Source organism: Sphingobium sp. TomTYG75, assembly GCF_054771635.1.
On record NZ_BSRE01000001.1, the window covers coordinates 115,343 to 172,887 of the forward strand.

The 57,545-nt window shown below is 60.1% G+C and carries 51 protein-coding genes, 2 tRNA genes and 1 pseudogene (2 of these 54 running past the window's edge); 32 read left to right on the forward strand and 22 right to left on the reverse strand.

The genetic code is table 11. The features are described 5' to 3' along the window. From ACYU81_RS00485 to ccmC, 7 genes are all read right to left on the reverse strand, one after another. A protein-coding gene (locus tag ACYU81_RS00485) for a potassium transporter Kup (RefSeq protein WP_460985887.1) crosses the window boundary here: on the reverse strand, nt 1-887 show its beginning. Its footprint begins 1,042 nt before the window's first position; only the first 887 of its 1,929 coding nucleotides appear in the window; the start codon lies at nt 885-887; its stop codon lies off the left edge, out of view. 133 nt (nt 888-1,020) lie between these two features. Beyond that, on the reverse strand, nt 1,021-1,665 hold the full coding sequence (locus tag ACYU81_RS00490; protein WP_460985888.1) for a tetratricopeptide repeat protein: 645 nt from the start codon (nt 1,663-1,665) through the stop codon (nt 1,021-1,023). Continuing rightward, nucleotides 1,662-2,072: a cytochrome c-type biogenesis protein gene (locus ACYU81_RS00495; RefSeq protein ID WP_460985889.1), complete on the reverse strand. Its 411-nt coding sequence runs from the start codon at nt 2,070-2,072 to the stop codon at nt 1,662-1,664. The genes ACYU81_RS00490 and ACYU81_RS00495 overlap by 4 nt, the downstream gene beginning before the upstream one ends. After that, nucleotides 2,069-2,596, reverse strand: a complete 528-nt coding sequence (locus ACYU81_RS00500; RefSeq protein ID WP_460985890.1) for a DsbE family thiol:disulfide interchange protein — start codon at nt 2,594-2,596, stop codon at nt 2,069-2,071. The genes ACYU81_RS00495 and ACYU81_RS00500 overlap by 4 nt, the downstream gene beginning before the upstream one ends. Then, on the reverse strand, nt 2,593-4,524 hold the full coding sequence (locus tag ACYU81_RS00505; RefSeq protein ID WP_449472482.1) for a heme lyase CcmF/NrfE family subunit: 1,932 nt from the start codon (nt 4,522-4,524) through the stop codon (nt 2,593-2,595). The genes ACYU81_RS00500 and ACYU81_RS00505 overlap by 4 nt, the downstream gene beginning before the upstream one ends. Nucleotides 4,525-4,570: 46 nt before the next feature. Next, nucleotides 4,571-5,017, reverse strand: a complete 447-nt coding sequence (ccmE, locus tag ACYU81_RS00510) for a cytochrome c maturation protein CcmE (protein WP_449472484.1) — start codon at nt 5,015-5,017, stop codon at nt 4,571-4,573. A gap of 132 nt (nt 5,018-5,149) precedes the next feature. Next, on the reverse strand, nt 5,150-5,872 hold the full coding sequence (gene ccmC / locus ACYU81_RS00515; RefSeq protein WP_460985891.1) for a heme ABC transporter permease CcmC: 723 nt from the start codon (nt 5,870-5,872) through the stop codon (nt 5,150-5,152). Nucleotides 5,873-6,053: 181 nt separating this feature from the next. Here ccmC and purF point away from each other — a divergent pair, with 181 nt between their 5' ends. Both purF and ACYU81_RS00525 read left to right on the forward strand, forming a co-directional pair. Next, nucleotides 6,054-7,532 carry an amidophosphoribosyltransferase gene (gene purF, locus ACYU81_RS00520; protein ID WP_449472500.1) on the forward strand — a complete coding sequence of 493 codons (1,479 nt, stop codon included), beginning with the start codon at nt 6,054-6,056 and terminating at the stop codon, nt 7,530-7,532. Nucleotides 7,533-7,630: 98 nt separating this feature from the next. After that, the gene (locus ACYU81_RS00525) at nt 7,631-8,341 is read left to right on the forward strand and encodes an SDR family NAD(P)-dependent oxidoreductase (protein WP_460985892.1); all 711 of its coding nucleotides are present in this window, start codon (nt 7,631-7,633) and stop codon (nt 8,339-8,341) included. Nucleotides 8,342-8,343: 2 nt separating this feature from the next. On the opposite strand, the gene ACYU81_RS00530 is transcribed toward ACYU81_RS00525, so the two are convergent. Both ACYU81_RS00530 and ACYU81_RS00535 read right to left on the reverse strand, forming a co-directional pair. Next, nucleotides 8,344-9,609: a class I SAM-dependent methyltransferase gene (locus ACYU81_RS00530; RefSeq protein WP_460985893.1), complete on the reverse strand. Its 1,266-nt coding sequence runs from the start codon at nt 9,607-9,609 to the stop codon at nt 8,344-8,346. 36 nt (nt 9,610-9,645) lie between these two features. Further along, complete coding sequence (locus ACYU81_RS00535) at nt 9,646-11,022, reverse strand: cryptochrome/photolyase family protein (protein WP_460985895.1); 1,377 nt, start codon at nt 11,020-11,022, stop codon at nt 9,646-9,648. A gap of 180 nt (nt 11,023-11,202) precedes the next feature. Between ACYU81_RS00535 and ACYU81_RS00540 the strand changes: the two genes are divergently transcribed. The 6 genes from ACYU81_RS00540 (at nt 11,203) to ACYU81_RS00565 (ending at nt 17,041) form a co-directional block, all read left to right on the forward strand. Further along, nucleotides 11,203-11,688, forward strand: a complete 486-nt coding sequence (locus ACYU81_RS00540; protein ID WP_460985896.1) for an RNA pyrophosphohydrolase — start codon at nt 11,203-11,205, stop codon at nt 11,686-11,688. Nucleotides 11,689-11,786: 98 nt separating this feature from the next. Beyond that, nucleotides 11,787-13,010 carry a hydrolase gene (locus tag ACYU81_RS00545; protein WP_460985897.1) on the forward strand — a complete coding sequence of 408 codons (1,224 nt, stop codon included), beginning with the start codon at nt 11,787-11,789 and terminating at the stop codon, nt 13,008-13,010. Beyond that, nucleotides 13,007-14,023, forward strand: a complete 1,017-nt coding sequence (locus tag ACYU81_RS00550; protein ID WP_460985898.1) for an arginine N-succinyltransferase — start codon at nt 13,007-13,009, stop codon at nt 14,021-14,023. The genes ACYU81_RS00545 and ACYU81_RS00550 overlap by 4 nt, the downstream gene beginning before the upstream one ends. Continuing rightward, nucleotides 14,020-15,279, forward strand: coding sequence for an N-succinylarginine dihydrolase (locus ACYU81_RS00555; RefSeq protein WP_460985899.1), 1,260 nt, complete (start codon nt 14,020-14,022; stop codon nt 15,277-15,279). Before ACYU81_RS00550 ends, ACYU81_RS00555 begins: the two co-directional genes overlap by 4 nt. A gap of 25 nt (nt 15,280-15,304) precedes the next feature. Further along, the gene (locus tag ACYU81_RS00560) at nt 15,305-15,526 is read left to right on the forward strand and encodes a hypothetical protein (RefSeq protein ID WP_449472509.1); all 222 of its coding nucleotides are present in this window, start codon (nt 15,305-15,307) and stop codon (nt 15,524-15,526) included. A 60-nt stretch (nt 15,527-15,586) separates the two neighbouring features. Beyond that, nucleotides 15,587-17,041 (forward strand): cobyric acid synthase, encoded by a 1,455-nt coding sequence (locus tag ACYU81_RS00565; RefSeq protein ID WP_460985900.1) that lies wholly within the window; start codon nt 15,587-15,589, stop codon nt 17,039-17,041. Nucleotides 17,042-17,183: 142 nt separating this feature from the next. Here ACYU81_RS00565 and ACYU81_RS00570 read toward each other — a convergent pair. Continuing rightward, a tRNA-Arg gene (locus tag ACYU81_RS00570) sits at nt 17,184-17,260 on the reverse strand. A gap of 141 nt (nt 17,261-17,401) precedes the next feature. On the opposite strand from ACYU81_RS00570, the gene ACYU81_RS00575 reads away from it, so the two are divergent. Further along, nucleotides 17,402-17,845, forward strand: coding sequence for a hypothetical protein (locus ACYU81_RS00575; protein ID WP_460985901.1), 444 nt, complete (start codon nt 17,402-17,404; stop codon nt 17,843-17,845). A gap of 45 nt (nt 17,846-17,890) precedes the next feature. Here ACYU81_RS00575 and ppdK read toward each other — a convergent pair whose 3' ends face one another. From ppdK to ACYU81_RS00590, 3 genes are all read right to left on the reverse strand, one after another. Continuing rightward, complete coding sequence (ppdK, locus tag ACYU81_RS00580; protein WP_460985902.1) at nt 17,891-20,590, reverse strand: pyruvate, phosphate dikinase; 2,700 nt, start codon at nt 20,588-20,590, stop codon at nt 17,891-17,893. Nucleotides 20,591-20,739: 149 nt separating this feature from the next. Beyond that, nucleotides 20,740-23,034 (reverse strand): glycine--tRNA ligase subunit beta, encoded by a 2,295-nt coding sequence (glyS, locus tag ACYU81_RS00585; protein ID WP_460985903.1) that lies wholly within the window; start codon nt 23,032-23,034, stop codon nt 20,740-20,742. A gap of 109 nt (nt 23,035-23,143) precedes the next feature. After that, nucleotides 23,144-24,016: a glycine--tRNA ligase subunit alpha gene (locus tag ACYU81_RS00590; RefSeq protein ID WP_460985904.1), complete on the reverse strand. Its 873-nt coding sequence runs from the start codon at nt 24,014-24,016 to the stop codon at nt 23,144-23,146. Nucleotides 24,017-24,179: 163 nt separating this feature from the next. Between ACYU81_RS00590 and ACYU81_RS00595 the strand changes: the two genes are divergently transcribed. The 9 genes and pseudogenes from ACYU81_RS00595 to ACYU81_RS00635 all read left to right on the forward strand — a co-directional run bounded on the left by ACYU81_RS00595 (nt 24,180) and on the right by ACYU81_RS00635 (nt 32,160). Then, nucleotides 24,180-25,094, forward strand: coding sequence for a TraB/GumN family protein (locus ACYU81_RS00595; RefSeq protein ID WP_460988076.1), 915 nt, complete (start codon nt 24,180-24,182; stop codon nt 25,092-25,094). 35 nt (nt 25,095-25,129) lie between these two features. After that, entirely contained in the window at nt 25,130-25,969 is an 840-nt protein-coding gene (locus ACYU81_RS00600) for a TraB/GumN family protein (protein WP_460988078.1), read from the forward strand. 111 nt (nt 25,970-26,080) lie between these two features. Beyond that, on the forward strand, nt 26,081-26,695 hold the full coding sequence (locus ACYU81_RS00605; RefSeq protein ID WP_460985906.1) for a 50S ribosomal protein L25/general stress protein Ctc: 615 nt from the start codon (nt 26,081-26,083) through the stop codon (nt 26,693-26,695). A 146-nt stretch (nt 26,696-26,841) separates the two neighbouring features. Next, nucleotides 26,842-27,411: an aminoacyl-tRNA hydrolase gene (gene pth, locus ACYU81_RS00610; RefSeq protein ID WP_460985907.1), complete on the forward strand. Its 570-nt coding sequence runs from the start codon at nt 26,842-26,844 to the stop codon at nt 27,409-27,411. A gap of 134 nt (nt 27,412-27,545) precedes the next feature. Continuing rightward, a complete protein-coding gene (locus ACYU81_RS00615; protein ID WP_460985908.1) occupies nt 27,546-29,174 on the forward strand; it encodes an alpha-D-glucose phosphate-specific phosphoglucomutase in 1,629 nt (542 codons plus the stop codon). A gap of 121 nt (nt 29,175-29,295) precedes the next feature. Further along, nucleotides 29,296-29,939, forward strand: a pseudogene (locus ACYU81_RS00620) (DUF2490 domain-containing protein). A gap of 69 nt (nt 29,940-30,008) precedes the next feature. Further along, nucleotides 30,009-31,109 carry a redox-regulated ATPase YchF gene (gene ychF / locus ACYU81_RS00625; protein ID WP_460985910.1) on the forward strand — a complete coding sequence of 367 codons (1,101 nt, stop codon included), beginning with the start codon at nt 30,009-30,011 and terminating at the stop codon, nt 31,107-31,109. Nucleotides 31,110-31,113: 4 nt separating this feature from the next. Continuing rightward, entirely contained in the window at nt 31,114-31,641 is a 528-nt protein-coding gene (locus ACYU81_RS00630; protein WP_460985911.1) for a DNA-deoxyinosine glycosylase, read from the forward strand. A gap of 57 nt (nt 31,642-31,698) precedes the next feature. Then, nucleotides 31,699-32,160, forward strand: coding sequence for a MaoC family dehydratase (locus ACYU81_RS00635; protein ID WP_460985912.1), 462 nt, complete (start codon nt 31,699-31,701; stop codon nt 32,158-32,160). Nucleotides 32,161-32,173: 13 nt separating this feature from the next. Here the strand turns inward: ACYU81_RS00635 and ACYU81_RS00640 are convergent, their stop codons facing one another. Together ACYU81_RS00640 and mutL are read right to left on the reverse strand one after the other, a co-directional pair. After that, the gene (locus tag ACYU81_RS00640) at nt 32,174-32,716 is read right to left on the reverse strand and encodes a hypothetical protein (RefSeq protein WP_460985913.1); all 543 of its coding nucleotides are present in this window, start codon (nt 32,714-32,716) and stop codon (nt 32,174-32,176) included. After that, nucleotides 32,713-34,491, reverse strand: a complete 1,779-nt coding sequence (gene mutL, locus ACYU81_RS00645) for a DNA mismatch repair endonuclease MutL (RefSeq protein WP_460985914.1) — start codon at nt 34,489-34,491, stop codon at nt 32,713-32,715. Before mutL ends, ACYU81_RS00640 begins: the two co-directional genes overlap by 4 nt. A 159-nt stretch (nt 34,492-34,650) precedes the next feature. On the opposite strand from mutL, the gene ACYU81_RS00650 reads away from it, so the two are divergent. The 6 genes from ACYU81_RS00650 to ACYU81_RS00675 all read left to right on the forward strand — a co-directional run bounded on the left by ACYU81_RS00650 (nt 34,651) and on the right by ACYU81_RS00675 (nt 40,532). Beyond that, a complete protein-coding gene (locus ACYU81_RS00650; RefSeq protein WP_007685698.1) occupies nt 34,651-35,697 on the forward strand; it encodes a rod shape-determining protein in 1,047 nt (348 codons plus the stop codon). 18 nt (nt 35,698-35,715) lie between these two features. After that, a complete protein-coding gene (gene mreC / locus ACYU81_RS00655) occupies nt 35,716-36,630 on the forward strand; it encodes a rod shape-determining protein MreC (protein WP_460985915.1) in 915 nt (304 codons plus the stop codon). After that, a complete protein-coding gene (gene mreD, locus ACYU81_RS00660; protein WP_196225982.1) occupies nt 36,627-37,154 on the forward strand; it encodes a rod shape-determining protein MreD in 528 nt (175 codons plus the stop codon). The genes mreC and mreD overlap by 4 nt, the downstream gene beginning before the upstream one ends. Continuing rightward, nucleotides 37,151-39,217, forward strand: coding sequence for a penicillin-binding protein 2 (gene mrdA / locus ACYU81_RS00665; RefSeq protein ID WP_449472537.1), 2,067 nt, complete (start codon nt 37,151-37,153; stop codon nt 39,215-39,217). The genes mreD and mrdA overlap by 4 nt, the downstream gene beginning before the upstream one ends. Beyond that, nucleotides 39,217-40,332, forward strand: a complete 1,116-nt coding sequence (rodA, locus tag ACYU81_RS00670) for a rod shape-determining protein RodA (RefSeq protein ID WP_460985916.1) — start codon at nt 39,217-39,219, stop codon at nt 40,330-40,332. The genes mrdA and rodA overlap by 1 nt, the downstream gene beginning before the upstream one ends. Before the next feature lie 124 nt (nt 40,333-40,456). Next, nucleotides 40,457-40,532 (forward strand) — tRNA-Lys (locus ACYU81_RS00675). A gap of 79 nt (nt 40,533-40,611) precedes the next feature. On the opposite strand, the gene ACYU81_RS00680 is transcribed toward ACYU81_RS00675, so the two are convergent. After that, nucleotides 40,612-41,985, reverse strand: a complete 1,374-nt coding sequence (locus ACYU81_RS00680; RefSeq protein WP_460985917.1) for a phospholipase D family protein — start codon at nt 41,983-41,985, stop codon at nt 40,612-40,614. Nucleotides 41,986-42,074: 89 nt separating this feature from the next. Between ACYU81_RS00680 and ACYU81_RS00685 the strand changes: the two genes are divergently transcribed. The 4 genes from ACYU81_RS00685 (at nt 42,075) to ACYU81_RS00700 (ending at nt 51,976) form a co-directional block, all read left to right on the forward strand. Beyond that, nucleotides 42,075-44,948 carry an SNF2-related protein gene (locus tag ACYU81_RS00685; RefSeq protein ID WP_460985918.1) on the forward strand — a complete coding sequence of 958 codons (2,874 nt, stop codon included), beginning with the start codon at nt 42,075-42,077 and terminating at the stop codon, nt 44,946-44,948. A 131-nt stretch (nt 44,949-45,079) separates the two neighbouring features. Then, complete coding sequence (locus ACYU81_RS00690; RefSeq protein ID WP_460985919.1) at nt 45,080-45,457, forward strand: hypothetical protein; 378 nt, start codon at nt 45,080-45,082, stop codon at nt 45,455-45,457. Nucleotides 45,458-45,722: 265 nt separating this feature from the next. Then, nucleotides 45,723-48,653, forward strand: a complete 2,931-nt coding sequence (locus ACYU81_RS00695; protein WP_460985920.1) for a site-specific DNA-methyltransferase — start codon at nt 45,723-45,725, stop codon at nt 48,651-48,653. Further along, nucleotides 48,653-51,976: a DEAD/DEAH box helicase family protein gene (locus ACYU81_RS00700; protein WP_460985921.1), complete on the forward strand. Its 3,324-nt coding sequence runs from the start codon at nt 48,653-48,655 to the stop codon at nt 51,974-51,976. Before ACYU81_RS00695 ends, ACYU81_RS00700 begins: the two co-directional genes overlap by 1 nt. Before the next feature lie 4 nt (nt 51,977-51,980). Here the strand turns inward: ACYU81_RS00700 and ACYU81_RS00705 are convergent, their stop codons facing one another. After that, nucleotides 51,981-52,250: a DUF5818 domain-containing protein gene (locus tag ACYU81_RS00705; RefSeq protein ID WP_460985922.1), complete on the reverse strand. Its 270-nt coding sequence runs from the start codon at nt 52,248-52,250 to the stop codon at nt 51,981-51,983. Nucleotides 52,251-52,336: 86 nt separating this feature from the next. Between ACYU81_RS00705 and ACYU81_RS00710 the strand changes: the two genes are divergently transcribed. Both ACYU81_RS00710 and ACYU81_RS00715 read left to right on the forward strand, forming a co-directional pair. Next, complete coding sequence (locus ACYU81_RS00710) at nt 52,337-52,594, forward strand: helix-turn-helix domain-containing protein (protein ID WP_460985923.1); 258 nt, start codon at nt 52,337-52,339, stop codon at nt 52,592-52,594. 143 nt (nt 52,595-52,737) lie between these two features. Beyond that, nucleotides 52,738-53,358: a hypothetical protein gene (locus tag ACYU81_RS00715; protein WP_460985924.1), complete on the forward strand. Its 621-nt coding sequence runs from the start codon at nt 52,738-52,740 to the stop codon at nt 53,356-53,358. A 56-nt stretch (nt 53,359-53,414) separates the two neighbouring features. Here ACYU81_RS00715 and ACYU81_RS00720 read toward each other — a convergent pair whose 3' ends face one another. After that, on the reverse strand, nt 53,415-53,795 hold the full coding sequence (locus ACYU81_RS00720) for a hypothetical protein (RefSeq protein ID WP_460985925.1): 381 nt from the start codon (nt 53,793-53,795) through the stop codon (nt 53,415-53,417). 114 nt (nt 53,796-53,909) lie between these two features. Between ACYU81_RS00720 and ACYU81_RS00725 the strand changes: the two genes are divergently transcribed. Both ACYU81_RS00725 and ACYU81_RS00730 read left to right on the forward strand, forming a co-directional pair. Further along, nucleotides 53,910-54,137, forward strand: coding sequence for a hypothetical protein (locus tag ACYU81_RS00725; protein ID WP_460985926.1), 228 nt, complete (start codon nt 53,910-53,912; stop codon nt 54,135-54,137). A gap of 71 nt (nt 54,138-54,208) precedes the next feature. Further along, complete coding sequence (locus ACYU81_RS00730; RefSeq protein WP_460985927.1) at nt 54,209-54,484, forward strand: hypothetical protein; 276 nt, start codon at nt 54,209-54,211, stop codon at nt 54,482-54,484. Between the two features lie 49 nt (nt 54,485-54,533). On the opposite strand, the gene ACYU81_RS00735 is transcribed toward ACYU81_RS00730, so the two are convergent. The 4 genes from ACYU81_RS00735 to ACYU81_RS00750 all read right to left on the reverse strand — a co-directional run. Then, nucleotides 54,534-55,712, reverse strand: coding sequence for an AAA family ATPase (locus ACYU81_RS00735; RefSeq protein ID WP_460985928.1), 1,179 nt, complete (start codon nt 55,710-55,712; stop codon nt 54,534-54,536). Continuing rightward, nucleotides 55,709-56,473 carry a DNA-primase RepB domain-containing protein gene (locus ACYU81_RS00740; RefSeq protein WP_460985929.1) on the reverse strand — a complete coding sequence of 255 codons (765 nt, stop codon included), beginning with the start codon at nt 56,471-56,473 and terminating at the stop codon, nt 55,709-55,711. The genes ACYU81_RS00735 and ACYU81_RS00740 overlap by 4 nt, the downstream gene beginning before the upstream one ends. A 164-nt stretch (nt 56,474-56,637) precedes the next feature. Beyond that, nucleotides 56,638-56,847, reverse strand: coding sequence for a helix-turn-helix transcriptional regulator (locus ACYU81_RS00745; protein WP_460985930.1), 210 nt, complete (start codon nt 56,845-56,847; stop codon nt 56,638-56,640). 119 nt (nt 56,848-56,966) lie between these two features. Continuing rightward, nucleotides 56,967-57,545, reverse strand: partial view of a hypothetical protein gene (locus ACYU81_RS00750; protein WP_460985931.1) — the 3' portion only. 63 nt of this gene lie beyond the right edge of the window; 579 of the gene's 642 nt are visible here — the last part of the coding sequence; its start codon lies off the right edge, out of view; its stop codon occupies nt 56,967-56,969.

Consider the following 57,545-nt stretch of genomic DNA (forward strand, 5'->3'; position numbering starts at 1 on the left):
CTGTGGAGCGCAGCCGCGCCCTCGCGAAACAACAGAGCCCCCTGCCCCATATAGTTCATCATCAACGCCGGGAGGACGAAGCAAAGCCAGGACACGCGGATCGGGCTGCGCCCGAAATGACCCATATCGGCATACAGCGCTTCCGCCCCGGTCACCGCAAGGACGACCGCGCCCAAGGCGAGGAAGGCCGGCAACGGATCGGTCATGAAGAACATGAACGCCCAATAGGGATTGAACGCCAGGAGAATGCCAGGCGTCTTGATTATGCTGATGATGCCCAGGGCCGCGATCGTGACGAAATACAGCAGCATGATGGGGCCGAATAGGGCAGCGACGCGATTGGTCCCAAAGCCCTGAATCCAAAACAGGCACACCAATATGATCACTGCGGCAGGTAGAATCGCGGGCGCCAGTTCAGAGTTATAAACGGCGAGGCCTTCCACAGCCGACAACACTGACACCGCGGGGGTGATCATGGAATCGCCGTAGAAAAGCGAGGTCGCGAACACGCCCAAAAGGACGATGCCGCGCGACCATCGCTGAGTCTTTGTCTGTCCGTTGATCAGCGCGAGCAGCGCAAGGCTGCCACCTTCGCCCTTGTTGTCGGCGCGCATGATGATCGAGACATATTTCAGCGTCACGACCAGCATCATCGACCAGAACATCAGGCTGATGACGCCAAGGATGTGATCGGGATCGAGTGCCAGATGATGATGGCCCGCGAAAGTTTCACGAAAAGCGTAGAGCGGGCTGGTGCCGATGTCGCCGAACACGATGCCGATCGCCCCGACGACAAGCTTGGCCGTCGCTTTCTGGCCCGCGTGGCTATGTCCTTCGGACTCGTCGTCCTGCGCGCTCGCGACGGCGCTCGCCAGTTGATCAGCCATGAAGGAAACGCCAGATGGTCATGATCATACGACACTCAAGCCAAGGCATGCGCACGGGGACAATCCCGCTTAACTCACAAGGATGGCGCGCGCCCTATCACGCCTCCCTGAGCAGCGCAATTGACGAGCCATGTCATTGAACCGCAGGCGGGCTGTCAGCCAGCATCGCGTCGATACGCTCAATGTTAAGCTCCAGTTCCGCCTTGATTTTCGAGCCTTCAGGCGCCCTTGCAGCCAAAGGCGCCCAAAGATCGCGGGCGGCCTGTAACTGGCCCGCTCGAACGAGAGCCAGGCCGTAGAAATAGGGCGGAGCAGGCGCTTGTGGGTCAAGCGACATGGCGCGCCGGTAAGCAAAGTCAGCGCTCGGCGACACCACACCGTCGGCATGTGCCACAAGCGCATTGCCCAGACCCAACCACAGGTTGGGATCACCGGGCGATTGTTTGATGCCCGCAAGCAGCACGTTCGCCGATTCTTTCGTCTTGCCCTGCCTGCCAAGGCCGTCTGAGAGCATCAGCCACTGCCCTGCCGGACCATAGCGCTCCGCCATGCCGCGGCGTAGTTGGGCGACTTGCTCATCAAACTGCTTGCCGTTCGAAGCAGCAGCATTTCTGGGCGCTCCCGCCAAGCCAGGATTTCCCTGCCATGCATAACCGGCAAGGCCGAGTAGCAGAGCGGCAGCCGTCAACTCCCATGAAACGCGCGGAATACGGCCGACGGCTACCAGAAGCGCCATCAGGCAAATAGCAAACGCAGCCGCTATGACCCATCCTGTCATCGCGGTCCTCCCCGCTTAATCCGGCCGCGCACAAGCAACAGCCCAAGGCCGATCAGCAGTAATGGCGCGCCCCAAAGCGGCCAAAGAACCGGGTCCGCCGTAGGCTCATAACTTACCCAATCGCCGTAACGTTCAATGAGCCAGCTCCGGATATGCTCGGGTTGTTCCCCCGCCATGATCCGCTCCCTGATCTGGGAACGCATATCACCTGCCAGACTGGCGTTGCTGTCAGCGATAGATTGGCTCTGGCAAGTGAGGCAGCGAATCGTCTCCATCAGCGCCTTCGCCTTTCGCTCGAGCGCCGGATCATCGATTTGCCGGTCTGCATAGGGAGCCGGAGGAAGCGCCGACTGCGCCAGCACCGGCGAACTCATCAGCAATGCAAGCAATGTCAGCAGCCGTGTCATCTCGCAGCCTCCAAACGCTGGAGAATCATCGGGATGTCATCCGCCCTTATGTCACCGACATGCTGGTAGGCGATGCGCCCCTTTCCATCGATGATGAAGCTTTCTGGCACGCCGGAGGAGCCAATCGCGATCTGCACGCTGCTGCGCGCATCAAGGCCGATACGGCTATATGGATTCCCATAGCGCTGAAGGAAGCGATCGACATCAGAACGGGCGTCACGGATCGCAACCCCGTCAATTTCCACACCTGCTTGCTTCAGCGCCATGAGCTGCGGAGCTTCGGCCGCGCAGGGGACGCACCAGCTGGCGAAGATGTTCAGCAGCCGGGGTTTGCCCGTTGCCAGTTCCGCGCTGGCCAAGGCGGGGCGATCGCTAGCCGCTGCTGGCAAAGTGAATTCGGGCAATGCCTTGCCGACGAGCTTGGAGGTGATGACCCGGTCGTCCGGTTTCAGCAAGCCGCTCGCAAACAGGATGAAAAATCCCGCAAAGAAGACAAGGGGTAGCCAGATCAAGAGCTTCTTCATGTCGCGAGCGTCCTGCTGCGCCATTTAAGAAGCCATCCGCGGCGCTCGCGCCCTACCAGTGCCAAAGCGCCACCAAGGGCAATTAGCCCGCCGCCAAACCAGATCAGCGTGACAAAGGGCTTCCACCAGACCCGCAGTTGCCAACGTCCCTCGGTCGCCTCCTGGCCCAGCACCACATAAAGCTGTCCGTTCCACCGCGTCAGCAGGGCCGCTTCAGTGGTGGTCGTGGGGGGAGAAGGGAAGAAACGAGATTGCGGATGCAGGGCAACCGGTGCGCCATTCCCCCGGCTCGCCTCCATGTCAGCCTGTAAGGCTGTCCAATTGTCTCCGGCGATCGGCGAAATCTGCACCAGGCGGAGTTTCCAATCGGCAGCTTCGACGACGTCGCCGGGGCGGACGGCCGCCAGCTTTTCAACGGTAAACGCAGAATCGCAAGCCATGCCCGCGAGGCTGACAGCGCATCCGAGGTGAGCGATGACCATGCCCCAGGTAAACAGCGGCGTACGGCGCAAGTTGCGCTTCCACAACGGGGCGACGCTGCCCGCTGCAACGGCCAAGGCGATGACCAGCCCAAGGAACGGCAGCACGCCAATCCGTCCCCAGGCGAGCATTGCCATGACGGCAAGAGCGATCAAGGCGATGACTGCCGGAATCATCATGCGCCCGGCAACCTCTGCCAGCTTGTCCCGGCGCCAGCGGGTCAATGGTCCCGCCACCATGACGATCATCAGGATGAGCGCAATCGGGCCAGCTATCCTGTCGAAATAAGGAGCACCAACCGATACCTTATGCCCGAACGCCTCGGTCAGCAGCGGATAGAGGGTGCCGATCAGCACCAGGCCCAGTATCACCGTCAGCAGCAGATTGTTGATCACCAGCATGGTTTCGCGGCTGACAAGCTCGAACGGCGCGCCTTCACGAACCGCCCCGACCCGCCATCCGAACAACGCCAGCGCGCCTCCGATATAAAGGCCCAGGAGGATCAGGATGAAGCTGCCTCGTTCCGGATCAACGGCGAAGGCGTGGACGCTCGTCAATATGCCCGAGCGGACCAGGAAGGTCCCAACCATCGACATAGAAAACGCGATGACGGCCAGCATCACTGTCCAGGCCCGCAAGGCATCGCGCGTGGCGAGTACCGTCACGCTGTGCAGCAAGGCCGTGGCTGCGAGCCAAGGCATCAACGAAGCGTTTTCCACAGGATCCCAGAACCACCAGCCTCCCCAGCCCAGCTCATAATAGGCCCAGTAGCTGCCAGCCGTGATTCCGAGCGTCAGAAGTATCCATGCTGCCAGCACCCAAGGACGCATCGCCTTAGCGAAATCTGCATCAACCCGCCGCGTCAGCAGCGCGCCAATGGCAAAGGAGAAGGCGACGGAGAGGCCGACATATCCAAGATAAAGGGTCGGCGGATGGAACGCGAGGCCGGGATCCTGCAACAGAGGATTGAGTCCTTGACCATCCGCTGCGGGAGGAGTGATCCGCGCGAAGGGGTTGGATGCGAAGAGCAGGAAGGCATAAAACCCCAGGCTGATAGCCGCTTGACCGCCCAGCGTCGCCATATGCGTGTCCCGCCGTAGCGCCCGTTCAAACAGGGCAACGGCAGACCCCGCGACGCCCATGACCGTTACCCAGAGCAGCATAGAGCCTTCATGGTTGCCCCAAGTTCCCGCGAACTTGTAAAGCCACGGCTTCATGGAATGGCTGTTGGTGGCGACCAACAGCACCGACATATCCGACCGCATGAAAAGCGTTATCAGCGCCACAAAGGCAATGGCGGTGAGAGCGCCTTGGGCAACGGCTACTGGTCGGACCGCCTGGAGCAATTCGCTCTTTTTTCCCGCCAGCCCGAAAGCCACCAGGCTCAGTTGTAGAAACGCCAGCGCCGCCGCAAGCCATAGCGCGGCCAAGCCCGCTTCGGCGATCATGCCGCCTTCTCCGCTCGTTCCCGCCCTATGGCCACCCTAACAACGTTCACTGGCCTGCCTTCATCTCGTGGGTCGTCTCATTATACTGAATGCCTTCGAGTTCCCGAGGCATGTACCGTTCATCATGCTTGGCCAGAAGGTTGGTGGCGATGAATGTACCCGTGCCATCGAACGATCCTTCCGCGACCACGCCGGATCCTTCCTTGAACAAATCTGGAGCGATGCCCTTGAAAACGGCAGGAACGGTCGCTTTTCCGTCGGTCACGTCAAAATGCATTGTCACGCCGTCGGCGGCTCGCTTGAGACTGCCTTTCACCACCATGCCGCCCAGACGAATGGATTTGCCCGGTTCGACACCTTTGGCACGAACGTCGGCGGGCGCGTAGAAATAGGCGGCTTCGTCGCGCAATGCCGATGCCGCGAGTAAACCCGCACCGATCAAGGCGAACAATGCGACGATCGCCAGAATGAGGCGCTGATGTTTCGCTTTCATGGACGGTCTGACAATCTCTGTGCAGCCGACTCTGCGTCACGCATGGAGCGCCAGCATGCAAGGCAGAGGGCCAAGGTGCCCGAAAAGGTCAGCACATAAGCGCCGACGACGAAAGCCCATTGGTTCATGCCATTATCCCCGCGCCAGCCGCTGCATGCGCGCTTCCACCTTGTTGCGCGCCAATATCGTGCGCATCCGCATCAACACGATCGCCCCGAACAAAAGGGAAAAACCGATAAGGGTAAGCCCCAGCGGCCAGAGAATCGAGGTGTCGATACTCGACCCGCGCATCGTGATGCTGGGGCCCTGATGGAGACTGTTCCACCACACGACGGAGCGATTTATGATCGGTATATTGACCGCCCCGACCAAGCCAAAAATGGCTGTAGCCGCGCTGACGCCGCCCTGTTCCTGACGCGCACTGGCATTCGCCAGCGCTATATATCCAAGATAAAGGAAAAGGAGTACGAGCATGGACGTCATCCGCCCGTCCCACTCCCACCATGTTCCCCAGGTGGGGCGTCCCCAAATGGACCCTGTCGCAAGGCAAATAGCCGTAAACAGCGCGCCTGGGACCGCAATCGCGCGTCCCGCAACAGCGGCCAGCGGATGTCGCCAGACCAGCTGCATCAGCGCCGCCACAGCAATTCCTGTCCATCCGGCCATTCCAAGCCATGCCGCGGGTACATGGATATAGAGTATACGAACCGTCTCACCCTGGAGATAGTCAGCCGGGGTAATGAACAGCCCGCAGCCCGCACCCACCAGAAGCAGAACCAACCCTGGCCAGAACAGCCAAGTGGTCAGCGGCCGAGCGATCTTCAGGAAACGGGCAGGATTGGCGAAGCGATGCATTTGGACAGGCTCTTTAGCTGCGCCGAACGCGCAAAGCCAGTGGCCCTTTTCTGTTGCGCATAGGACATAATGTCGCTGCCACGGCGTCCCAAACAGCCTTTTTTGTTTCAGACAGGCGACAAATCAGGATCGAACCACTATATGCGCGCGCAGCAGCCATTTGAGGCGCACAGCATCGGCTATGGATCCGCTCGCACCCATGTTTACGACAAACCCGTTCGACGACGACAAGCTGCGTGAAGAATGCGGCATTTTCGGCGTCATTCAAGCCGAGACCGCTTCGGCGATCGTCGCGCTTGGCCTTCATGCGCTTCAACACCGTGGACAGGAGGCCGCCGGCATCACCAGCTGGGACGGTCACGATTTCCATACCCACCGCGCCATGGGGCATGTGGCGGGCAATTTCGACCGCGATGAAGTGATTCGCGGCCTGCCGGGCCACACGGCATCCGGGCACGTCCGTTACTCGACCACGGGCGAAACGTCCCTCCGCAACGTACAGCCCCTCTATGCCGAGCTTAACTCCGGCGGCTTCGCCATCGCGCATAACGGCAATATCTCCAATGCGATGAAGCTCCGCCGCGAGCTGATTCGTCGCGGCTCAATCTTTCAGTCGACCTCCGACACCGAAGTGATAATCCATCTGGTCGCGACTTCGACCTATCGGACTCTGCTCGACAAGTTCATCGATGCGCTCAAGCAGATCGAGGGCGCCTATTCGCTGATTGTGACTACGCCCGAAGGCATGATCGCGTGCCGCGACCCGCTCGGCATCCGGCCGCTGGTCATGGGCAAGCTGGGCGACGCCACCATTTTCGCGTCGGAAACCGTCGCCTTTGACGTAGTAGGCGCCGACCATATTCGCTCCATCGATCCGGGTGAGCTAGTCATCGTCACTCATGATGGGGAGATGCGCAGCCATCGCCCCTTCGGCGATGTACATCCGCGCCCCTGTATTTTCGAACATGTCTATTTCAGCCGCCCCGATTCGATCGTGGATGGTTCAAGCGTTTATTCGGTTCGCAAGGCGATCGGCGCTCAATTGGCAATCGAAAATCCTGTCGATGCCGACCTGGTCATTCCCGTTCCCGACAGCGGCGTGCCTGCAGCCATCGGCTATGCCCAGCAGTCAGGGCTTCCCTTCGAACTGGGCATCATCCGTTCCCACTATATCGGACGGACGTTCATCCAGCCAGGCGACAAGGTCCGCCACCTTGGCGTCAAGCTCAAGCACAACGCCAATCGCGCCCTAATCGCCGGGAAGCGCGTCGTTCTTATCGATGATTCGATCGTGCGGGGAACGACCAGCCTCAAAATCGTGCAGATGATGCGTGAGGCAGGCGCCAAGGAAGTGCATATGCGCATTGCCAGCCCGCCAACAAAACATAGCTGCTTCTACGGCGTCGACACGCCGGAACGCACGAAGTTGCTAGCGCATCGCTTGGACATTGGCGGCATGCAGGACTTCATCCATGCCGACAGCCTTTCCTTCATTTCGATCGACGGCCTCTACAAGGCGCTGGGCGAAACGAAACGGGCCGACATCCGCCCTCAATATTGCGACGCCTGCTTTACCGGCGACTATCCGACCACGCTCACCGATCAGGACGACGTCGTGGTGAAGAACCAGCTTGAATTGCTCGCTGAACGGGTCGTCTGATCGACAGGTCATTTCTGGATGGCTGCCCGGTCATGGGCAACCACTACCTTTCCCACTAAACCGGCCCTCTCCATCCGGAAGGGCGAACAGGATGCTTCATGTCCACTCTTCCTCTTTCCGGTAAGCTTGCCCTGGTGACCGGCGCGAGCCGTGGTATCGGCGCCGCCACTGCCAAGGCCCTTGGCGCTGCTGGTGCTCATGTCATTCTGACAGCCAGAACGACGGGCGGCCTCGAGGAGGTGGAAGAATATATCCACGGCGCCGGAGGCAGTGCCACCATAGCGCCGCTCGACTTGGTCGATGGCGAAAGCATCGGGCGGCTTGCTCAGGCGGTTTCGGGCCGGTGGGAGGCGCTGGATATTCTGGTTTTGAACGCGGCGACCTTAGGCAGCCTGGCTGCGGTGCCCGCGATCGACGTGAAGGAATTCGCCCGGCTGCTGACGCTGAACATAGCAGCACCGCAAGCTCTGATCGCAGCTTTCGACAGAATGCTCCGCGCAAGTTCCGACGCGCGCGTCATTGCTATCACATCATCGGTCGCTACCGCGCCGCGCGCTTATTGGGGTGCCTATGGCGCGTCGAAGGCAGCGCTCGAAACGCTCGTGAGCACTTATGGCGAGGAAGTGAAAAATATCTCGGCCATACGCACCCATGTCGTTGACCCGGGCGCAACCCGGACGGCGATGCGCGCCAGAGCCTATCCGGGAGAAGATCCCGCGACGGTGAAAGACCCCGAGGTCGTGGGCCAAGCCATAGCTGATCTCGTCCTTTCGGATCGGCCAAACGGCTATCACCAGCGTTTGGATTGATCTTAGCCCGGCTTGACCAGCGTTACCTGAGCGACATCGATCGTGCCGCCGCGAAAGCCGCCTTCGCAATACATCAGATAATAGCGCCAGAGCGCGACGAAATGCTGGTCAAAGCTGGGAGGTAAAAGACCGCGGTCGACGGCTCGGTCGAACCTTTCCCGCCAGCGCCGAAGAGTTTCCGCATAGTGGACGCCAAAATGGCGGACCTCCCTCCATTCCAGCCCGTTGGCTTCCGCCAAAGCCCTGAAGCGGCTTTCCGACAGCAGCATCCCACCGGGGAAAATGTAAGTCTGGATGAAATCGGCGCCCCGCGCATATTTCTCGAATATGGCGTCATCTATGAGGATATATTGGATTGCCGCCTTCCCGCCGGGTTTCAGCAGCCTCTCTATAGCAGCGACATAAGCGGGCCAATATTCCTGCCCCACCGCTTCGACCATTTCGACGCTTGCGATCGCGTCATACTGTCCTTGAGCGTCCCGATAATCCGTCAGCAGGATGCTTGCGCCAGCACCAAGCCGATCTCGCGCATAGTCGGCCTGCTCGGTCGACAGGGTCAGTCCGTAATAGCGGATGGCGCAACGTTGCAGCGCCTGCTCAGCCAAACCTCCCCACCCGCAGCCTATCTCAAGCAGTGCGCTGCCTTCCTTGAGGTCGAGCCGGTCGAGGATAGCGTCCACCTTGCGCTGCTGCGCTCGTTCAAGGCTCTCGATCCGGTCATCGGGATCACGGAACAACGCACTGGAATAATGCATGTCCCGGTCCAACCATAGGCGGTAGAAGTCGTTTCCAAGATCATAATGATAGGCGATGTTACGACGTGACCCCTTCCGGTCGTTGCGACGCACCCAATGCCCGAACCGGGCAATCCATCGGGCCGGGCCATTTGGGCGAGCCACATTACCCAGTGTCGCGGCGTTCGCCATGAACAACTCGAACAAGGGGACCGGGTCCGGACTACCCCATTCACCAGCAGCCCATGCCCGATACCATCCGGCCGATCCCCCGACGACAAGCCGCAACAGAGCGCGCCAGCGGACCAGCCGGACTTCGCAGACAGGCCCTGTTCCACGCCCCCCCAATATTCTCGCGGTTCCATCCGGCAGCGTGGCCTCAAGCCTTCCTTTCAGAAGGCCCGAATCGATACGGTCCAGCAAACGGTGGAAGTGAGGGGCGACCAAGCGCGACGCCCATCCGCGCGTATTTTCCCCGTTCAGGCGCCGCACGGTCGGCGCTCGTCTGCCATGCCCGGGATCGATCGCGTTCATCCCTTCACCCCTGTTCCCTCGTCCATGCGTCCGTCCTTAGGCCCTGCTTTGTCGGTAGGTTGCAAGCGCGCGTTCGCGTGCCTCGCGATGACCAACGCGCTTGGCAGGATATGAGGCCGGTCGTGCATCATAGGCTTCAGGATCGTGAATCGCCGTGTCATCGAGATGAGCCAATTCGGGCACCCATTGCCTGATATAATCACCCGCTTCGAATTTTGGAGACTGGGTCAGCGGTGCCATGATTCGGGAAAACAGGTTTGCGTCAACGCCACTGCCCGCCACCCATTGCCAATTTACGCTATTGTTGGCGTAATCCGCGTCCACCAATGTGTCCCAGAACCATTGCGCCCCGTGTCGCCAATCTATCAGAAGATGTTTGATGAGGAAGCTGGCGGCGATCATGCGAACCCGGTTGTGCATCCATCCGGTCGCCCAAAGCTGACGCATACCGGCATCCACTATCGGGTAGCCCGTTCGTCCTGTTTTCCAGGCGGCAAAATCATCGCCCGCTTCGCGCAAGCTGCGCCAAGCAAACCGGTCGAAATCGGAGCGGGCGTTTTGTGACCCATAGGTCGGCAATGCCCAAATCTGCGTATGCGCATAGTCCCGCCAGATCAGTTCCTTAAGAAAGGTGGTCGCATCTGCCGCCGCCTCGCTCACCCGATGCCAGACATAGGCGGGAGAGACTTCCCCGAAATGGAGATGAGGGGAAAGCCGCGAAGTTCCTTCCACGGATGGAAGGTTACGCGCCACATCATATTCATCCGCCTCGTCGAGAAAGGAGGCGACGCGGTGGCGCCCCCCAGCTTCACCAGGCGACCAGTCCTCGACAAAAGCTGCTGCCCAGTCGGGACGACGAGGGCATAGTTCCCAATCGTCGAGCGAATCGCTCGCGGGCCATTTTGCTGGCGCGTCGATCCTTGACGGGGTCGCGACGGGTTCGGCCGGTGGCATGTGAAGCATCGTTGCCCGGGCGAACGGCGTGTATATCTGATAAAGATTGCCGCCCGACGTGCGGACACTCCCAGGCGGCAACAACAACATACCGTCGTGAAGCTGAAGATCGATCTGTTTCGCTGCTGCTTTTTCGGCATTCCGCCACCATGGCTCATAATGAGCGAGCGCATGCACCCGCTTGGCACCGGTTTCGCGGGCGAGCCTCTCTAGCTGCTCGGCGCTCTCCCCTTTGCGCAGGATGAGGCGAGACCCTTTGCGACGAAGGCGGTCGTCCAGCGATTTCAGGCTGTGATGAAGCCACCATCGCTGCGCGCTGCCCATCTTCCATTGCTTTGGTGATGTATCGTCCAGGATATAGACCGGGATCACCGGCCCTTCCTTCACTGCCGCCGCCAGAGCTGCTTGATCAGATAAGCGGAGGTCTTGGCGAAACCAAAGGATCACGGGATTGGACATTAGGCAGCTTTGCCATTGCCAGGCCGAGCTTCCAATCCCCTCTCCCATTTCGACGCGAAAAGCTGTCCGGATATGGTGCTGGGCGTTTTAGCGCATGGACGGCCGCTGCTTCGCCCTTTATCATTGCACTGCACAAAGCGGGCCAATGGCTTGCGGCCAGGACAATGATCAGGGGACATCATGGCATCGGCGCCAAATGATTCGGAACGCGCGTATCGGCCCTGCGTCGGCGTGATGCTTGTCAGCATGGAGGGCAAGGTCTTTGTCGGCCAGCGTATCGATAGCCAAGTGGAAGCTTGGCAAATGCCTCAGGGCGGAATCGATCATGGGGAGGAGGAAAGGACTGCCGCGCTGCGCGAACTGGGCGAGGAAACCGGCATCGGCCAGCATCATGTAGAGATCATCGCGAAGGCGCGGGACGAACATTTTTACGACTTGCCGCCTGAGCTTGTCGGAAAGCTATGGGGCGGCAAATATCGCGGTCAGCGCCAGATATGGTTCCTCGCGCGCTTCCTCGGCAGCGACGAGGATATCAACATCGCTACTGATGATGCCGAATTCTCAGAGTGGAAATGGATCGAGCCGGAAGCCCTTCCTGACGTGATCGTTCCGTTCAAGCGGAAGCTGTACCGGGACATTTTGCAGGAATTCAAGGCTCTCATCTGACCGGATCACTGATCCTTTAGGCCCACTAGCGCGATCGGGAATAAATAGCGGTATCGCAAGACTGGAGGCCATCAACTTCGTCTGATAAGCTCCGGCGCATGAACGGCCTTTCGTCGTCAGACCGCGAACTCTTGGATCGCGCCGCAGCCGCCCCGATGCTGGATCAGGTTCAGAAATGGGCCGCTATTAATAGCGGATCGCGGAACCTGACCGGTTTGGCGATGACTGCTTCGATGCTGGCAGATGCATTCTCCACGCTACCCGGCGACATTCGCCTGATCGAAGGCACGAAAGTCGATGCTGTTGATTCCGAAGGACGCATCCAACTGGTCCAACATGGACAGAATCTGCTGCTGTCGGTGCGACCCGACGCCGCGATCAGGCTCCTCCTGACTGGACATATGGACACGGTCTTTCCGGCGGATCATGGATTCCAATCGCTTCGATGGACCGATCCCGGTAGTCTGAACGGTCCCGGCGTAGCCGATATGAAAGGCGGGCTAGCCGTCATGCTATCGGCACTCGAAGCGTTCGAGGGGTCTCCGGCTGCCGCCCGGATCGGTTATGACGTCGTCATAAACAGCGACGAGGAAGTTGGCAGTCCTTCTTCGGCAGACCTTCTCATGATAGCCGCGAAGGGGAAAGTTGCGGCGCTGACCTATGAACCGGCGCTTCCCGATGGCACGCTTGCGGGAGCGCGGCCGGGCAGCGGGAATTTCTCCTTCATAGTCAGTGGCCGGAGCGCCCACGCCGGGCGCAACCCGGAAGAGGGCCGCAACGCTCTGCTCGCAGCAGCCGATCTCGCCCTCAAACTTAAAGCGGGGAGCGGCGCTGGCTTTACGTGCAATCCCGCGCGGATAGATGGAGGCTCCCCCAATAACGTTGTGCCCGACCGAGCGATCCTGCGGGTGAATTTCCGACCCCAGACTGCGGAGGCTGAGGAGAGCGCAAAGCGGCTCATCAGTAATTCCATACGCGAGGTTGCTTGCGATCATGATGTGAGCTTGAAAGTTCACGGGGGCTTCGGCCGTCCGCCTAAACCTCTCGACGGAAAAGCCGCTGCCCTCTTCCAGTTGGTCAGGAAATGTGGCGCCGAGCTGGGCTTGGCCGTGAATTGGCGGGACACAGGAGGCGTTTGTGATGGCAACAACATTGCGGCGTGCGGCGTGCCTGTGGTGGACACGATGGGTGTTCGGGGCGGTGCCATTCATAGTGACGAGGAATATTTGATCGTCGAAAGCCTTGCCGAACGCGCGCAACTTTCCGCGCTGACCTTATTGCGGATTGCGGAGGGCAAATTTCCACAGGAGAAGATGGTTTGAGCTTTGTCATGCGGACTGCGCGGGCGGATGATCTGCAAACCCTGTATGAATTAGCGAAAATAACGGGAGGCGGATTTACCAACCTGCCTGCTGACCGGAGGGCGCTCGAGCAGAAGCTGGTCCGGACCGAGATGGCGCTCGCTCGGGAGAGTGGAGGGGTGGAGGATGAGCTTATCCTGATGGTGCTTGAAAACTGCACCACGGGACAAGTTCGTGGTACTTGTCAGATTTTCAGCAAGGTAGGGCAAAGCTGGCCCTTCTATTCCTATCGCCTGGGCGTCCTGACCCAGCATAGCCGGGAATTGTCCCGCACATTCCGGGCGGAGATGCTGTCGCTCGTCACTGATCTGGAAGGCTCGACGGAGGTCGGCGGCCTCTTTTTGCATCCACGAGAGCGCGCTGAGGGCCTGGGCCTGCTCCTCGCCCGCAGCCGTTATCTCTATATCCGCAGTCATCGCGAACGCTTCGGAGACCGGGTGATAGCCGAGCTGCGCGGCGTGATCGATGAGGCAGGAGGCTCGCCTTTCTGGGATGGGCTCGCGGGGCGCTTCTTCGGCATGACCTTTCAGGAAGCGGATGAATTCAATGCGATCCATGGCAATCAGTTCATCGCGGACCTGATGCCCAAGACACCTATCTACACCGCCATGCTGAACGACAGCGCAAAGGCGGTGATCGGCCTGCCCCATCCAAATGGCCGCGCTGCCATGCGGATGCTGGAAACGGAGGGTTTTACGAACCCGGGATATATCGACATATTCGACGGCGGCCCGACGATGGTGGGACAGATAGACGCACTGCAAACCATATCCCATGCGCAGGATGTGATCCTGTCCGCCGTTCATGACGGTGGAGGAGAAAGACAGCTGGTGGCCACCGGAGAACGCGCGGATTTTCGTTGCACATATGCAATGGTCAAGGAAGACGGCGATAACCTGTCGCTTGATCGGCAAAGCGCCGAACGGCTGGGACTGGAACCCGGGCAGCAGTTCATGATGGTGTCCCGCGCATGACGGTCAGGGAAATCAACTTCGACGGCTTGATCGGGCCAAGCCACAATTATGCGGGGCTTAGCCTGGGAAACCTGGCATCGGCAGGAAGCGCGGGAACGACGTCATATCCCCGGGCCGCGGCGTTGGAAGGCATCGAGAAGATGCACGCGAACCTGCGCCTGGGACTAGTACAGGGTATATTCCTGCCCCAGTGGCGGCCGGACGGGCGATGGCTAAGCGCCTTGGGCACAAATATCGGCGAGGCTGAGCCCCATATCCGGGCGGCGGCGATGTCCGCGTCCTCCATGTGGGCGGCGAACGCCGCGACCGTGTCGCCCGGCCCCGATACGGCCGACGGACGCACGCACCTGACGATCGCCAACCTCGTCACCATGCCGCATCGAAGCCATGAGTGGCAGCAGACGCTGGCCCAGTTGCAGATCGCTTTTTCCGACAAGGATGCCTTTGCGATTCATCTCCCTATCCCCGCGCCCTACGGCGATGAAGGCGCGGCCAATCACATGCGACTATGTGACAGCCATGCGGATCGAGGCGTCGAGATATTCGTCTATGGCCAATCCGGCGGCCCCTACCCCGCCCGTCAGCATGTGGAGGCCAGCAAAGCCGTCGCGCGGCTCCATGGCCTTGATCCGGCACGCACATTGTTCGTCATGCAGTCCGAGCAGGCGATAGCGGCTGGCGCCTTCCACAATGACGTCGTGGCCGTCGCCAACGAGACCGTGCTTCTCGCCCATGAGCAGGCCTTCGCCGACAAGGCGCGCTTCTACGATCAACTGCGCGCCATGCTGCCCGCGGTCCAGATCATCGAGGTGCCGGAGGCGGCCGTTAGCCTGGCCGATGCCATCCAAAGCTATCTGTTCAATGCGCAACTGTTGACGCTGCCGGACGGCGGCATGGCGTTGATCCTGCCCGCTGAGGCCAAGGGGGTTGCGAGTGTCTGGAACTGGCTGGAAAATCTGGTCGCGGGCAACGGCCCCATTCGCGAGTTGATCACCGTGAATGTGCGGCAATCCATGGCGAATGGCGGTGGCCCGGCCTGTCTGAGGCTGAGAGTCGTGGCTGATCCTGCCAATGTCGATCCCCGGTTCCTGGTGAACGAGACGAAGCTGGATGAGATCGCCAATATAATCGAGCGCTATTGGCCTGAGCGGATCGTGCCTGCCGATCTGGCCGACACCCGACTGATCGCCCAGATCGAACAATCGTGGTTAATGCTTGTTGACCATTTGCAGCTTTCGGGCGACTTAATTCCCTAGAGCAAGTCACAGCTCGAGTGGGACGATGGAACGGATCAAGCGCCTCTTTACGATCAAGACGAAGTTCGAGGCGTTCCTGGTCATCTATGCGCTCGCGCTGGGCGCCACCGAGCGCGGCATCGTCTATCTCCAGCAATATCCCGGTTTCGGCGGACAATTGCTCGCCTTGGCATGCACCGGATCGGTGTTCATGGCAGGCGGGATGATCATCGATGCCGTTGAGATGCGGCGGCGCCTGATCTTCTGAATATTGCCGTCCGCAAAGCGGCGGTTGACCGGCAACGGACAGCCATGCAGGAGCGGCATCATGGCCGCGATTATGCTTCAGGGAACAGGATCCGACGTTGGAAAGTCGGTGCTCGTTGCAGGGTTGTGCCGGGCGCTGGTGCGTCGGGGCTACAGTGTGCGCCCATTCAAGCCGCAGAATATGTCGAACAACGCAGCCGTCACCATCGATGGCGGAGAGATTGGCAGGGCGCAGGCTCTACAGGCGCTGGCCGCTGGCGCAGAGCCGCACAGCGACATGAACCCCGTGCTGCTGAAGCCGCAGGCGGATCGTACATCGCAGCTGGTGGTCCATGGGAAGGTTCGCGGCGCGCTGAACGCCGGTAACTTCCGGACCGCTCGTGCCGAACTATTGGACGCGGTGTTGGAGAGCTACGACCGACTGAAGCAGCAATGCGATATCGTCGTGGTCGAGGGGGCGGGATCCCCGGCGGAGATCAACCTGCGAGCGGGCGACATCGCGAACATGGGGTTCGCGCGCGCCGCCAACGTGCCGGTCATACTGGTCGGCGACATAGACCGGGGCGGCGTGATCGCGGCGATCGCAGGCACGAAAGCTGTCATCGATCCGGCGGACGCGGCGATGATACGGGGGTTCCTGATCAACAAGTTCCGGGGCGACCCGGCCTTGTTCGAAGACGGTTATCGGCAGATCGAGCAATTATCGGGCTGGCGGGGGTTTGGCGTGGTGCCATGGCTTACCGCTACCGCACGGTTGCCCAGCGAGGATGCGGTCGTGCTGGAACGGCCGAGCCGCGGGGGTGGCAAGCGCATCGTCATCGCCTGCCCTATCCTGCCCCGCATCGCGAATTTCGACGATCTGGACCCATTCAAGCTGGAACCAGAGGTGACACTTGTGATGGTGCCGCCCGGCCAGCCCATTCCAGCCGAAGCCAGCCTGATCATCCTGCCGGGATCCAAGGCGACGATCGCCGACCTGCGCGCAATGCGAGCCGAAGGTTGGGACATCGACATCCTTTCACATCATCGTCAGGGCAAGCCTATATTGGGAATTTGCGGTGGTTATCAGATGCTTGGTAAGCGCATCTCTGATCCGGATGGAATTGAGGGTGAACCCGGCAGCATCGAGGGGCTGGGCCTGCTCGACATCGAAACGCGGCTGACGGGCACTAAGTCGCTGGAAAGAGTGGCGGGCACGGCCTGGGCGCAGAGTTTCCAGGGGTATGAAATGCATCTCGGCTCAACCGAAGGGCCGGACTGTGCGCATCCCTTCGCTCGATTGGACGATGGGCGGCTCGATGGCGCGATCAGCGCGGATGGCCTTGTGTCCGGCACCTATGTCCATGGCCTGTTTGCCAGCACAGGCGCTCGCGCCGGATTAATAGCCTCGATCGGCGTTCATTCTGAAGGCGTGGATTATTCCGCATCGGTCGATCGGGCGCTGGATGACATTGCAGAGCAACTGGAACGACATGTTGATATCGATGCGATGATCAGGATCGCCAACTGCGGCTGAAAGATCGTGATCGTGCTTAACTAGCGCTGGATATACAGGGGCCTGCGAAATCCCTGCATGATCTGAAACCACGTAAACAGGAACAGCTAAAGCAATCCCACAGGGGCGCCTTATAAGTCACTGATTTTCCGTGAAAAGAAAATGGTGCGCCCGGAACGATTCGAACGTCCGACCCTCAGATTCGTAGTCTGATGCTCTATCCAGCTGAGCTACGGGCGCGTTGTGGAGCGGCAGATAGAGGGGGGCGGGAGATTGAGCAACCCCCTTTTTTCAGTTTTTTTACGGCGTCCGCTCGGCAGTTTCGCCAGCGCAACTTTTTGCAGCGCTGGCTCGTTGCGAACAGGGGCAAGGAGGCGAAGCATGGCTTTCACTTTGAACGAGATTTCGCTGCTCGTGATCGCGCTGGTTATTGGATTGATGATCGGCCTGATGATCAGCGGTCGTGGCAAATATAAGCGGCTGTGGCGTGATGAGAGGTTGGCTCATCGCGAAACGATCAAGGAGCGTGATGCGCGGCTCCCCGCTGCTTCTGACCGTAGAGCGGAGGCTGGAGATATTTCCGGCGAACGAAATGACCTGACGCGGATCAGGGGAATTTCGGCAAAAGACGCTGCTGAGTTGGAGGCTGCGGGCTATCAAAGCTATGCGCAACTCGGATCGATTGATCGTGAGGAGCAGGCTGCGCTGGAATCAAGGCTGGGGCGAGAGCCGGGGACCATCGAGCGCGAGGAATGGCGCCTGCAGGCGCGGCTGCTCGAAGCGGGCAAGGTGCGCGAGCATGAGCGGCGCTACCTGGAGGCGTAACAAGGTCCGGGTGCCCCTCCCACGGTTGCGGGAGGGGCTGGAGCGTTACTTCTTTGCCAATGCAGCCTGAGCGGCGGCCAAGCGGGCGATCGGCACGCGGTAGGGCGAGGCCGAGACATAATCGAGGCCGGTAGCCTCGCAGAAGGCGATAGAGGCCGGATCACCGCCATGTTCGCCACAGATGCCGAGCTTGATCCCGGGACGGGTCGCGCGGCCGCGTTCGGCGGCTAGCTCGATAAGCTGGCCCACGCCCTCCACATCGATGCTGACGAACGGATCGCGGGCGAAGATGCCCTTGTCCACATATTGCGTCAGGAAGCGGCCGGCATCGTCACGGCTGATGCCGATGGTGGTTTGCGTGAGGTCGTTGGTGCCGAAGGAGAAGAATTCGCCCACCTCGGCAATCTCGCCCGCCTTGAGCGCTGCGCGCGGCAGTTCGATCATGGTGCCGACGAGATATTCCACCGAAGCGCCCTGCTCCGCGAACACTTCGCTGGCGACGCGATCGACGATCGCCTTCATCAGTTCCAGCTCTTTCTTGGTCGCAACGAGCGGGATCATGATTTCCGGGATCGGCGCCTCGCCGCTACGCTGCTTGACGAGCAGCGCCGCCTCGAAGATGGCGCGGGCCTGCATCTCGTAGATTTCGGGGTAGGTGACGCCCAGACGGCAACCACGATGGCCGAGCATCGGGTTGAACTCGTGCAGTTCGGCGGCGCGGCGCTTGAGCGCGTCCACACCCACGCCTGCGGCCTTGGCCACTTCCTCGAACTCTGCTTCGCCATGCGGCAGGAATTCGTGGAGCGGCGGGTCGAGCAGGCGGATGGTGACGGGCAGACCCGCCATGACCATGAAGATCTGTGCGAAGTCGTCACGCTGTTCGGGAAGCAGCTTGTCCAGCGCGACGCGGCGACCCTTTTCACTGTCGGCGAGGATCATCTCGCGGACGGCGGTGATGCGGGCCGCGTCGAAGAACATATGTTCGGTGCGGCAGAGGCCGACGCCCTCCGCGCCAAACTCACGCGCGACCTGGCAGTCCTGAGGGGTTTCCGCATTGGCGCGGACACGCAAGCGGCGGACCTTGTCGGCCCATGCCATCAGCACGCCGAAATCGCCCGCCAGTTCGGGCTGCACGGTCGGGACTTCGCCCGCCATCACCTCGCCGGTCGAGCCGTCGATGGTGAGGATGTCGCCTTCCTTGAGGGTGCGGCCTTCGATGCGAAGCGTCTTGGCGGCATTGTCGATCGACAGGCTGCCCGCGCCGGACACGCAGGGACGGCCCATGCCGCGCGCAACCACGGCGGCGTGTGACGTCATGCCACCGCGCGCGGTCAGGATGCCCTTGGCCGCGTGCATGCCGTGGATGTCTTCAGGACTGGTTTCCACGCGGACGAGGATGACCGAATCGCCCAGTTCATTGCGGCGCTCTGCGGTGTCGGCATCGAACACGATCGCGCCCGAGGCTGCGCCCGGCGAGGCAGGCAGGCCCTTGGTCAGCACATCGCGGGGCGCCTTGGGGTCTAGCGTCGGGTGGAGAAGCTGGTCGAGCGCGGCGGGATCGACGCGGGCGACGGCTTCCTGCTCGGTGATCAGGCCCTCGGTCGCCATATCGACGGCGATCTTGAGCGCGGCCTTGGCGGTGCGCTTGCCCGAGCGGGTCTGGAGCATCCAGAGCTTGCCCTGCTGTACCGTGAACTCGATGTCCTGCATGTCGCGATAATGGGTTTCGAGGATCTGGAACACCCGCGCCAGTTCGGCATAGGTTTCCGGCATCGCCTCTTCCATCGACAGCGGCTTGGCCCCTGCCCGCTCGCGTGCCTGCTTAGTCAGATACTGTGGCGTGCGGATGCCCGCTACCACGTCCTCGCCCTGGGCGTTGATGAGGTACTCGCCATAATAGGCGTTTTCGCCGGTGGCCGGGTCGCGGGTGAAGGCGACGCCGGTGGCCGAGGTGTCGCCCATGTTACCGAACACCATCGCCTGCACGTTGACGGCGGTGCCCCAGTCGTGCGGGATCGAGTTCAGGCGGCGATACACCTTTGCGCGGTCGGCCTGCCAGCTCCCGAAGACGGCGCTGATCGCGCCCCAAAGCTGGTCGTTTACGTCCTGCGGGAAAGGCTTGTTCCAGAGCTTTGAAACGAGGGCTTTATACTCGGCAACGAGCGCCTTCCAGTCGTCGGCGGTCATCTGCGTATCGAGCGTGTAGCCCTGATCTTCCTTGGCGATTTCGAGGGCTTCCTCGAACGCGCCATGGTCGAGTTCCAGCACCACGTCGGAATACATCTGGATGAAACGGCGATAGCTGTCCCAGGCGAAACGCTCGTCGCCGCTCGCAGTGGCGAGGCCGACCACGGTTTCGTCGTTGAGGCCAAGGTTGAGGACCGTGTCCATCATGCCCGGCATGGAAATGCGCGCCCCGGAGCGGACGGAGACGAGCAGCGGGTCGGCCGCGTCGCCGAACTTCTTGCCCGTCACACCCTCGATATGGGCGATGCCGTTCGCGACTTCCGCCTTCAGGCTGTCCGGGAATACGCCGCCATCTTCATAATAGCGGGTGCACATCTCGGTCGTGATGGTGAAGCCCGGAGGCACGGGCAGGCCGATGGCGGCCATGCCGTCCAGATTGGCGCCCTTGCCGCCGAGGAGGTTCTTGTTACCCTTGCCACCATCATCGACGCCGCCGCCGAAACGATAGACATAACGCGTCGCGGTCGTGCTCATGCTGGCCTCTTCCATTGTCAACATAGTCCCGGCTCTCCCTGCACTGATTGCCGTGTATTTGTGCGTTGCAGCAACTTTCCTACAACAGGCGGGGCGATGAACGCACCCGCTTTTACGATGATCCTTTGTTCTTCTCTATCCTCCATCGCCGTGAAGCGTCGGACTTTTCCGAACTATCCTGCAATTTTCGAGAAGTCGGCGACCGCATGCACGGCGTCCCGCACCCGCGCCAACAGCGCGAGGCGAGCCGACCGCTTGGCCGGATCAGCGTCGTTCACGGTGACCTTGTCGAAGAAGGCGTCGATCGGCGCGCGCAATGTTGCGAGTGCAGCCATCGCACCTTCGAAATCTTCCGCCGTGACAGCTGCTGTGGCGCGGGGTTCGGCGGTGTCGAGGGCGGCGATGAGATCGGCTTCGGCTGGTTCGGGGGTGTAACCCGGCGCCGTCACCCCAGCAGAAGCTGGGGTCTCAGCTTCACCTATGACGCCTGAGATGCCAGCTTTCGCTGGCATGATGGACTGGTTGGGGGCTTCCTTCTTCAGGATGTTGGCCGCGCGCTTGTATCCGGCGAGGAGGTTGGTGCCGTCGTCGGTGGCGATGAAGGATTGGAGCGCCTTCACGCGGGCGAGGAGGCGGACGAGGTCGTCCTCTCCACCGAGGGCGAACACCGCGTCGATCAGGTCGTGGCGGACGCCTGCTTCCTTTTGCTGGACCTTGAGGCGGTCGGCGAAGAAGTCGAGCAAAACAAAGCTATTTTGATTATGAGGCTGCTTAAAGCCCGGACGGAGCTGCGTCACCCTGACAGAAGCTCCACCGATCATCACCGACGTGCCTCCGAGTTCTCGCAGCGGCTTGGCAGCATCTTCTAGAAGTCTGTTCTGCACAGTTGCGATAGCGTTATCGACATTAGGCCACAGATGATCGAACACGCTCGCAAGCGAGGTTCGGATCCTCGTCGACAAAATCAGCTGCAAGACTCCTAGAGCCGCCCGCCTGAGCGCGAACGGGTCTTTGGAGCCGGTGGGCTTTTCGTCAATGCGGAAGAATGAAGCAAGCGTATCTAGCTTATCCGCCAGCGATACCGCCACGGTCAGCGGGGCGGTCGGCACTTCATCCCCCTGCCCAACCGGCTTGTAATGATCGCGGATCGCATCAGCCACGGCATCAGGCAGCCCTTCGGCGCGGGCGTAATAGCCGCCCATGACGCCTTGAAGTTCGGGGAACTCGCCGACCATTTCGGTGACGAGGTCGGCTTTGGCTAGGCGGGCAGCTTGTTCGGTTAGGTCTGCTAGTTGCGCAACCGTTGGAGCTTGCCCACCCCCGGCCCCTCCCGCTTGCGGGAGGGGAGAAATGATCCCCTCTTCTACCAGCCAGCGGGCTAGTTTGGCTACGCGTTCCACCTTGTCGGCGACGGTGCCTAGCTTTTCGTGGAAGGTGATGCGTTCGAGCTTCTTGGCGTGGTCCTCGAGCCTCGTCTTGCGGTCCTGTTCCCAGAAGAAGCGGGCGTCGGACAAGCGCGCGGCGAGGACCTTGCGGTTGCCTGCGATGATGGCTTCGCCGCCGTCCTTAGCTTCGATATTGGCCGTGCAGATGAAGGCGGGCGCAAGCTTGCCCGCGCCGTCACGCAGCACGAAATATTTCTGATTTATCCGTAGGGTTAGCTGGATTACTTCAGGTGGCACCTCAAGGAAGGCTGGGTCGAAATCGCCGAGCAAGGGCACCGGCCATTCGGTCAGGCCAGCATTCTCCGCGATGAGGCCCTTGTCCTCGATCACGGTGTAGCCCTTCGCGGCGGCGGCTTCGTTCGCCTTTACCTCGATGATCGACTGACGTTCCTGATGGCTGACGATCACATGGCAGGCGCGCAGCTTTTCGACATAGTCGTGCGCGCCGCCGATGGTGATTTCGCCGGGGTGGTGGAAACGGTGGCCGAGCGTGGCGTAGCCGCTGCGCGTGCCTTCGATCTCGATATCGACAAGGTCTTCGCCGAGGATCGCGACGATGCCCTGCAACGGGCGAACCCAGCGGAGGCTTTCGGTTGTCCGCGAGGCTGTGCCCCAGCGCATGGACTTGGGCCAGGGGAAGGCGCGGACGACGGCCGGGACGGCTTCGGCGAGGACCTCGGCGGTGCTTCGCATGGGAGATGTAGCGACAGCAAACCAAGTCCCATCACGATCTTCTATTTTATCGCGACTGATGCCAATTTTCCTCAGAAAGCCCTCAAGTGCTTGCTCGGGAGCACTCGTACGCGGTCCCTTAAATTCAACACTGACAGCTTCTGTCTGATTTGGAAGATCATGAGCAATTAGCGCGAGCCGCCGGGGAGTTACATAAGTCGTCACTTTCCCCGGAGTAAGGTTCAATGCTCCCACGTGCTCATTGAACAAGCGGGCGAGGTCTTCGGATGCCTTGAGCTGCATCCGGGCCGGGATTTCTTCGCAGCGGAGTTCGAGGAGGAAATCGGTCATGCGATTTTCTCCGCAGCGTTAGAGGAGGATGGGGTCTGATGCCGAATGATGTAGCGCGTGGGGCATGAGATCCCAGCTTGCGCTGGGATGACGGTGTTGAACATCTGCATCACGCGGCCCACCCGTTTACTTCCATCCACTTTTCGCACGAGCCCTTGGCAAGGTCGCGGACGCGGCCGATGTAGCTGGCGCGTTCCTGAACGGAGATGACGCCGCGCGCCTGGAGGAGGTTGAAGACATGGCTTGCTTTGATCGCCTGGTCATAGGCAGCGAGCGGGACGCCTGCTGCCAGCGAAGCTTTGCATTCGGCCTCGGCGTCCTTGAACCAGCGGAACAGCTTTTCGGTGTCGGCGATCTCAAAATTCCACTTCGACATCTGCTGCTCATTGGCGAGGAAGACGTCGCCATAGGTGACGCCTGCGTCGTTGAACTTCAGGTCATAAACGCTGTCCACGCCTTGAATATACATGGCGAGGCGTTCGAGGCCGTAGGTTAGCTCGCCCGCGACCGGCTTGCAGTCGAAGCCGCCCATCTGCTGGAAATAGGTGAACTGGGTGACTTCCATGCCGTCGCACCAGACTTCCCAGCCAAGGCCCCATGCGCCGAGCGTCGGGCTTTCCCAGTCATCCTCAACGAAGCGAATGTCGTGGATCAGCGGATCGATACCGATCTCGACCAGCGACCCCAGATACAGCTCCTGAAGGTTCGCCGGGGACGGCTTCATGATCACCTGATATTGGTAATAATGCTGGAGGCGATTGGGGTTTTCGCCATAGCGGCCGTCGGTCGGGCGGCGGCTGGGCTGCACATAGGCGGCATTCCAGGCGTCCGGGCCAAGGCTACGCAAGGTGGTGGCGGGGTGGAACGTGCCCGCGCCGACTTCCATGTCATAGGGTTGCAGGATGACGCAGCCCTGCTTTCCCCAATAGGCGTGCAGGGTCAGGATCAGGTCCTGAAAGGAGAGCGGCTTTCCTGTCGCCACGGACGGTCCCTTGCGAAAATGACGGTTTGATCGCGCGCGCCTTGGCGCAGGAGGGCTTTTGGGTCAAGGAAAAGCGGGCTTGAAGGCGGTTAATCCGCTTGCCCAAACGCCGCCTGCCCCGCATGGATATGGCGAAACTCTTCGCAATGGATCGATAGCCGGTATGAAATGGTCGCTTTCGCGCTTGATGGTTGCAGGCTTGCTGCTGCTAAGCGGCTGCACTCAGGAACAGCAGGCCGCCGCTCGGCCGCCAGCGGCAAAGACCGCCTATGTGACGCCCGCCCTGTGGCAGGTGAAGGATGAGGATACGACGATCTACCTGTTCGGCACGGTGCATGTGCTGAAACCCGGGACCAAATGGTTCAGAGGCGGGATCAGGCAGGCATTCGATGCGTCAGACGAACTGGTGCTGGAAATTGTGGAGCCAGAGAATCCGCAGGCGATGGCTGCTTCCATGGCGCAAACGGGCCTGGCGCGTGACGGGGTGAAGCTGTCGGATCGTCTGGATGCCGACATGCGGGGCAAATATCAGACGGCGATGGCAGCGAACGGCCTGCCCTGGCAGATGTTCGAGCCGTTCAACCCCTGGATGGCTGGCATGGCGCTGGCGGTGAAGCCGCTCGAAAAACTGGGATACGAAGCGGACCTTGGCGCGGAGAAGACACTGACGTCAGCAGCAAAGGCTGCGGGCAAGAAGATAGGCGCTCTGGAGACAGTAGAGCAGCAATTGGGCTATTTTGCCGGGCTGCCGATGGACAGTCAGGTGAAGTTCCTGAACGCTACCGTTGAGGGCCTGCCGGACATGGACAAGGAGTTCTCCAGCCTGATCGCGCATTGGCAGGAGGGCGATCCAGACAAGCTGGCCGCTGAAATGAACGAATCGCTCGAAGCGACGCCGGAACTGGCTCAGGTGCTGCTCATTCAGCGGAACATGAATTGGGCCAAATGGATCAAGGAACGGCTGGCGCGACCCGGAACGGTGTTCATCGCCGTCGGTGCCGGGCATCTGGCGGGCAAGGGTAGCGTACAAGAGCAGTTGAAGGGAATGAACGTCGCATCGGCTAGGGTCGCCGAGTGAACTTGCTGCGATGGCTGGGCCTGTGCGCGCTGCTGATGATAGCGGCGTGCGGGCCGGAGCCAGTGTCGCCTCCGAAGGGCGGCGGGCCTGCCCTGTGGCGAGTGCAGGGGCATGGGGTCAATGGATGGCTGTTCGGGACCATTCATGTGCTGCCCAAGGGGGTCGGCTGGCGAACCGGCAAGATTGAGCAGGCGATGGACGCTTCGGACCAGCTGGTGCTCGAAACTGCGGAAATTCAGGATCAGATGCGAACGAGGGCGCTGTTCGAGAAGATGGGCCGCAGCCCCGACCTCCCCACGCTCGAAGCCCGTGTGCCTGCGGATAAACGCGATGAGCTTCGGCGCATTGCTGGCGAAGGGGGCGCTAATATGCAGCTTCTGTCCGGATATGAAAGCTGGGCGGCCGCGATGCTGCTTTCGGCGGCGGCGCAGCAGTCGCTGCACCTAAGCGCCAGCGCGGGTGTCGAGCCGGTGCTGATCGCCGCGTTTCGGGAAGCGGGTAAGCCGATTGGCGGACTGGAGACCGTGGCGCGGCAGTTCGGCGCCTTCGACACCTTGCCCGAAACCTCGCAGCGGCAGCTTCTGATTCAGACTGTGACGGAGGCCAAGGGGATGGAGGCGCTGTATGAGCGCATTCTTCATGCCTGGCTGAAGGGTGACATGGCCGCGATCGCGCGGGAGGATCAGGGTGGAGAACAGCCCGACCCGGTGGTTGAAAAGGCGGTGTTGGTTTCCCGCAATCGGAACTGGAGCGCGGCTATCACGAAGTTGAAGGGGCGCCCCTTCATCGCGGTGGGCACCGGGCATCTTACCGGGCGGGACAATCTCATCAGCTTGCTTGAGGCGAGCGGCTACAAAGTAACGCGGGTGCAATAGCGCCGCGCCCTTGCCTTTGCCCGCCTTTCTGCTACAGGGCCGCCTTCCCGTGATGGTCATCCCTGGAGGCGTTGCGGGAAGTTTTGACATATCAGCTTTTGGAGACACGCAATGAGCGAGCAGCTTACGCTGTCGGCAGAGGCACGCGATCGGGCAGGCAAGGGAGCCTCCCGCGCTCTCCGCCGTGAGGGCCGCGTACCCGCCGTCATCTATGGTAACAACGAAGAGCCGCAGTCGATCCACGTCGAGGAAAAGCTCCTCAACAAGCTGCTCGGCACCGGCCACTTCTTCAACTCGGTCGTCATGGTCGAGGTGGGCGGCAAGCAGGTTCGCACCCTGCCCAAGGACGTCGCCTTCCACCCCGTGAGCGATCGCCCGCTGCACGCCGATTTCCTGCGCGTTTCGGAACATGCCACCGTTCACGTCAACGTGCCGGTTCGGTTCGACAATGAAGATGCCTCGCCGGGCCTGAAGAAGGGCGGCGTGCTCAACATCGTCGCACATGAGATCGAACTGATCGTCGATGCGGCCGAAATCCCCGACGACGTCGTTGTCGACCTGACGGGTCTCGACGTGGGCGAATCGATCCACATCGGCTCGGTGAAGCTGCCCAAGGGCGCGAAGGCTGCGCATGATGAGAACGACTTCACCGTCGCGACCATCGTTGCTCCTTCGGCCATGAAGAGCGCCGAGGGCGACAACGAAACTCCGGCGGCAGGCGAATAAGCCTTTCACCCCGGCTTACCGATTACCGGTTTGCTCACCCCCGTTCGGGCTGAGCTTGTCGAGGCCCGCCCCTTTTCTTGGAATAGGAAGAGAGGCCCTTCGGCAGGTTCAGGCGAACGGGGGTTCGCTTTGTTTGGAGACATGGGATGCAGATCTGGGTCGGGCTGGGCAATCCGGGCACCCAATATGCGATGCACCGGCATAATGTCGGCTTCATGGCGGCCGACGTCATCGCCGACATGCACCGCTTCTCCCCGCCCAAAAAACAGTTTCAGGGATGGGTGCAGGAAGGCCGCATTGGACCTGAGAAGATCATCCTGCTGAAGCCCGCCACCTTCATGAACGAAAGCGGCCGGTCAGTCGGGGAGGCGATGCGTTTCTACAAGCTGGCGCCGGAGGACGTGACCGTCTTTCACGACGAACTGGACCTTGCGCCGATGAAAGTGAAGGTGAAGCGCGGCGGCGGCAATGCGGGGCATAACGGCCTGCGATCGACGGATGCGCACATCGGGCCGGACTTCCGGCGCGTGCGGATCGGCATTGGGCATCCGGGCCACAAGGACCGAGTGCATGGCTATGTGCTTGGCAATTATCACAAGAGTGAGATGGATGCGCTGGCCGACATGCTTGGCGCGATCGGCGCGGAGGCCGAATGGCTGGCCAAGGGCGACGACGCGCGCTTCATGAATGAAGTTGCGCTGAGGCTGGCGGACTGATCCGCAGGCACGCGCTAATAAGCGAAAGTCCGTCCCGCCGCCCTGTCTGTGCGGTGAAATCAGGGGAATGGATTGCGCAGTGCAGCATTGCCGGGCCATAGAAGACGCCTGCTCCACTTCCCAAAGGGATACAGGTGATACTGACCGTCTCGACTAAGCCTTTCAATGACCAGAAGCCGGGCACTTCCGGCCTGCGCAAAAAGGTCCGCGTCTTTCAACAGCCGCATTACGCCGCCAACTTCGTGCAGTCGGTGTTCGACAGCCTGGCCGACTTCGGAGGACAGACTCTGGTGGTCGGCGGCGACGGGCGGTATCTCAACCGCGAAGTCATCCAGATCGTGCTCAAGATGGCGGCGGCAAATGGCTTTGGCCGGGTTCTGGTCGGCCAAGGCGGCATATTGTCGACCCCTGCGGCATCGCACCTGATCCGATCCTCAGGCGCGTTCGGTGGTTTGGTTCTGTCGGCCAGCCATAATCCCGGAGGCCCGGACGAGGATTTCGGCATCAAATATAATGTGAGCAATGGCGGCCCCGCACCGGAGAAAGTGACGGACGCCATTCACGCCCGCACGCTCACGATCGACAGCTATCGGATAGTCGATGCGGACGACATCGACATCGATACGCTGGGAACGGCCCAGCTTGGCGGAATGACGGTCGAAGTGGTCGATCCGGTTGCCGCTTATGCCGACCTGATGGAGCAATTGTTCGACTTTTCAGCCATTCGGGAGATGATCGGCCAAGGCTTCACCCTCTCCTTCGACGCGATGAGCGCAGTCACCGGCCCTTATGCCACAGAGATTTTCGAGCGGCGTCTGGGCGCACCATCGGGAACCGTGCGCAACGGCATTCCCCTGCCCGACTTTGGCCATCATCATCCCGACCCGAACCTCGTCCACGCAAAGGAATTGTACGACCGGATGATGGGCGAAAGCGCGCCCGATTTCGGCGCTGCGTCGGACGGCGATGGCGATCGCAACCTGATCATCGGCCGCAACTGCTATGTGACGCCATCGGACTCGCTCGCGGTACTGGCGGCCAACACGCATCTCGCGCCCGGCTATGCAAAGGGCCTCAAGGGCATTGCACGGTCGATGCCCACCAGCGGCGCTGCCGATCGGGTGGCCGAAAAGCTGGGCATTCCGCTTTACGAGACGCCGACCGGATGGAAATTCTTCGGCAATCTGCTGGACGCGGGCATGGCGACGATCTGCGGCGAGGAAAGCGCGGGCACGGGTTCGGACCATGTGCGTGAAAAGGATGGCATTTGGGCCGTGCTGCTGTGGCTCAACATCCTGGCGGCCCGCAGGCAAAGCGTGACGGAGATCATGCAAGCGCATTGGGCCACCTACGGCCGCAACTATTATGCGCGCCATGACTATGAAGCCATTGCCAAGGATCGCGCCGACGCGCTGATGGCTGCGCTACGGGACAAGCTGCCCACCCTGCCTGGCACATCCAATAGCGGCGGAACGGTGAAGAGCGCGGATGATTTCGCCTATACTGATCCTACCGACCAGTCCGTCAGCCGCAATCAGGGTATCCGCATCCTGTTTGAGGATGGTTCGCGCATCGTGTTTCGTCTCTCCGGCACCGGTACCGAAGGCGCTACCTTGCGCGTCTATATTGAACGCTATGTAGATCGTAACGGCAACCTTGGCATGGAAACCGCCGACGCCCTCGCGCCGCTGATCCGGGCCGCGCAAGAAATCGCCGATATAGCAGGATTTACCAGCATGGGCCGGCCGAGCGTGATCACCTGACAGACATAAAAACTTATCCGAGGGACATGGGGCGGCAAGAGCGAAAGACTAGGGACGCGCCATGTTTCGTTCCCGCACTATTGCTCGTTCTTTACGCGCATTTTTAGGTGCCTGCACCCTTATGACCGGCGCTGCTGCGCATGCGGCGACGGCCGAAGATGAGCAGGTCTGGCTCAATCTGACTGCGATGGGGCAGGTCAGCGGCGACCTCATCTATTTCGCCGAGATCCAGCCTCGGTTCGGCAATGGCGCCTCACGGGCCGACCAGACTCTCCTGCGCGGTGCGGTGGGATGGAAGCTGTCCCCTCAGCTCTCCGTCTATCAGGGCTATGCGCATATCGTCCTGCCGTCGCAAGGCGGACGCGATGTCAATGAAGAGCGCAGTTTTCAGCAGATCAACTGGACGATCGCCGAGCCGTGGGACGGCGAACTATCGTCCCGCACGCGGCTGGAGCAACGCTGGCGTTCGGATGGCAGCGGCATGGGGTGGCGGCTGCGGGAGATGCTCCGTTATGAAAAACCGCTGAATCCCGACAGTCAGGCCGTCAATGCGCTGGTCTATGCGGAGGGATTTGCCGCGCTCAACAGCACGGACTGGGGGCAGAGAGCGGGCTTCGACCAGCTACGCAGCTTTGTCGGCGGGGAGGTCAAGCTGATGGGCAAGTCCACGGCCGAGATCGGCTATCTCAACCAGCTGATCAACCAGCGAGGGGGAACCAGCGCATGAACCATGTCGCATCCGTCACGCTCTTCTTCCGCCGCTGAGCACAGGCTGGCCTTCGGACGCGGAACAGGCTATCGGCCCGGCCATCATTTTGACATGAAGGCAGTTCCATGGGTTTTCGTTGCGGTATCGTCGGGCTTCCCAATGTGGGCAAGTCCACCCTGTTCAATGCGCTGACTGAAACGCAGGCGGCGCAGGCGGCGAACTATCCCTTCTGCACGATCGAGCCCAATGAAGGCCGCGTTGCCGTGCCCGACGACCGGCTGCAGACCATCGCCAAGATTGGCGGCAGCGCCAAGATCATCGAAACGCAGCTGTCCTTCGTCGATATTGCAGGCCTGGTTCGCGGCGCTTCCAAGGGCGAAGGGCTAGGCAACCAGTTCCTTGCCAATATCCGCGAGACGGACGCCATCGTCCATGTGCTGCGCTGTTTTGAGGATGGCGACATCACCCATGTCGAGGGTAAGGTCGATCCTATTGCCGACGCGGAGACCGTCGAGACTGAGTTGATGCTAGCGGACCTGGAATCGCTCGAAAAGCGCGTGCCGAACTTCGCCAAGAAGGCGGCGCAGGGCGACAAGGAAGCAAAGGTGGCCGCATCCGTCTTGGGCAAGGCGCTGGACCTGCTGCGTGACGGCAAGCCCGCGAGGCTGACGCAGCCCGCCGACGACGAGGAAGCCCGCATCTTCCAGCAGGCCCAGCTGCTGACCGCCAAGCCTGTCCTCTACGTCTGCAATGTCGAAGAAGAGGCGGCGGCCGAGGGCAATGCTCATTCCGCACGCGTATTCGAGAAGGCTGCGGCCGAGGGGGCCAAGGCGGTCATCGTATCGGCCGCGATCGAAGCCGAACTCATCACCATGCCGGTCGAGGAGCGTACCGAATATCTGGAAGCTCTGGGCCTGACCGAAGCAGGCCTCGCCCGCATCATCCGGGCGGGTTATGAATTGCTGGGCCTCATCACCTTCTTCACCGTCGGGCCGAAGGAAGCGCGCGCTTGGACCGTGACCAAGGGGTCCAAGGCGCCCCAGGCGGCGGGCGCGATCCATACGGATTTCGAAAAGGGCTTCATCCGCGCCGAAACCATGGCCTATGCCGACTATGTCCAGTTTAATGGCGAGGCCGGAGCCAAGGAAGCAGGCAAGTGGCGGTCTGAAGGCAAGGATTATGTGACGCAGGACGGCGACATCATGCTGTTCCGCTTCAACGTCTGACGCCGTGACGCTGCGGCCCGGCCAGATTCCGGCCCAGCGCAAGGCCGCCTTTCCATCGAGCGTCGATGAACACACGACGCTGCTGATCCTTGGCAGCCTTCCGGGCGATGCCTCGATCAGACAGGGCGAATATTATGCCCATCGCGGCAACGCTTTCTGGTCGCTGATGGGCGATGTGCTGGACGAGGATTTGCGCCCCCTTCCCTACGCTATGCGGCTGAAGCGTTTGCGTGGGCGAGGCGTTGGTTTGTGGGACGTGATCGAGAGCGCAGACCGGGAAGGCAGCCTCGACAGCGCGATCCGTGGCGCGGAACTTCGGGATTTAGGCGCCTTTATCGCGCGCTTGCCTGCGCTGCGGGCGATTGCCTTCAACGGCAAGACGGCGTCTGTGCATAGCCGCCGTCAGATCGGCGCTGACACGGGGCTATCCTTGATCGACCTGCCATCCAGCAGTGGCGCTAACGCCATGCTATCCCGCGACAAGAAGGCAGAGCTGTGGCGGATGCTGCGCCAATGGATCGCGCCATCCTGACATTGACGTAAACGTAAGGCCCGCCTAGATCGTCTGCAACATGAAAGGTGCTGGATCATGAGCGAGATTGTCTATTTCGAAGATGTGGAAGTCGGCAGCAAGCTGGAGTTCGGTTCAATCACCGTCAGCCGGGACGAGATCATCGCCTTTGCAGCGGAATTTGACGCCCAGCCCTTTCACCTTTCAGACGAAGCTGCGGCAGAAACGCATTTTGGCAGCCTGTCGGCCAGCGGATGGCACACCACTGCGCTGTTCATGAAGATGTTCGTGGCAAAAATGCAGGCTGGCGGACATCAGGATGCAAGCCTGGGCGCCATGGGCATAGATGAACTGCGCTGGTTGCGGCCGGTCAGACCGGGCGACACGCTGCGGGGCGCATCAGAGGTTGTGGAAAAGAAGGCCTCGCGCAGCAGGCCGGAGATGGGCATCATTAAGAGCAAGGTGACGATCTTCAACCAGCATGACGAGCCGGTCATGACGCTGATGCCGATCACGATGTTCCGCACCCGTACGAACTGACCGGATCGGCAGCCTATCTGTCGCGCTTTGGCGGCAGCGGCTGGTTGGCTAGGGCATCCGCAGCCATCAGGCGGATCTGACTGGCTGACGAGTTCGACAGTTGAATGAGGTGCAGGCCCGGCGAAAGATCGAACCAGACGATCTTCGCAATGCCCGAACATGTCGCGCCATGGCCATGTGCAGCAGACGCGACAAGGCTGCGGCCGGTGACGATATCGACCCAAGCAGGACCGGAGAGGCCTACCCCGACCTTTGCAGGCACCTTCAGCGCTAGACTGAACAACCCGCCATAGCTTTTAGGCTGCTGACGCTTGGGTTTCACAACATATTGGACCTGCGCTGAAGGACGCAAGGTTGCGACGATTGGCTTACCGAGGATCAACCGGGGGGCGGAAGCCGCTTCGCCCGCCGCTGCCTCCGTGCCGCTCTGGTTCCAGCTCGTCCATGGTTCAAGGGGAACCGGCGCATTGCGGCATGGGTCACCGCCATGCGTTGCGGCAAGGGCGGGCGCGGACAGGCTCAAGGCAGCCAAGCAGGCGATCATGCGCATGGTCATTTCCTCCCGAACAGCTTCTCGATGTCGCCATGGCCCAGCTTCACCCAAGTCGGACGGCCGTGGTTGCACTGGCCGCTGCGTGGCGTGATTTCCATCTCCCGCAGCAGCGCGTTCATTTCCGTGACGCTCAGCATACGACCGGCGCGTACCGATCCATGGCAAGCCATCGTCGCCGCCACCAGATCGAGCCGTTCCTTCAAGGACAGAGCATCGTCATAGGCAGCCAGATCATCGGCGAGGTCGGTGACGAGCCCCTGCACATCGCCCTGTCCCAGCATCGCCGGGACCGCGCGCACGAGCATGGCGGAGGGACCGAAGCGCTCCAGTTCCAGGCCGAAGTCGCGCAACTCATCGATACGCGTTTCGAGGCGGTCGCAGGCGGGCTCGTCCAGTTCGACTACTTCGGGCAGCAGTAGCGCCTGCGCGGCGACGCCCTGCCCCTCCATCGCGCGGCGCATGCGTTCGAGCGTCAGGCGTTCATGTGCGGCGTGCTGATCAACGATCACAAGCCCGTCCTCAGCCTCTGCGACGATATAGGTGCGGGCGACCTGCCCACGCGCCACGCCAAGTGGGAAGTTGGTTCCTTCCGGCGCAGGGGCAGCAGCGGGTTCCGCGCGCGCTTGCGGCGGGGGGGCGAAGAAGGAAGGGCGGCGATCGGCGAATGCGGCGGTGGGGGGCATGTAAGATGCTGACGCAGCTTCGAAGATGGGGAGCGCCTTGATGGGGGTGGGCGACACAGGCTCTGCCCTCCAGGCGGAAAGGCTCGCCGGGTCGGCCTGCTGCACGGATCGGAACCCTTCCGCATCGAGTGCGCGCCGTACGCCTGAAACGATCATGCCCCGGATCATGGTCGGGTCGCGGAAGCGGACCTCGGTTTTTGCCGGATGGACATTGACGTCCACCTCCAGCGGCGGAACGTCGAGGAACAGAGCCACCACGGGATGCCTGTCACGCGCCAACATGTCGGCATAGGCACCGCGCACCGCTCCTATCAGCAGACGATCGCGAACCGGGCGGCCGTTCACGAAGAGGAACTGATGGTCGCCTACACCGCGATTATAGGTCGGGAGCGAGGCGACCCCTGACAAGCAAACGCCTTCCCGTTCGAGCGAGACGATCACATGATTCTCGGCCAGCGCTCGGTCGGTGAGCGCTGCCACCCGTTCCTCTCGCGCTTCTCCTGCCTGCACGGCGACGGCTCGACGGCCGTCATGCTCCATGGTGAAGGCAACGGACGGATGGGCCATGGCCAGGCGGCGGACGATATCGAGGCAGGCGGCATATTCCGCCTTGGCCGAGCGCAGGAATTTGCGGCGGGCGGGCACCCGCGCAAAGAGTTGCTCGACGGTCACGCGGGTTCCCGGCGGCAGGGCAGCGGGTCCCTCCGACAGTAGCGCGCCATTATCGACAGTGCGGTTCCAGCCATCCTGGCCCTTGGGCCGACTGTCGATGGAAAGCCGGGCGACACTGGCGATGGATGGCAGTGCTTCCCCACGAAAGCCTAAGGTCGATACATTTTCGATCGCATCGTCTGGCAATTTTGAGGTCGCATGCCGCTCCAGCGCCAGTGCGATCTCGTCAGGCGCCATGCCGCAGCCATCGTCGCTGACCTCGATACGGTCGAGCCCGCCGCCGCCTAACCTTATGAAAATGCGGCTTGCCCCGGCATCCAGCGCATTTTCAACGATTTCCTTGAGCGCGCTGGCGGGTCTTTCGACCACTTCACCGGCAGCGATACGGTTGACCAGATGTTCGGGCAGGCGGCGTATTGACATTGATTAGTGACTAGCCCAAGCGAGCGCTTTCCGCGAGCCGTTGCCCCCGAAAATTTTGCCTCATCACACGGAATGATGACAGGGGCGGCGGAACGTGGCAGGGACCTCCGAACGCCCCGGTTCGCGTCGCCGGGAAGGGCGGGCTGAACAGGAACAAGCATGTCGATCTTTTCGCGACTTTTCAAACTCTCCTCCCAGGATATGGCTATCGATCTCGGCACGGCGAACACCGTCGTCTATGTGCGGGGCCGCGGGATTGTACTGAATGAGCCATCGGTCGTGGCGGTGGAGACACTGAACGGCGTGAAACGGGTCAAGGCCGTGGGCGACGATGCCAAATTGATGATGGGCAAGACGCCTGATTCGATCGAGGCGATCCGGCCGCTGCGTGATGGTGTGATCGCCGACATCGATGTCGCCGAACAGATGATCAAGCACTTCATCACGAAGGTGCATGGCGGCAAGTCGCGCCCCTGGCGCTTCCCTGAGATCGTGATCTGCGTGCCGTCAGGCTCCACCAGCGTCGAACGCCGCGCGATTCGCGATGCGGCGAGCAATGCGGGCGCGAGCCAGGTCTTCCTGATCGAGGAGCCGATGGCCGCCGCGATCGGTGCGGACATGCCAGTGACCGAGCCGATCGGTTCGATGGTCGTGGACATTGGCGGCGGCACCACCGAAGTCGCGGTGCTTTCTCTTCGCGGTCTTGCCTACACCACTTCCGTACGCGTCGGCGGTGACAAGATGGACGAAGCGATCGTTTCGTTCGTCCGCCGCCACCACAATCTTCTGATCGGTGAGGCCACCGCCGAGCGCATCAAGAAGCAGTTCGGCGTGGCTCAGCCCCCCGAAGACGGCGTGGGCGAAACCATCCACATCAAGGGTCGCGACCTGGTGAACGGGGTTCCCAAGGAAATCTCGATCAACCAGGGGCAGATCGCCGACGCGCTGGCCGAACCGATCAGCACCATCGTCGAGGGTGTCCGGATCGCTCTGGAAAATACCGCGCCGGAACTGGCGGCGGACATTGTGGATCAGGGCATCGTACTGACTGGCGGCGGCGCGCTGCTGAAGGGCCTGGACGATGAATTGCGCGACGAGACTGGCCTGCCCGTCACGATCGCCGAAGATCCGCTGACCTGTGTTGCCATCGGCACCGGCCGCGCGATGGAGGACCCGATCTTCCGAGGCGTGCTGCAGACCGCTTAAGGTCAGGGGGACCACTGCATGGCGCGGCCATCCAGCCGACGTCCCGGCCATAACCGCAAGGCGCAGTACAGCCTGTTTGCCAGCTATGTTGTGGCGGTGACGGGTGCGGCTGCTGGCTTGCTGCTGATCGCCGTGGCAATTTTCGATCCCACAGGATTCGCGGCGATCCGTATGGTTACGGCGGAAATCTCCCGCCCCGCGTCGCTCGGCCTGCGCAACATGGTGAGCGGGGCAAGTTCGCTCGACGATGTGCTGACCGCCTATTGGCGCGCCGGATCACAGAATATCGCTTTGCGCTATCAAGTGGATGCGGATCGCAATCGCATCATCGAGGCGAAGGCGATCGCGCAGGAAAATCTGCGCCTCAAGAGGCTGTTGAAGCTGGTCGATGAAGATCAGAGCGATCTGCTCACGGCGCGGCTGATATCCTCCTCTTCCTCCAGCGCCCGCCGTTTCGCCCGCCTGAACGCCGGCCGGTGGCAAGGCGTCCGCCCCGGCATGCCCGTGCGCGCATCCGAGGGCCTGGTGGGCCGCATCCACAGCGTGACGCCCAACACGGCTGATGTGTTGCTGCTGACCGACAGCAGCAACATCGTGCCGGTTCGCCGCGCTACGGACAGCGTGCCAGCCATCTCAACCGGGCTGGGAGATGGAACCGTCGAAATCCGTTCGCTGGCGGCCGGCCGAAATCCGTTCAGCCCGGGCGACATCCTCGTCACATCGGGTGTCGGAGGCATATATCAACCCAATATTCCGGTTGCGGTTGTCGTGCGCATAGCAGGCGAGATCGCCTACGGTGTGCCGCTTGCCAATCCAGCGAAGGTAGATGCGGTGGTGGTCGAACGCTCTTTTGAAGAGGTCGTGACGCGCGGTAGCCCCACTATGCCTGAAGCGGCACCAGCAGAAGCGGCGGCGAACGCCAGCGCGCCATGATCGACCCACACCTCCAGCATGTTCCCAAGCTGGGCCGCACCCCGTCCAATTTTCGGCTGACAGGGACGCCGGTCATCACGGTCATGCTCGGATCGTCCATCACGGTCCTGCCGGTTATCGCACAAGCGCCGGTCATGCCGCCCTTCGGCCTGCTGCTGCTGCTATCATGGCGGTTGCTGCGGCCGGAATTGTGGCGCGTCTGGATCGGCGTTCCGCTCGGCCTGTTCGACGACATCATGAGCGGGCAGCCGATCGGATCGGCGATGTTCCTGTGGACCATGATGTTGATCGGGATCGACGCGGTTGAACATCGCATGGTGTGGCGCAGCTATCGGCAGGACTGGCTAATCGCTGCGGCCGCCATTATCTTCTGCATCGCCGGTGGCCTGTTCTTTGCGCGGATCACTGGCGGAGGAAACATCAAGCTGGAACTGGTCGCCCCACAAATGCTCTGGACGATCCTGCTCTTCCCCTTCGTGGTGCGGCAATGCGCCCGGATCGATCGCTGGCGCGTAATGGCATGAAGCTGCCCAAGCTCAAGCGTAAGACCGTTAACGAAGCATCCTTGTCCTTCACCTTCACCCGACGGGCAATGGTGGTAGGCGGGCTGCAGGCAGGAATGGGCGCCATGCTGATCGGCCGCATGGGCTGGATCAGCGTCGCTGAAAACGAGAAATATAATCTCCTCTCTGAAAGTAATCGGGTTAACCTGACTCTGATTCCGCCGCGTCGTGGCTGGATATTGGACCGGAACGGCCGCGCGCTGGCCAATAACCGGACGGACTTTCGCGTCGATCTGATCCCCGAACGCGTGACCGATCCGGAAGGCACGATCCGCAGCCTGACGCAGCTTCTCTCGCTACCCCCCGATGAGGTGGAGCGCATCCAGACGGAACTGGAAAAGGCACCCGGCTTCCGCCCCGTGCAGGTGGCCGAAAAGCTTACCTATGATCAGTTCGCGGCCGTCAGCGTCCGTCTGCCCGACCTGCCGGGGGTTGCGCCCAGCCAAGGCTTTTCGCGCTACTATCCCGCTGGTGCGACCGTGGGTCATCTGCTGGGCTATGTAGGTGCGGCATCGGCCAAGGATTTTGAGGAACGCAGGGACCCGCTGCTGATTACGCCCGGCTTCAAGGTGGGTAAGGACGGGCTCGAAAAATCGTTCGACAGGGAACTGACGGGTAAGCCCGGCGCGAAGCGGGTCGAGGTCACAGCGCGGGGCAAGATCGTGCGGGAACTGACCACCCGGCCCGACGCACCCGGTCAATCCATCAAATTGACGATCGATGCAGGGTTGCAGGAATATGCGGGACGGCGGCTGGCCACACAGAGTGGGTCGGTCGTCGTCATCGATTGCCGGAATGGTGACGTGCTGGCCATGGCTTCCATGCCCAGTTTCGATCCCAACAGCTTTTCCGATGGTATCAGCCATCTGGAATGGCAAATGCTGTCCAGCGACGATCATATTCCTCTTCGCAACAAGACGTTGCAAGGCCTATATCCGCCCGGATCGACGGTAAAGCCGATGGTCGCGCTCGCCCTTCTGGAAGCGGGCATCTCTCCTGCCGACCGTGTGAACTGCCCCGGAGCGATCAGAGTGGGGAACACATTGTTCCACTGCCACAAAAAGCGCGGGCATGGGGCGCTCGACATGCGGGGCGCCATTGCGCAAAGCTGCGACATATATTTCTACCAGATGGCCCAGCGGATCGGGATGGACCGCATTGCCAGCATGGCGCATCGTGTCGGCATGGGTCAGAAATTTTCCCTGCCCTTCCCCAGCCAAAGCTATGGCACAGTGCCCGACCCGGCATGGAAGCTCAAGAAATATGGGCAGAAGTGGCAGGTGTATGACACCGTGAATGCCACGATCGGCCAGGGCTATATGCTCATCAATCCGCTCCAGATGGCGGTCATGGCGGCACGTCTGGCTACCGGCCGTCAGTTGATGCCCAATTTCATCCATGGCGCTCATAGGCCGGAACCGGCCCCTGTCGGCGTTGCGGAGCAACATCTTGTCACTATCCGTGATGCCATGAGCGCCGTCGTCAATGGTGGCGGCACCGGCGGCGCGGCGCGGATGAGCATTCCCGGCGTCCTCATGGCAGGAAAGACCGGTACAGCACAGGTCCGGCGCATCACCATGTCAGAGCGCGCAGGCGGCGTGCGCGGCAACGCCTCCCTACCCTTCAAGCTACGCGATCACGCCCTGTTCCAGGGCTTCGCGCCGTTCGACAATCCCCGCTACGCAATCGCCTGCATCATCGAACATGGCGGCCACACGATCCGGGCAGAGGATGCGCCGATGATTGCCAGCGACACAATGTCCTTCCTTTTCGACCAGGCGAAGGCGATAGAAAAGCTGGAGACGCTGGAAAAAGGCTGGGGCGGTCCACCCGCCGAGCGAATGGCCCGCCAGATGGCCGCGTTCCGCCTCGCCAAGGCGATCGAAAAGGGCGAGGCGCCGCCAGAGGCCGCCAATGCCGCCCAGGCAACGAATTCCTTCAACGCGGCCGCCCCGGCGTCGCCGTCGCCCGCGGCGGAAGATGATGCGCCGCCGCCGCCCGGCTCCGACACGGTGGCCGACTGATGGGCATCGTTCCTCAGCCGCTGACGGAATTCCCCTGGCGCGTACTCGCGATCCTGATCGCCATCGCGGGGTTCGGCACGCTCGTGCTCTACAGCGCGGCGAGCGGCAGCATCACGCCGTGGGCGATCAACCAGGGCGTGCGGTTCATTATCTTTTCGGTGATGGCCTTCACCATAAGCCGGGTGCCGCTGGAGCTTTTCGCGCGCTTCGCCTTTCCGGCCTACGGCGCCATTCTGATCTCGCTGGTGCTTGTCGAACTGATCGGCGGCGTTGCGGGCGGCAGTCAGCGGTGGATCAACCTTGGCTTCATGCAATTGCAGCCATCGGAATTCATGAAGCCGATGATCGTGCTGGCAGTCGCGCGTTTTTATGCTTTGCTTCCGGTAGGCGAAATCCGCCGTTGGACAGCGATATGGCCCGCACTCGTCCTCATCGGTGTGCCATGGGCGTTGGTTCTGGTACAACCAGACCTAGGGACAGCGACGATGATCGCGGCGGGCGGCGTGACGGTCATGTTCCTGGCCGGATTGCCGCTGCGCCTGTTCGTGGGATCAGGCCTGGTGATGGCGGCGATCATCCCGATCGCCTTTAGCTTCCTGCACGACTATCAGCAAAAGCGCGTGCTCATCTTCATGGATCCGGAAAGCGATCCGCTGGGTGCAGGCTACCATATCAGCCAGTCGAAGATCGCGATCGGGTCGGGCGGCATCTGGGGCAAAGGCTTCCTGAAGGGGACCCAGAGCCACCTGGATTATCTTCCCGAGGGGCATACCGACTTCGTCTTCGCCACCATGGCGGAGGAATGGGGTCTCGTAGGCGGTATATTCCTGATCGGCGCGTTCCTGCTGCTCTTCCGGTGGGGTATCGGCGTATCGCTGCGCGCGAACGACAAATATGCGCGGCTGGTCGCGGCGGGCCTGACCACGACGATCTTTTTCTATGTCGCGATCAACCTTATGATGGTGATGGGCCTCGCACCTGTCGTCGGCATTCCCCTGCCCTTCATGTCCTATGGCGGGTCGTCGATGTTGACCGTCATGCTGTGCATCGGGATCATCATGGCCATTGACCGCTCCAGCCGACGGGGCGGGAGACGGCCCGGAAATTGGGGCTAAAAGCAGCCGCGACGCAAAATTTTCCGCACTGCGGTGATTTACTGTTTGCAAAGCCGGAGGATAATGCTAACCGCCCGGCCACGCCAAGGCGAGGCTCCAAACGGAGCGATCCGAAAGCGAGTGTGGACGCATAGCTCAGTTGGTAGAGCAGCTGACTCTTAATCAGCGGGTCCTTGGTTCGAGCCCAAGTGCGTCCACCATATTTTCAATGACTTAGAGATGATACGGCGACGGTGATCCGGCTCGGGGTCCCACTGGGGTCCCAGAGCAATTTGCCGCCTATGAAACGTGAACCTGCACGTCATAGCCCAGAGACCGCAGCGCCTTTGACGTGCGGCCGTTCCTTGGAGGAAACTTGTCCGGCATCGCCCAGCCAACAAGCTCCCCGTATGCGCTAATGCCCATGCATTCGAGTTTCCATCTGGTATCGGCAACCGCTTCCCAGAGGCGCTCGGGCAAGAGATCATCGGGACCGCCATACAAAATATGGCCAATCACATCCGTCACGCGCGAACCATTTTCAGATTTTGCGCTCCAAATGTGCTTGCTCAGCGCATCTAACTTTTCCGGAATGGAATATTTGATCCCAGTGGTTTGTAAGCCCACTATGCTGTTGCGGACCCTTCGGGAATACTCGATCATCGCATGGACATCGCCAGCCACCTGCCGAAAATCAGATTTTGAAAGTTGGCGAAGCGCATCCTCTTTCAGCATATCCTGAAGTCTGAGCGCTGTGACATTTATCGCCACGTCCTCATTTGTTGGCGCGCTCGTCAGCGCTCTCCACCAATCGATTGCCTCGTCACGCGCCCTGGCAGGGTTTTTCCTGTTTTCTTCAAAGTGCCGCTCGTAATCGGCGCGCCTCCCATCAAAGGTGCGATGATAATAATGGGCATGCAGAAACTGATCGGCCTGTGCCCCGGGTGACGCGGTTGCACCGACCCATGCCGGGCGATTGGCAGCGAGGCTCACGGCTGAGCCGATATCTCTCAGGATTTGCAGAGTGGAATGCCACTCGTCGAGAAACGCGGCCTTCCGGCGATCATCCGCCTTCCGTGGCGATGTGTGAACCAGCCCAAACCAATGCTTTATGCTTGGATGCTTCCAAAAGTCATCCGCGGGCACCTTCTTAGCATCCAGCGCCTTCGCCCTGCTGATCATCAAATCCCGAAGCTCTTCGGTCAGCATCGTCGCGTTGATGTCCAGTTCGGCGAACAGCCGATTCAGGTCGCCCTCAAATTGACTATCGATCTCAGATTCCGCGAAGAAGCATCCTGCTTCGACATTGGAATTCCATGCAGAATAGGTGAGATTTGCGGAGCCGATATAAACGCCGTATCCCCGCCACCAAATGACCTTAGCGTGGTGATGTTTCACCAGCTTGCACACGAACTCTGGCGATCGACGGTTAAGGAACAGGTTCAAAATCTCAACGTGAACAGGCACTTCTTCATCAAGACGTCCCCAGAATTTAAGCGGGATATCGTTGTCGAAACACCAACGGACAAGAGACCCAGAATCCTTCGCATCGGTGGCATATGCAACGGCCGCCCAAACCGTCTCGGTAATTCTGGCCCCGCCGTCGATTGCACTCGCTTCTTCGATGATGTTGCGAAGATAGTCGCCGTTGATGCCACCAAGTATTACTCTCACGCCACCTCCCCCGGTTGATCCGCCAGCCGATATGTATCGCCTGCGAACCAAACATCGACAATCGATCTCTTGCGCACTTACAGTGCGGCATGCCGACTGCCTATCACGCCAAATATTTCGCCCATGACCTGACCAAGCAGGCCCCTCCCGGCGCGGCTGATCAGCTTTCGATGGCGCTGTTCGATGCGTCAGTGGACCTGAACCCTCACCAAATTGAGGCGGCCATGTTCGCCCTGCAATCGCCGCTGGCCGAAGGTGTGATCCTCGCGGACGAGGTTGGGCTGGGCAAGACCATAGAAGCCGGGATCGTTCTTTGCCAAAAGTGGGCGGAACGGAAACGGAAACTCTTGATCATCTGTCCGGCTTCGATCCGTCAGCAATGGGCGGCGGAGCTGACGGAGAAGTTCAATCTGCCCGCGATGGTGCTGGACGCAAAAACCTATCGCGCCCTTAAACGGGACGGGCACGCATGGCCGCTCGAACAGAAGGCGATCGTGATCCTGTCGTATCATTATGCGGCACGCCTTCAAGACGAGCTGCGTCCTATCGCATGGGACCTTGTGGTCGTCGATGAAGCTCACAAACTGCGGAACGCTTATCGCCCCAGCAACCGCATCGGGCAGGCACTACGGTGGGCCACGGAGGGCAGAAAGAAGCTGCTGCTCACGGCTACCCCCCTGCAAAATAGCCTTATGGAGCTGTTCGGCCTTTCCACGTTCATTGATGAGAACCTTTTCGGCGACGCAAATGCGTTCCGGTCAAAGTATGTAAACGCGGGCGGCAACCTTGACGAATTGCGGTTCCGCTTGACCGATTTCTGCAAGCGGACGCTTCGCAAACAGGTACTGGAATATGTCCGCTACACAGAGCGCAAAGCGATCACGCAACCGTTTCGACCAACCGATCCTGAGCAGGCGCTATACGATGGTATATCGAAGTTCCTGCAAGCTGAAACCAGCTACGCCATTCCCTCTCGTCAACGCCACCTTACCGCCCTGATCTTGCGCAAGCTGCTTGCGTCTTCATCCCATGCTATTGCTGGCACGCTTGACACGTTGGGAACGCGGCTAGGAACAATTCGGGACGGCAATGAACCCGAGACCGATTGGACTGAGGAAATCATCACTGCCGAGGAAATCGAAGAGGAACTCCTTGATGAGTGGCTCGACGAAGCCGACGAAAACGATGACACGATTGAGCCATTCAATCCGGCCAAGCTCAGGGCGGAAATCGAGCAGGTCACCGCCCTTGCCGAACAGGCGCGTGGGATCGGAACCGACACCAAGACCCATGCACTGCTAAAGGCACTCGATATTGGCTTCGCCGAGCAGGTGCGCGTGGGCGCGAACCAGAAGGCGCTCATCTTCACAGAATCCCGCCGCACGCAGAATTACCTGCGCGCCTATCTGGAAGCCAACGGCTACGCCAATCAGGTCGTTTCGTTCAGCGGCACCAATAGCGGTGCGCAGACGCAGGCCATTTATGAGCAATGGCTAAAGTCGAACGAGGAGACTGGCCGCATATCTGGCTCCAAGGCCATCGATATACGCAGCGCGCTGATCGACCATTTCCGCGATCACGCCCAGATCATGATTGCGACCGAAGCGGCGTCAGAAGGTGTGAACCTGCAATTCTGCTCAATGGTTATCAACTATGACCTGCCGTGGAATCCGCAGCGCATCGAACAGCGCATAGGCCGCTGCCATCGCTACGGCCAAACGCACGACGTTATTGTCATCAACTTTCTCAACGAGCGCAATCAGGCCGACCAGCGTGTGCATGAGCTGCTCCGTGACAAGTTCAGCCTGTTTAGTGGTGTTTTTGGGGCGTCGGACGAAGTGCTTGGCACGATTGAGTCCGGCGTCGATTTCGAGAAGCGCATCTTTGCCATCTATCAGGACTGCCGCACGCCTGATGCCATCGACGCCGCATTCAAAGCATTGCGGGACGAGCTGGACGAGCAAATCCGTGCTCGGATGGACGATACCCGTCGCGCCCTGCTGGAACACTTCGATGAAGATGTTCATGCCAGGCTGAAATTGCGGCTTGAGACCACTCGGGCACAGCTTGATCAGGTGGGCCGCAAATTCTGGGACGTTACGCGGTTCATCCTGAACGACGCGGCCGAATTTGATGAAAGCGCGCTGACCTTCGATCTCTCCGAACCGCCCGCCGATCATATCCCGAAAGGCCGATACCATCTGATCTCGCGTGCGGGCAGCGATGATGCCAGCCCCAACCCGCATGGCTATTTCCTTTATCGCTTGTCGCATCCGCTTGGCGAAAACGTGCTGGACGATGCCAAGGCGCGCCCTACCCCGCTAGCCGAACTTGTCTTCGACGTGGGCACGCACCCCGTCCGCAACGCTGTCGTCGAAGGGCTGAAGGGTCGGAGCGGATGGCTGACATTGCGCCGCCTGATCGTCACGTCTTTTGACACCGAGGAATATCTATTGCTTTCCGGGGTCGATGATCGCGGCACGTCGCTTGATCAGGAAGTATGCGAACGGCTGTTCTCGGTGGGCGCGATCACCCGGCACGCCGATGCCCCACCGTCGATCATCGCGACCCGGATTGAGGCAGGTGCCCAGCAGGCGGAGAAAGCCGCGCTCAATCGTTCGCTCGAAGCGAACAGCCAGCACTTCGCCGCCGCCCGGGAAAAGCTGGAGCATTGGGCCGAGGATAAGGTCTACGCCGCTGAGCGGGCGCTCAAGGACACCAAGGAGCAAATCAAGGCTATGCGCCGCCAGTCGCGGAGCGCGGCCACGCTTGAAGATGAGCATGACGCCCAGCGCCGCCTCGCAGAGCTGGAGCGCAAACAACGCAAGCAGCGGCAGGAAATCTTTGCGGTCGAGGACGATATCGCCGAAAAGCGGGACGCTCTGATCGACGCGCTTCAGAAACGGATGCAGCGCGGGCAATCCAGCGAAACCCTGTTCACCATCCGCTGGTCTGTAAATTAGGCATGGCCGCCCCTGCGGATGCTGGCTGGTATCCGACCGACCCGAATTTTCGGAAGCGGTTTGAGGAGGCAATCGCCGACGGCCTTCGGCATTTTGTGAAGCACGGGGACATCACTCGCGTCCAACGCCTTTTGGACCCGATCGAGGACAAAGGAACGCGCTACGCCATTGCCAAGAGCGTCGCCGCTCAATTCCCAGTCCTCGTCGGAAAGAATGGAAAGCTGGCCCGAGACAAGACGCGCGCAGACGGTTTCGATTGGTCAGCGCTCGACACGGCCCGCTTTTGGCCGAAGCGGATAACCGTCAGCGACGATCGATTTTTCCTTCAGGGGCAGCCGTTTTCCGCCGTTGAGCTAATCGACGAGGTGATCGACGCGCTGATCCTCCAGCGCCATGCCATCCCCGACGAGAAACTGGAACAATTGAAGAATACCATTGATGCAATCGCACAGCGAAGGCTATCGAAAGCCAAGGGGAGCGTCCCAGAATCAGAGCGTTCCGGGGAGTGACCGTGTGAGCAAGTACGACGACCTAGTTAACAAGCTGCGTGAGATTTTCCAGATCGACCGGCCCGAGCTGGATTTCGGCGTCTATCGTATCCTCAATGCCCGCGCCGACGAGATCAACGCCTATCTCTCAACCCGGCTGAAAGAGCGCGTCGTCGAGGCGCTGGCGAGCGGCAATCAGGCGAGCAGCGAACACCTCCAGCGCGATCTGGACGACGCGATCAAAGCAGCACAGGGGCTTGGCGTCGATCCCGAAACCACCGCCAAGGTGAAGGAGCTGCGTGCCGCGCTGAAGGATGCGGCATCGGGCTCATCGGAACACGAGAACGCTGTCTTCACCCACCTGCTCGCCTTTTTCAGCCGCTATTACGACAAGGGCGATTTCATCAGCCAGCGGCGATACAAGGGCGACACCTACGCCATTCCCTACGCGGGGGAAGAGGTGGTGCTGCATTGGGCCAACAAGGACCAATATTATACCAAGTCGGGCGAAGCCTTTTCCAACTATGCCTTCAAGCTCGACGATGGCCGGACCGTCCATTTTCGGCTGGTCGCGGCGGACACCGCCAAGGACAATCGCAAGGACAATGACAAGGAACGCCGCTTCGTGCTGGCGGAAGCGCGCACGGTCGAGCAGATGGACGAGGATGGCGAGCCTTACGAGGACGAGATCGTCCCCGTCACCGAGGAAGGCGGCGATCTGGTCATCCGGTTTGAATATCGCGCGATGCCCAAGGGCAGCAAACAGGATGCCTTGGTCGATCAGGCGGTCGCGGCGGTTCTGGGCGATGAAACCGTCAAGGCCGGTTGGCAGGGCCTGACCGAGCGAGCGCCGACCGAGAAGAACCCGCAGCGCACGCTGCTGGAAAAGCACCTGACCACCTATACGCAAAAGAACACCGCAGACTATTTCATCCACAAGGATCTGGGTGGCTTCCTGCGCCGCGAGCTGGATTTCTACGTCAAGAACGAGGTGATGAATCTCGACGATGTGCAGAACGCGCAGGCGTTCGCCGCGATCGAGAAGAACTTGCGGATGATCCAATGCCTGCGCGCCATCGCGCTGGACCTGATCACCTTCCTCGCCAGTATCGAGGATTTTCAGAAAAAACTGTGGCTCAAGAAGAAATTCGTCGTCGCGGCGCATTACTGCGTGACCCTCGATCGTGTGCCCGAGGCGCTTTACCCGGCCATCGCCGCCAATCCGGCGCAATGGGCGCAGTGGCACGATCTGGGAATGCGCGACAGCGCGAGCGCTGGGACCGTCAATGACCTGAAGGCGTCGCCCTATCTAATGGTCGATACTGCGCTGTTCGATGCCGCGTTCCGGGCGGATTTGCTCAAAGCAATTGCCGATCTGGACGGCAGCATGGATGGGCTGCTGGTGCATGGCGACAATTTTCAGGCGCTGACGCTGCTGACGGAACGGTATCGGGAAAAGGTGAAGTGCGTTTACATTGACCCGCCCTACAATACGTCAGAAGCTACATTTTTCTACAAGAACCAATACAAGCATTCGTCTTGGCTTACGATGATAGAAGGTCGCGTCGGGGCCTCTAAGAAATTTATGACCCGTGACTCCATATTTCAAATCACCATTGATGACATGGAGCTTTATCGTCTCAAGTCTTCTCTTGACGAGATTTTCTCAGAAGAAAAATATATTGGCACGATTGCAATTCAGAGCAACCCTCGTGGTAGAGGTATAAATAGCTTCTTCGCGACGAGTCACGATTATGCGGTTGCGTATGCCAATGACCCCGAAGTCGCTATAATATGTGATGAAGTATTGAGCGATGAGCAGGGCGAGGGATATAAATACGAGGACGAAATTTCGGAGTATCGACTGCTCCCATTCAGACGCAGCGGCGGCCTTTCAACGCCTGATGATCGCCCGAATTCCGAATACCCGCTTTTTGTTGATCGAGAGTCAAACATGATTGTAGGCATCGGTGGTAAAAGAACCGCCGATTATCCTTCTGAATATAAGGCAATTTCCGCGTTTCGTATTATTGATGGCGAAATAAAAGAGGTCACCTTCGAAAGCCTTGCATCAGATGTCGCGCTTGCTCGAGTCATGCCAATCGACTCGAATGGAGAGCGTCGAGTTTGGCGGTGGTCAGATCGACAGAAAATCCTTGAACATGCGCTGATAGGCGATTTTATCGCGAAACGGCAGGGTGGAGGCGAATATTCTGTCCAGCTCAAGGACCGGATCAAAGAAGGTCGCAAGCCAAAGACGATATGGATCGACCCCAGTTTGGATGCGTCGAGCCACGGAACCAACCTACTAAAAAACATAATCGGTGGGCGGAAGGCCTTTGGCTATCCCAAGGCGCTCTACGCAACAAAAGCCTCGATTTCCGCCGTAGTGCGAAAAGACAAAGAAGCGATAGTTTTAGACTATTTTGGCGGAAGCGGCACAACGGCTCACGCCGTGATGTCTCTCAACAGAGACGATAAAGGTGAGCGCCGATATATATTGGTCGAGCAGGGTGATTACTTTGATCCTGTGTTGCGGCGACGCGCGCAGAAAATCGTTTATTCCGACACGTGGAACGATGGCAGACCTACTGCACCCCAAACAGGCATCAGCCACGCCTTTAAGGTGCTTAAGATCGAAAGCTATGAGGACACGCTCAACAATCTGAACCTGAAGCGCGACGACGCTCAGACCGGATTGCTCGACGCGATTACGTCCGGTGCCCGCGACGACTATCTCATGCGCTATATGCTGGATGTCGAGGCGCGTGGTTCTATCCTATCGGTCGAGGATTTGCGCAAACCATTCGATTACACGCTCAATGTCGCTGTAGACAGCGCGGGTGCCTATGCCCCGACCAAGATCGATCTTGTCGAGACGTTCAACTATCTGATCGGCCTCACCGTCCGGCATATCGATATCCAACTCAAGCAGGGCTTCGTCGCGGTAGAGGGCACGCTGCCGACCGGCGAGCGGACGCTCGTGCTTTGGCGCGACTGCGATACGCTCGATTATGAGGGCCTCGCCAAGCTGTGCGACAAGCTGGCGATCAACCCTGCCGACAGCGAATATGAAGTCGTCTATATCAACGGCGACCATAATATCCCGTCCGTGCTGACGAGCAGCGCGGAGGACGGCGAAGTCACGAAGACGCTCAAACTCCGCCAGATCGAACCGGCGTTTCTGGAAGCGATGTTCGATACGGGTGACGCCTGATGGCTCGCGCGCCGCGTGCCAAGCGCACCTTTCATCAGGAGCTGGTGCTCAATCGCTGGATGCTTGGCTTCTTCAAGGGAGACGGGCTTGCCGCGCTCAAGGGCCGGCTGGCTGACCCGCGCCATGAAGGCGTGGACGATGACGGCCAGACGGGTTTCTTCCACGAGCTGACCCGCAATCTGTTCGATGTCGATCGGATAGATGCCGCCGAGCTACGCCGCTATGATTTGAATATCGTCAGCCACTGGCAGGCGATCACCCACAAGCGCAATGCCGTCGAGGGTAGCGTGCTGACGATGAAATACTTCCAGTATCTCTCGCTGCTGTTCAGCGAAGTCTACCTCGACTGGTATTTCAACCGTCGCGACGAGCTGCTCACCGGACTGAACGACGAACTGGAGCGCTATCGCGCCGAAAATGGCGCCGAACCCTTCCGCGACTATGTGGAGGCCGACCTTTCCAAGATCGCGTACTGGAGCGCCACCGGCAGCGGCAAGACCTTGCTCCTGCACGTCAACATCAAGCAATATCTGCATTATTTTCGGACGACTGGTGGCAAGGCGATCCCCGACAAGATCATCCTGCTGACCCCCAATGAGGGTCTCTCGCGCCAGCATCTCGACGAGCTGTCGCTGTCGGGCTTTTCCTTCCATCGCCTGTTCGACAAGAACCGAGCGCCCGACTTCCCCGGCACGATCGAGGTCATCGATATCAATAAGCTGGGCGATGAGATGGGCGACAAGACCGTCGCAGTCGATGCGTTCGAAGGCGACAATCTGGTACTCGTCGATGAAGGGCATCGCGGCACGGGCAGCGCGGGCGGCGCATGGATGGCGCGGCGCGAGGCGCTGGTGAGCAAGGGCTTTGCCTTCGAATATTCGGCGACCTTTTCGCAGGCCGTAGCCAAGGGCTTCACCGTTGAAAAGGCCGAGGAGGAAATCCTCAAGCGCAAAGCCCGGCTGCGGTTTGAAACGACAAGCCTCAGGTCACTGACGCAGGCGCAACGGGATTCCCTCGCACTGACGACCGCCGAACAGCGCCGGGCCAAGCTGGATGCCGTCCGCGAGACTTACGCTAAGGCGATCCTGTTCGATTACAGCTACAAGTACTTCTATGCCGACGGTTACGGCAAGGAATCGCTGATCCTGAACCTCGCCGACGATGCGGACGAGCAGGTCCGCGCGCTTTACTTCACAGCCTGCCTTTTGAGCTTCTATCAGCAGCTCTTGCTGTGGGAGACCCAAGGCGACGCGATAGCCGATTTCAATATCGAACGGCCGCTCTGGGTGTTCGTGGGCAACACGGTTGCAGGTGAAGATAGCGACGTCCTGACGGTGCTGCGTTTCCTCGGTCGCTTCCTGAACGACGACGGGCAGATGAAGGCATGGATCGCGGAATTGATCGCCGATCATGCCCAACTGCTCGACACGAAGGGCCGTAGCATCTTCGAAGGCCGGTTCACGCCACTACTCGGGCAAGACGCGGATGCGGTCTACGACGACATACTGCGGAGGATGTTCAACGCCGGTTCTCGCCAGCGCCTGAAGCTCGTCAACCTGAAGGGCAGCAAGGGCGAGCTGGCGCTGCGGGTGGGCACGTCCGAACCCTTCGGCCTGATCAGCATCGGCGACGATAGCGGCTTCTTCAAAACCGCAGATGAGGGCGAAGAGCCTTTTGATACCGAATCCGACGATTTCGGCGCTGGCCTGTTTCAGACGATCAATCGCCCGGACAGCAAGATGACCGTCCTGATCGGCTCACGCAAATTCACCGAAGGCTGGTCAAGCTGGCGGGTCGCGACGATGGGCCTGCTCAACATGGGGCGCGGCGAAGGCTCACAGATCATCCAGCTCTTCGGGCGCGGGGTGCGCCTCAAAGGCCGCGATATGTCGCTCAAGCGTTCCGTGCCCCATGAACGGCCTAAGGGAGCCTATCTCGACAAGCTGGAAACGCTGAACATCTTCGGCATCCGCGCCGATTATATGGCGACGTTCAAGGATTATCTGATCGAGGAAGGCATTACGCCGAGCGACGAGATGATCCAGATCGACTTTCCGACTAAGGCGAACTTGCCCACGGACAAGAACCTCAAGACGCTCAAACTCCGCGACGGTTACAAGGACAATCAGGCGAAGGGCTTCAAGCGCACCCATTATCCTTGGCTGTATGAAGTGCCGCCCGCGTTCGTGGATAAAATCAAGCCGCCCCATATCACGCTCGACCTGTATCCGCGCGTTGACGCGCTGAGCTCGCAGGACAAAGGCAAGATTGCCGACAAAGGCGAGGCACGTCATTCGGGTAAGCTAGACGCCCGTGCGATGGCGATGTTCGACTGGGACCAGATTTTTCTGGCGGTGCAAAAGTACAAACTCCTCAAGAGCTGGAGCAATCTGCGTCTGGATCGGCAGCGCCTGATCGATTTCTGCACCGGAGAGGATGATTGGTATACGCTCTTTTCCCCAAAAGCCGAGCTTGCGGTCAGCGGTTTTAGCGATGTGTTGAAACAGCAGTCGATCCTGATCCGATTGCTGACGGATTACACCGATCGCTTTTATCAGAGCTTGAAGGCCGGATATGAAGGGCAGTTCTATGATGTGTCGGAAATTACCGCCGATCATGGTTCGATGCTCAGGCTTTACCAAATCGACATTGACGATAGCGATGACGGCGAAGCCTATCGCAAGCGGCTGGAGGAATTAAAGGCCATCGTCGCCGCAGGCGACATTGGCAAGGCGAGCAAATGGCACGCTGCGAACATGGTAGCGATCAGCTTTGGCAGGCATCTCTATTATCCCTTGCTCTCGCCCGAACATGGAAAGCAATTGCCGCTGAAAATGCGACCGATCGCTTTCGATGCGCCAAGCGAAGTGAAATTTGTTGAGGATCTTCAGGCGTTCTATGAATCAACGGCGGGAAAGCAGGCGATAGGCAATCGCAGCCTCTATCTGCTGCGCAACGCCGACACGAAGTCGAAGGGGCTCGGGTTCGCCCTAGCGGGCAATTTCTATCCTGATTTCCTGCTGTGGCTGGTGGACGATGCGACCGGGCGGCAATGGCTCAGCTTCGTTGATCCCAAGGGCATTCGCAATCTCGACCTCGGCGATCCCAAGTTTGCGCTCCATACGACGATCAAAGATATCGAGGCTCAGCTCGACGATGATCAGCTTGAACTGAGCGCTTTCATTCTGTCGGAAACCGCGTTCGGGGATTTGTTGAATGTCGGATCGGGCGTGACCAAGGCCGATTTGGAGGCCCACAACGTGCTGTTCATGGATAGCGGTCGGGATGCCTATCTGTCCAAGCTAGTGGCGAGCGGTAGTTAGTACGCTAGCCGTCCCGCCGCTTTCTCCAGCGGTCGAACCACGCCGTCCAGCTTTGTTCAGGGGGCCATTCCTCACCCTCACGCTTGATCCGCACGACTTCCAGCCGATCAAAGCCGGTTCGGACGCCTTCGATCACGACCGCACAATCAACGTACCGCACGACATGGCGACCCGGCTCAAGCTCCCATTCTCCGCCGCCATGAACCGCAAGGACGAAGCGGCGCGGCTCTCGGCGCACGATCCCCTCAACCGTGTGAAGCGTGCCTAGCGGCATTGGTTAGTCCGGCGATGCATAGCCACCCTTCCTTGTAGTCGATAAGTGACATCGATAAGAAAGTGGCGGCGGTCTGGCAAAGTGAATTGTCACCGATTGTCTGTAGACTGATTGGCTACATGGCGGTCCATGTCGCGGGCATGGATATTCGGGAACGTCTTGCGAGGAATCTGCGCCTGCTGCGGCAGGGAAAAGGATGGTCGCAGGAAGCGTTCGCGGACGAGGCTGGATTGCACCGCACCTACATCAGCGACCTTGAACGCGGAGCGCGGAACCCGACGATCACCGTCGTGGACAAGCTCGCTACGGCCTTGGGTGTAACGCCGGGGCGGCTACTCGATTAGCGGCTGAACCCTACCCCAAGCCACAGTATTTCGTTGAATAGCCAGCTTGAGAGGCACACGGCCACCGTCCGAAGAGGCGGAGGCTGGGCCTGAGACCGGACGGTTTCGGATGTATGATGGCGTCCGAGACGCAGGAGGAATTCATGGGCGGCATTGGATCGGGCGCGCAGCGATCAACACATATCGGCAATGTTGAGGAAATGCTGGCGCTCGACATTCGCGTTTTGCGGCGGCTGGGCGTCGTTCGCCCTGGTGAATGCACATGCGACACGGTGCGCTGGTTGATTGACGGGCTAAGCGCATCCAGCGTGCGCCTTCGCATCGATCTCAGCGACATTGAACGCGGCGGCGTCATGACGATCATCGGTGAAATGCGCGATGGTGGTATCAATCAGCATGTCGCCATCGAAATGGTGCCATCGCCATTCGGCGGCCATCGCTGCTATTTCCTTTGCCCGCTTTCCGGTGGGCGCTGCGAAGTGCTCTATTATGCCGGAGGTCGGTTCGGCTCGCGCGAAGCGCAACGGCTGAGCTATGCGGTACAAGGCATGAACGATGTTTCCCGCGCCCGCCGCAAGACCGCCAAACTGCGCAGCCGCCTGTGCGGGTCGGGTGGTCAGCCGCGACTGCGTGGGCTCAATCGCATCGATACGGTGAGACGCCTTCACCAAGCGGAATTCGAAGCGAAGACGCTATACCTCGATGGGCTGCGTGACCTTGCTGATCGGTCTGGTCCCCAGCGGATACCCGGCGATGCTCGTTAGCAGGTCCGAGATTCCGATTTCCGCCCGTTTGGGCTTCGCGATAGCCTCATATCCAATCAGCGGGTCCTGACCAAGCAACGCCGTTTCGCGACCTCGCCACGTCTCTCGCGCCTGCCCCTATCGGTCTGATGTCGGCGGTATTCAGGGATACAGGCGAACGCGGCTTCGATGCGGTCTGTGGTAATTCCGTATTCTCGGACCATGATGCGCTTGAGCCAATTCAGCGCGTCGATCAATTCGTCCACCGATTGCTCAGCCCAGTCGCACCAGCACGCGCCGTGGGTCATGGCGAATGAGCGTTCACCGGGATCGAGAAACTTAAAAACCGCTACCTCGCCGCCAACCGCATCGCCACTGTTCCGACGCAGGAACGCCGGTTGCCACGCGATCACCGCCGACTTGATCGGTATATCCAGTGTCGAAAGATGCTTCTTCATGACCCGGAATATAACCCTTCAGGATGAAGAGAAAACTCGATGCTTCCGGGATTTTTCCTGACTTCGAGCAGCCCATGATCTTAGTGGGGTGATGGTCAACGAAAGGAGACCATCATGTCCGACGACCAACAGCTCGACCGCACCCACCTGTTATCGCACGCTCAGGCATTGTTCCCCGACACTACGATCAATGTGGTCTACGATCCCAATGAGATCATCCACATTGACGCGAACGGGCATCGCTATACCTTCGAAATCGGAAGTGATGACGATGAATATATATTCACCGATGGTTTAACGACCTTCACGATCCCCCTTATGGATTTTGACGAAGATTTCTAGGATTTCTCCTGACACGCCTTCCGCGCCCGTCTTATTGGAAATGTCGGTCCCAACCTAAGGAGATGACCGACATGACTACGACCAACATCGCGAAGCCCGCCGTCCCGATCGTCGAAGCCGGTACGGCAGAAGCCCTTAAGCCCGAAGTCGTCACGCTGGAGCAGCTCGCCCGCGAAATGAAGATCCCGCCGCGCGATGCCCGAATGCTGCTTCGGCTGGCCGCCAAACAGACGCGGCAATACCCGAACCTCGGCAAGGAGCATGTCGCGCGGCAACCTTGGCAATGGACCACTGGCTCAAAAGCGCTCGGCGAAGCAAGGAAGGCGCTGGCGGCTGCACCCGAATGAAAGCCAAAAGAGCGCAATATCGACGTATGCGCGAATATTGCGCTCTTTATCATCCTTGCCGCCACATCGCACCAGGACCACGACCGCTTTTGACGTTTGCGATGACCTTCGCATCGTCGATCGTGCGCGCCGAATAACCTGCCGCCGTCAGCCGGTCTAAGGCATCTCGGGCCTTGATGCCCTCGCCTGTCACCATGTCCTTGATCATCGCTGCACACCCTTCAAGTGCAGTCGGCTTTTTCGACGACTGCACAAGCTGATCGGCCGTCTGCGGAATCTCCCCGTTCCACTGGATTTTCGGCACTGAGTCCTGATCGAAGCCGACAACCTCGAATGTGATCGATGGTCCCTTTCTGGAGTAGTTTGCCTTCGACTGTGCGAAAACTCGCGTTTCCGGGTCGGCTGGATGTCCCATAACAACCAAGCCCGAACGAACCGAAGCGATAAAGTCCATTGATCCTTGTCCAGCTTGGATCGCGGACTCAGCCGACGCTTTGCGCATGTGCCGGACGACAAGGATGCTCATATTAAGATCGCGCGCCAACATGGCGAGCGGCCGCATGAACCCTCGGCTTTCGTTCGCTCGGTAGATATCTACGGAAGAGGGTATGAACGCCGACAACGGATCGATGATCGCCAATGCGGCGGGATGAGCGATCAATTCCCTCCGGAAAACCTCGATGCCGAAATCGTCCATCAGGAAAGGCGCGTTCATGAACCGAATCTTGGACACATCAGCGCCGTGCGCTTCAAGGCGCGGACGTAAGATGCGGTCCGGTTCATCCTCCGGAGATAGGTATAGAACGCGACCCTTTCCCGATCGCTGCCCGTTGGCAAATTCGCTGCCTTTCGTGACCATCGCACCGAGTTGTGCCGTCACCAGCGATTTACCCATGCCGGGATCGCCGTCCATGATCGTCAGCGCGCCTTGAGGCAGGTAGGGGAAAAGGAGGAATTCCGCCTTTTTGTTCTGAACGTTGATCAGTTCGTCGAAGTAGGATTCCCGCTCTTCCTCCATGAGTTCGGCCCAAGCGTCTTTCCAAGCCGCCGCAAACTCATCCCCCTCGATCGGCGGCTTGGTCACCGTCCCAGCATATGCCTTGGCGATCGGACGCGCCTGCTTGCGAGAAAGCCCCCGCGCGCCAAGCGAAATTACGAAGCTTCGCAGTTCGCGCGAGCGGCTGGGGCCCTTGATGACAAGACCTCCTTTAGATTGATTGCCGCTCATCGCCCGGTCTCCGCTTGATCGCGGATGCGATGGATTTGACGCTCTGCCTCTCCTGCGTCCCCGCCCCACTTGGAGATGAAATAGGGGTTGGCCAACAGCACGGCGGCGATCTCATCGTCTACCGCGCCCGCTGCGATCATGGCGGATACGATCTGATATACCGCACCGGATCGATCTGACCGCATGACCTTGCGCGATGTCATTAGCGTCCCGGCGACAAGGCCCATGCTTCGGCGATAGCGACGCATGACATCGTGGGGCACGTGCCGAGATGGATCGACCCCGGCTCGACCTACTTCAGCGCGTTCCACATCCGACAAATCACGGATCGCTTCAGGAACCCGCTTACGCTCCGCATCAAAGCGAAGGAGGCGGACAGTCTCTCCCCGCCGCTCAGGTTTGTGATTGATCGTGCCCGGCACCCGCAGCAGCTTGTTGGCAGACCACGCACCCTTGTCACCTCCATACAGCTTCCAGAGGTTCTTCGAGTATTGCTCCGCCTCGCGAGCGGGAACGACCTTCCGCCAAATCCATAGCCCCTGAAATCGTCCTGCCGAAGTTTCCCAGAGGATATTGGGCGACGGCTTGAAACGCATAGGGTTGGCATCGTCGATATCCGACCATGCGTAGCGCGTTGATAGCGCCCGCTCCTTGGTATTGCGCGGCGCGTCGAACGCATTGGGACAGAAATAATAGTCGTGTTCCTCTGGGGGGTAACATTCCAGCAGATCAGCGATCGTGGCGGCGCGGTCACCCCTCATGGCGTGGCAGGCCATTCGTTCAGTGCCTGCCCGTCGAGTATAGAGGAAGGTATATTCCCTTTCAGCATAAGCCCAAATTTCGTCGAGAAATCGGATGATCGCGGCATCACGTCGCGAATGCCGCTCGGAGCTGACAAGCGGCGCATATCGAGACGGCACATTCATCACACGCCCTCCCGAGCCGATGCCAGCGCCTCGATATGGGCGTGGATTTCCGATGCCAACCACGCGACCGAATGCGCGCCGATACGGACCCGTTTGGGGAATTGGCCCGCGGCTTCCAACCGGAGCAATGTTGATGGCGAGAGGTTTAGGCCAAGGCGCGGCAAGTCGCCGCGTGTTAGCAATATCCTGTTTGATGGTGGTGCCGTCATGTCGAGTTCCTTTTCATTGTCGTGATTGACGGCAATGAAATATTCCCAGACGGCGAAGAGTTACTATAGAGGCAATGGCACCAAGGAACTGGATTTCCGTTCCAATGTGCCCGAAGCCTCTAAGACGGGAGGTTTATTTCCCCGCGAATGAGCCGATCAAGATTCTCCTCAACACCTGTGATCTTGTGAAAAATCAACCGCATGGCATCGACATAAACGCCTACACGACGACGCAAATCTGAATCGTAAACACCCCGGTTCGGCTTCACGTCAGGGCGATGCTTGCGTAGCAACCTTGCGACTGCCGCGAACAACTCCGCTCGCAGTTCTTGGCTATGTCCCGCATCATCGGCCTGCTGGCTCCGAAGCGAATCCCGAAGATCGACCGCCCGCGACCGCAATGCATCCAGCTCCGCTATTAGCGACGCATGGTCCGGAAACTCAGGCACACTCAGCGGATACGGCCAAGTCGAAAACATCGGCCGCATCTCGTCGGCAATTGCCCCGAGCAGCCGCTCGCTTGGGCTAATGACGTTCGTTTCCAGCCAATCTGCCCGTTTGGTAAGTGAAAGATTGAACGGCGCACCGGGCAAGTCACAGGGCAAAGTCGCAATGACGGTGCGGAAATGAACGCACAGGTCGATCAGGTCGGCCCTCAATGCCGACAGCATCGCGTCATCCTTGATGCCAATGATAGC

Excerpts from the sequence above, each read along its gene's own strand:
- ACYU81_RS00490 (WP_460985888.1), bottom strand. The coding sequence starts at position 1,665 with ATGACAGGATGGGTCATAGCGGCTGCGTTTGCTATTTGCCTGATGGCG.
- ACYU81_RS00495 (WP_460985889.1), bottom strand. The coding sequence starts at position 2,072 with ATGACACGGCTGCTGACATTGCTTGCATTGCTGATGAGTTCGCCGGTG.
- ACYU81_RS00500 (WP_460985890.1), bottom strand. The coding sequence starts at position 2,596 with ATGAAGAAGCTCTTGATCTGGCTACCCCTTGTCTTCTTTGCGGGATTT.
- ACYU81_RS00505 (WP_449472482.1), bottom strand. The coding sequence starts at position 4,524 with ATGATCGCCGAAGCGGGCTTGGCCGCGCTATGGCTTGCGGCGGCGCTG.
- ccmE (WP_449472484.1), bottom strand. The coding sequence starts at position 5,017 with ATGAAAGCGAAACATCAGCGCCTCATTCTGGCGATCGTCGCATTGTTC.
- ccmC (WP_460985891.1), bottom strand. The coding sequence starts at position 5,872 with ATGCATCGCTTCGCCAATCCTGCCCGTTTCCTGAAGATCGCTCGGCCG.
- purF (WP_449472500.1), top strand. The coding sequence starts at position 6,054 with ATGGATCCGCTCGCACCCATGTTTACGACAAACCCGTTCGACGACGAC.
- ACYU81_RS00525 (WP_460985892.1), top strand. The coding sequence starts at position 7,631 with ATGTCCACTCTTCCTCTTTCCGGTAAGCTTGCCCTGGTGACCGGCGCG.
- ACYU81_RS00530 (WP_460985893.1), bottom strand. The coding sequence starts at position 9,609 with ATGAACGCGATCGATCCCGGGCATGGCAGACGAGCGCCGACCGTGCGG.
- ACYU81_RS00535 (WP_460985895.1), bottom strand. The coding sequence starts at position 11,022 with ATGTCCAATCCCGTGATCCTTTGGTTTCGCCAAGACCTCCGCTTATCT.
- ACYU81_RS00540 (WP_460985896.1), top strand. The coding sequence starts at position 11,203 with ATGGCATCGGCGCCAAATGATTCGGAACGCGCGTATCGGCCCTGCGTC.
- ACYU81_RS00545 (WP_460985897.1), top strand. The coding sequence starts at position 11,787 with ATGAACGGCCTTTCGTCGTCAGACCGCGAACTCTTGGATCGCGCCGCA.
- ACYU81_RS00555 (WP_460985899.1), top strand. The coding sequence starts at position 14,020 with ATGACGGTCAGGGAAATCAACTTCGACGGCTTGATCGGGCCAAGCCAC.
- ACYU81_RS00560 (WP_449472509.1), top strand. The coding sequence starts at position 15,305 with ATGGAACGGATCAAGCGCCTCTTTACGATCAAGACGAAGTTCGAGGCG.
- ACYU81_RS00565 (WP_460985900.1), top strand. The coding sequence starts at position 15,587 with ATGGCCGCGATTATGCTTCAGGGAACAGGATCCGACGTTGGAAAGTCG.
- ACYU81_RS00575 (WP_460985901.1), top strand. The coding sequence starts at position 17,402 with ATGGCTTTCACTTTGAACGAGATTTCGCTGCTCGTGATCGCGCTGGTT.
- ppdK (WP_460985902.1), bottom strand. The coding sequence starts at position 20,590 with ATGTTGACAATGGAAGAGGCCAGCATGAGCACGACCGCGACGCGTTAT.
- glyS (WP_460985903.1), bottom strand. The coding sequence starts at position 23,034 with ATGACCGATTTCCTCCTCGAACTCCGCTGCGAAGAAATCCCGGCCCGG.
- ACYU81_RS00595 (WP_460988076.1), top strand. The coding sequence starts at position 24,180 with ATGAAATGGTCGCTTTCGCGCTTGATGGTTGCAGGCTTGCTGCTGCTA.
- ACYU81_RS00600 (WP_460988078.1), top strand. The coding sequence starts at position 25,130 with ATGATAGCGGCGTGCGGGCCGGAGCCAGTGTCGCCTCCGAAGGGCGGC.
- ACYU81_RS00605 (WP_460985906.1), top strand. The coding sequence starts at position 26,081 with ATGAGCGAGCAGCTTACGCTGTCGGCAGAGGCACGCGATCGGGCAGGC.
- pth (WP_460985907.1), top strand. The coding sequence starts at position 26,842 with ATGCAGATCTGGGTCGGGCTGGGCAATCCGGGCACCCAATATGCGATG.
- ychF (WP_460985910.1), top strand. The coding sequence starts at position 30,009 with ATGGGTTTTCGTTGCGGTATCGTCGGGCTTCCCAATGTGGGCAAGTCC.
- ACYU81_RS00635 (WP_460985912.1), top strand. The coding sequence starts at position 31,699 with ATGAGCGAGATTGTCTATTTCGAAGATGTGGAAGTCGGCAGCAAGCTG.
- ACYU81_RS00640 (WP_460985913.1), bottom strand. The coding sequence starts at position 32,716 with ATGACCATGCGCATGATCGCCTGCTTGGCTGCCTTGAGCCTGTCCGCG.
- mutL (WP_460985914.1), bottom strand. The coding sequence starts at position 34,491 with ATGTCAATACGCCGCCTGCCCGAACATCTGGTCAACCGTATCGCTGCC.
- ACYU81_RS00650 (WP_007685698.1), top strand. The coding sequence starts at position 34,651 with ATGTCGATCTTTTCGCGACTTTTCAAACTCTCCTCCCAGGATATGGCT.
- mreC (WP_460985915.1), top strand. The coding sequence starts at position 35,716 with ATGGCGCGGCCATCCAGCCGACGTCCCGGCCATAACCGCAAGGCGCAG.
- mreD (WP_196225982.1), top strand. The coding sequence starts at position 36,627 with ATGATCGACCCACACCTCCAGCATGTTCCCAAGCTGGGCCGCACCCCG.
- mrdA (WP_449472537.1), top strand. The coding sequence starts at position 37,151 with ATGAAGCTGCCCAAGCTCAAGCGTAAGACCGTTAACGAAGCATCCTTG.
- rodA (WP_460985916.1), top strand. The coding sequence starts at position 39,217 with ATGGGCATCGTTCCTCAGCCGCTGACGGAATTCCCCTGGCGCGTACTC.
- ACYU81_RS00685 (WP_460985918.1), top strand. The coding sequence starts at position 42,075 with ATGCCGACTGCCTATCACGCCAAATATTTCGCCCATGACCTGACCAAG.
- ACYU81_RS00700 (WP_460985921.1), top strand. The coding sequence starts at position 48,653 with ATGGCTCGCGCGCCGCGTGCCAAGCGCACCTTTCATCAGGAGCTGGTG.
- ACYU81_RS00705 (WP_460985922.1), bottom strand. The coding sequence starts at position 52,250 with ATGCCGCTAGGCACGCTTCACACGGTTGAGGGGATCGTGCGCCGAGAG.
- ACYU81_RS00715 (WP_460985924.1), top strand. The coding sequence starts at position 52,738 with ATGGGCGGCATTGGATCGGGCGCGCAGCGATCAACACATATCGGCAAT.
- ACYU81_RS00720 (WP_460985925.1), bottom strand. The coding sequence starts at position 53,795 with ATGAAGAAGCATCTTTCGACACTGGATATACCGATCAAGTCGGCGGTG.
- ACYU81_RS00725 (WP_460985926.1), top strand. The coding sequence starts at position 53,910 with ATGTCCGACGACCAACAGCTCGACCGCACCCACCTGTTATCGCACGCT.
- ACYU81_RS00730 (WP_460985927.1), top strand. The coding sequence starts at position 54,209 with ATGACTACGACCAACATCGCGAAGCCCGCCGTCCCGATCGTCGAAGCC.
- ACYU81_RS00735 (WP_460985928.1), bottom strand. The coding sequence starts at position 55,712 with ATGAGCGGCAATCAATCTAAAGGAGGTCTTGTCATCAAGGGCCCCAGC.
- ACYU81_RS00740 (WP_460985929.1), bottom strand. The coding sequence starts at position 56,473 with ATGAGGGGTGACCGCGCCGCCACGATCGCTGATCTGCTGGAATGTTAC.
- ACYU81_RS00745 (WP_460985930.1), bottom strand. The coding sequence starts at position 56,847 with ATGACGGCACCACCATCAAACAGGATATTGCTAACACGCGGCGACTTG.